The organism is Proteus sp. G2609 (assembly GCF_963896135.1).
Lineage (GTDB): Bacteria > Pseudomonadota > Gammaproteobacteria > Enterobacterales > Enterobacteriaceae > Proteus > Proteus mirabilis.
The window spans coordinates 1-57,671 of record NZ_CAWQNB010000027.1 but is presented as its reverse complement, the minus strand read 5'-3'; the positions used below and the strand labels follow the sequence as shown (position 1 = coordinate 57,671).

52 protein-coding genes, 1 tRNA gene and 2 rRNA genes (1 of these 55 running past the window's edge) are annotated in these 57,671 nt (G+C 37.2%); 8 read left to right on the top strand and 47 right to left on the bottom strand.

Annotated elements, in window-relative coordinates; genetic code table 11:
• Together AACV01_RS08020 and AACV01_RS08015 are read right to left on the bottom strand one after the other, a co-directional pair.
• Positions 1–1,034 carry the 5' portion of an acyl-CoA synthetase FdrA gene (locus tag AACV01_RS08020; RefSeq protein ID WP_161682678.1) on the bottom strand. It extends 634 nt beyond the left edge of the window, so the window shows 1,034 of its 1,668 coding nt (coding positions 1–1,034); it begins with the start codon at positions 1,032–1,034; its stop codon lies beyond the left edge, outside the window.
• A gap of 597 nt (positions 1,035–1,631) precedes the next feature.
• A complete protein-coding gene (locus tag AACV01_RS08015) occupies positions 1,632–2,309 on the bottom strand; it encodes a hydrolase (RefSeq protein WP_004244302.1) in 678 nt (225 codons plus the stop codon).
• Positions 2,310–2,588: 279 nt separating this feature from the next.
• Between AACV01_RS08015 and AACV01_RS08010 the strand changes: the two genes are divergently transcribed.
• Positions 2,589–3,464 carry a pirin family protein gene (locus tag AACV01_RS08010; protein ID WP_046334407.1) on the top strand — a complete coding sequence of 292 codons (876 nt, stop codon included), beginning with the start codon at positions 2,589–2,591 and terminating at the stop codon, positions 3,462–3,464.
• A 73-nt stretch (positions 3,465–3,537) separates the two neighbouring features.
• On the opposite strand, the gene AACV01_RS08005 is transcribed toward AACV01_RS08010, so the two are convergent.
• Positions 3,538–4,443 (bottom strand): LysR substrate-binding domain-containing protein, encoded by a 906-nt coding sequence (locus AACV01_RS08005; protein ID WP_041701242.1) that lies wholly within the window; start codon positions 4,441–4,443, stop codon positions 3,538–3,540.
• 510 nt (positions 4,444–4,953) lie between these two features.
• Between AACV01_RS08005 and AACV01_RS08000 the strand changes: the two genes are divergently transcribed.
• Positions 4,954–6,426, top strand: coding sequence for an anion permease (locus AACV01_RS08000; RefSeq protein ID WP_161682676.1), 1,473 nt, complete (start codon positions 4,954–4,956; stop codon positions 6,424–6,426).
• 53 nt (positions 6,427–6,479) lie between these two features.
• On the opposite strand, the gene AACV01_RS07995 is transcribed toward AACV01_RS08000, so the two are convergent.
• The 8 genes from AACV01_RS07995 to AACV01_RS07960 all read right to left on the bottom strand — a co-directional run bounded on the left by AACV01_RS07995 (position 6,480) and on the right by AACV01_RS07960 (position 12,985).
• On the bottom strand, positions 6,480–6,833 hold the full coding sequence (locus AACV01_RS07995) for a helix-turn-helix domain-containing protein (protein ID WP_004244307.1): 354 nt from the start codon (positions 6,831–6,833) through the stop codon (positions 6,480–6,482).
• Complete coding sequence (locus AACV01_RS07990) at positions 6,826–7,806, bottom strand: fimbrial protein (RefSeq protein WP_046334409.1); 981 nt, start codon at positions 7,804–7,806, stop codon at positions 6,826–6,828. Before AACV01_RS07990 ends, AACV01_RS07995 begins: the two co-directional genes overlap by 8 nt.
• Complete coding sequence (locus AACV01_RS07985) at positions 7,787–8,080, bottom strand: helix-turn-helix domain-containing protein (protein ID WP_004248670.1); 294 nt, start codon at positions 8,078–8,080, stop codon at positions 7,787–7,789. The genes AACV01_RS07990 and AACV01_RS07985 overlap by 20 nt, the downstream gene beginning before the upstream one ends.
• 22 nt (positions 8,081–8,102) lie before the next feature.
• The gene (locus tag AACV01_RS07980) at positions 8,103–8,600 is read right to left on the bottom strand and encodes a fimbrial protein (protein WP_064505980.1); all 498 of its coding nucleotides are present in this window, start codon (positions 8,598–8,600) and stop codon (positions 8,103–8,105) included.
• A gap of 12 nt (positions 8,601–8,612) precedes the next feature.
• Positions 8,613–9,134, bottom strand: a complete 522-nt coding sequence (locus AACV01_RS07975; RefSeq protein ID WP_036895524.1) for a fimbrial protein — start codon at positions 9,132–9,134, stop codon at positions 8,613–8,615.
• Between the two features lie 66 nt (positions 9,135–9,200).
• Positions 9,201–11,708, bottom strand: a complete 2,508-nt coding sequence (locus tag AACV01_RS07970; protein WP_161682674.1) for a fimbria/pilus outer membrane usher protein — start codon at positions 11,706–11,708, stop codon at positions 9,201–9,203.
• Positions 11,709–11,724: 16 nt separating this feature from the next.
• Positions 11,725–12,390 carry a fimbrial biogenesis chaperone gene (locus AACV01_RS07965; protein WP_004244317.1) on the bottom strand — a complete coding sequence of 222 codons (666 nt, stop codon included), beginning with the start codon at positions 12,388–12,390 and terminating at the stop codon, positions 11,725–11,727.
• Positions 12,391–12,460: 70 nt separating this feature from the next.
• Entirely contained in the window at positions 12,461–12,985 is a 525-nt protein-coding gene (locus AACV01_RS07960) for a fimbrial protein (RefSeq protein ID WP_004244318.1), read from the bottom strand.
• Positions 12,986–13,679: 694 nt separating this feature from the next.
• Here AACV01_RS07960 and AACV01_RS07955 point away from each other — a divergent pair.
• Complete coding sequence (locus AACV01_RS07955; RefSeq protein WP_020946142.1) at positions 13,680–14,609, top strand: Dyp-type peroxidase; 930 nt, start codon at positions 13,680–13,682, stop codon at positions 14,607–14,609.
• A gap of 131 nt (positions 14,610–14,740) precedes the next feature.
• Here AACV01_RS07955 and AACV01_RS07950 read toward each other — a convergent pair whose 3' ends face one another.
• The 12 genes from AACV01_RS07950 to licT form a co-directional block, all read right to left on the bottom strand.
• Positions 14,741–15,760: a hypothetical protein gene (locus tag AACV01_RS07950; protein WP_046334412.1), complete on the bottom strand. Its 1,020-nt coding sequence runs from the start codon at positions 15,758–15,760 to the stop codon at positions 14,741–14,743.
• Between the two features lie 71 nt (positions 15,761–15,831).
• Positions 15,832–16,377 (bottom strand): fimbrial protein, encoded by a 546-nt coding sequence (locus AACV01_RS07945; protein WP_004244322.1) that lies wholly within the window; start codon positions 16,375–16,377, stop codon positions 15,832–15,834.
• Positions 16,370–16,936 carry a fimbrial protein gene (locus AACV01_RS07940; protein ID WP_004244323.1) on the bottom strand — a complete coding sequence of 189 codons (567 nt, stop codon included), beginning with the start codon at positions 16,934–16,936 and terminating at the stop codon, positions 16,370–16,372. The genes AACV01_RS07945 and AACV01_RS07940 overlap by 8 nt, the downstream gene beginning before the upstream one ends.
• Positions 16,937–16,951: 15 nt before the next feature.
• Positions 16,952–17,455, bottom strand: coding sequence for a fimbrial protein (locus AACV01_RS07935; protein ID WP_172767791.1), 504 nt, complete (start codon positions 17,453–17,455; stop codon positions 16,952–16,954).
• Between the two features lie 23 nt (positions 17,456–17,478).
• Entirely contained in the window at positions 17,479–18,189 is a 711-nt protein-coding gene (locus AACV01_RS07930) for a fimbrial biogenesis chaperone (RefSeq protein WP_004244325.1), read from the bottom strand.
• Between the two features lie 34 nt (positions 18,190–18,223).
• The gene (locus AACV01_RS07925; RefSeq protein WP_161682672.1) at positions 18,224–20,722 is read right to left on the bottom strand and encodes a fimbria/pilus outer membrane usher protein; all 2,499 of its coding nucleotides are present in this window, start codon (positions 20,720–20,722) and stop codon (positions 18,224–18,226) included.
• Between the two features lie 77 nt (positions 20,723–20,799).
• Positions 20,800–21,366: a fimbrial protein gene (locus AACV01_RS07920; protein ID WP_004248677.1), complete on the bottom strand. Its 567-nt coding sequence runs from the start codon at positions 21,364–21,366 to the stop codon at positions 20,800–20,802.
• A gap of 59 nt (positions 21,367–21,425) precedes the next feature.
• A complete protein-coding gene (locus AACV01_RS07915; protein WP_004244332.1) occupies positions 21,426–21,977 on the bottom strand; it encodes a fimbrial protein in 552 nt (183 codons plus the stop codon).
• A gap of 185 nt (positions 21,978–22,162) precedes the next feature.
• Entirely contained in the window at positions 22,163–22,471 is a 309-nt protein-coding gene (locus tag AACV01_RS07910) for a helix-turn-helix domain-containing protein (RefSeq protein ID WP_004244333.1), read from the bottom strand.
• A 758-nt stretch (positions 22,472–23,229) separates the two neighbouring features.
• Positions 23,230–24,054 carry a PHP domain-containing protein gene (locus AACV01_RS07905; protein ID WP_004244334.1) on the bottom strand — a complete coding sequence of 275 codons (825 nt, stop codon included), beginning with the start codon at positions 24,052–24,054 and terminating at the stop codon, positions 23,230–23,232.
• 83 nt (positions 24,055–24,137) lie between these two features.
• Positions 24,138–26,027, bottom strand: coding sequence for a beta-glucoside-specific PTS transporter subunit IIABC (locus tag AACV01_RS07900; RefSeq protein ID WP_036918933.1), 1,890 nt, complete (start codon positions 26,025–26,027; stop codon positions 24,138–24,140).
• 107 nt (positions 26,028–26,134) lie between these two features.
• Positions 26,135–26,995, bottom strand: coding sequence for a BglG family transcription antiterminator LicT (gene licT / locus AACV01_RS07895; protein WP_004244338.1), 861 nt, complete (start codon positions 26,993–26,995; stop codon positions 26,135–26,137).
• A 417-nt stretch (positions 26,996–27,412) separates the two neighbouring features.
• Between licT and AACV01_RS07890 the strand changes: the two genes are divergently transcribed.
• Positions 27,413–27,862: an acetyltransferase gene (locus AACV01_RS07890; protein ID WP_161682670.1), complete on the top strand. Its 450-nt coding sequence runs from the start codon at positions 27,413–27,415 to the stop codon at positions 27,860–27,862.
• 206 nt (positions 27,863–28,068) lie between these two features.
• Here AACV01_RS07890 and AACV01_RS07885 read toward each other — a convergent pair whose 3' ends face one another.
• Complete coding sequence (locus tag AACV01_RS07885) at positions 28,069–28,233, bottom strand: hypothetical protein (protein ID WP_172767792.1); 165 nt, start codon at positions 28,231–28,233, stop codon at positions 28,069–28,071.
• A 477-nt stretch (positions 28,234–28,710) separates the two neighbouring features.
• Between AACV01_RS07885 and AACV01_RS07880 the strand changes: the two genes are divergently transcribed.
• On the top strand, positions 28,711–29,493 hold the full coding sequence (locus AACV01_RS07880; protein ID WP_017827511.1) for an OB-fold protein: 783 nt from the start codon (positions 28,711–28,713) through the stop codon (positions 29,491–29,493).
• 332 nt (positions 29,494–29,825) lie between these two features.
• On the top strand, positions 29,826–32,390 hold the full coding sequence (gene mutS / locus AACV01_RS07875; protein WP_017627877.1) for a DNA mismatch repair protein MutS: 2,565 nt from the start codon (positions 29,826–29,828) through the stop codon (positions 32,388–32,390).
• A gap of 65 nt (positions 32,391–32,455) precedes the next feature.
• Here mutS and rpoS read toward each other — a convergent pair whose 3' ends face one another.
• From rpoS to cysJ, 15 genes are all read right to left on the bottom strand, one after another.
• On the bottom strand, positions 32,456–33,445 hold the full coding sequence (gene rpoS, locus AACV01_RS07870) for an RNA polymerase sigma factor RpoS (RefSeq protein ID WP_004244343.1): 990 nt from the start codon (positions 33,443–33,445) through the stop codon (positions 32,456–32,458).
• 674 nt (positions 33,446–34,119) lie between these two features.
• The gene (nlpD, locus tag AACV01_RS07865; protein ID WP_004244344.1) at positions 34,120–35,244 is read right to left on the bottom strand and encodes a murein hydrolase activator NlpD; all 1,125 of its coding nucleotides are present in this window, start codon (positions 35,242–35,244) and stop codon (positions 34,120–34,122) included.
• A 153-nt stretch (positions 35,245–35,397) separates the two neighbouring features.
• A complete protein-coding gene (locus AACV01_RS07860; RefSeq protein ID WP_004244345.1) occupies positions 35,398–36,024 on the bottom strand; it encodes a protein-L-isoaspartate(D-aspartate) O-methyltransferase in 627 nt (208 codons plus the stop codon).
• On the bottom strand, positions 36,018–36,782 hold the full coding sequence (gene surE, locus AACV01_RS07855; protein WP_004244347.1) for a 5'/3'-nucleotidase SurE: 765 nt from the start codon (positions 36,780–36,782) through the stop codon (positions 36,018–36,020). The genes AACV01_RS07860 and surE overlap by 7 nt, the downstream gene beginning before the upstream one ends.
• Positions 36,760–37,812 carry a tRNA pseudouridine(13) synthase TruD gene (gene truD / locus AACV01_RS07850; protein ID WP_020946154.1) on the bottom strand — a complete coding sequence of 351 codons (1,053 nt, stop codon included), beginning with the start codon at positions 37,810–37,812 and terminating at the stop codon, positions 36,760–36,762. The genes surE and truD overlap by 23 nt, the downstream gene beginning before the upstream one ends.
• Positions 37,812–38,294, bottom strand: a complete 483-nt coding sequence (ispF, locus tag AACV01_RS07845; protein ID WP_004248690.1) for a 2-C-methyl-D-erythritol 2,4-cyclodiphosphate synthase — start codon at positions 38,292–38,294, stop codon at positions 37,812–37,814. The genes truD and ispF overlap by 1 nt, the downstream gene beginning before the upstream one ends.
• 1 nt (position 38,295) lies before the next feature.
• Positions 38,296–39,042, bottom strand: coding sequence for a 2-C-methyl-D-erythritol 4-phosphate cytidylyltransferase (gene ispD, locus AACV01_RS07840; protein WP_004244352.1), 747 nt, complete (start codon positions 39,040–39,042; stop codon positions 38,296–38,298).
• Between the two features lie 39 nt (positions 39,043–39,081).
• Positions 39,082–39,372: a cell division protein FtsB gene (gene ftsB / locus AACV01_RS07835; RefSeq protein ID WP_026090399.1), complete on the bottom strand. Its 291-nt coding sequence runs from the start codon at positions 39,370–39,372 to the stop codon at positions 39,082–39,084.
• 291 nt (positions 39,373–39,663) lie between these two features.
• Positions 39,664–40,278: an adenylyl-sulfate kinase gene (gene cysC, locus AACV01_RS07830; protein WP_049197163.1), complete on the bottom strand. Its 615-nt coding sequence runs from the start codon at positions 40,276–40,278 to the stop codon at positions 39,664–39,666.
• Positions 40,278–41,735 carry a sulfate adenylyltransferase subunit CysN gene (cysN, locus tag AACV01_RS07825; RefSeq protein ID WP_004244355.1) on the bottom strand — a complete coding sequence of 486 codons (1,458 nt, stop codon included), beginning with the start codon at positions 41,733–41,735 and terminating at the stop codon, positions 40,278–40,280. The genes cysC and cysN overlap by 1 nt, the downstream gene beginning before the upstream one ends.
• An 11-nt stretch (positions 41,736–41,746) precedes the next feature.
• On the bottom strand, positions 41,747–42,655 hold the full coding sequence (gene cysD, locus AACV01_RS07820) for a sulfate adenylyltransferase subunit CysD (RefSeq protein ID WP_004244356.1): 909 nt from the start codon (positions 42,653–42,655) through the stop codon (positions 41,747–41,749).
• A gap of 11 nt (positions 42,656–42,666) precedes the next feature.
• The gene (cysG, locus tag AACV01_RS07815) at positions 42,667–44,088 is read right to left on the bottom strand and encodes a siroheme synthase CysG (RefSeq protein WP_060555681.1); all 1,422 of its coding nucleotides are present in this window, start codon (positions 44,086–44,088) and stop codon (positions 42,667–42,669) included.
• A 220-nt stretch (positions 44,089–44,308) separates the two neighbouring features.
• Positions 44,309–45,040: a phosphoadenylyl-sulfate reductase gene (locus AACV01_RS07810; protein WP_004244358.1), complete on the bottom strand. Its 732-nt coding sequence runs from the start codon at positions 45,038–45,040 to the stop codon at positions 44,309–44,311.
• Positions 45,037–46,767, bottom strand: a complete 1,731-nt coding sequence (gene cysI, locus AACV01_RS07805; RefSeq protein WP_196579769.1) for an assimilatory sulfite reductase (NADPH) hemoprotein subunit — start codon at positions 46,765–46,767, stop codon at positions 45,037–45,039. The genes AACV01_RS07810 and cysI overlap by 4 nt, the downstream gene beginning before the upstream one ends.
• A 1-nt stretch (position 46,768) precedes the next feature.
• Complete coding sequence (gene cysJ / locus AACV01_RS07800) at positions 46,769–48,583, bottom strand: NADPH-dependent assimilatory sulfite reductase flavoprotein subunit (protein WP_126656492.1); 1,815 nt, start codon at positions 48,581–48,583, stop codon at positions 46,769–46,771.
• 294 nt (positions 48,584–48,877) lie between these two features.
• Between cysJ and queD the strand changes: the two genes are divergently transcribed.
• Positions 48,878–49,243 (top strand): 6-carboxytetrahydropterin synthase QueD, encoded by a 366-nt coding sequence (gene queD, locus AACV01_RS07795; RefSeq protein ID WP_168713146.1) that lies wholly within the window; start codon positions 48,878–48,880, stop codon positions 49,241–49,243.
• Positions 49,244–49,303: 60 nt separating this feature from the next.
• Here queD and queE read toward each other — a convergent pair whose 3' ends face one another.
• The gene (gene queE, locus AACV01_RS07790) at positions 49,304–49,975 is read right to left on the bottom strand and encodes a 7-carboxy-7-deazaguanine synthase QueE (protein WP_004248700.1); all 672 of its coding nucleotides are present in this window, start codon (positions 49,973–49,975) and stop codon (positions 49,304–49,306) included.
• A gap of 168 nt (positions 49,976–50,143) precedes the next feature.
• Between queE and AACV01_RS07785 the strand changes: the two genes are divergently transcribed.
• The gene (locus AACV01_RS07785; protein ID WP_004248701.1) at positions 50,144–51,511 is read left to right on the top strand and encodes an amino acid permease; all 1,368 of its coding nucleotides are present in this window, start codon (positions 50,144–50,146) and stop codon (positions 51,509–51,511) included.
• A 77-nt stretch (positions 51,512–51,588) separates the two neighbouring features.
• Here the strand turns inward: AACV01_RS07785 and AACV01_RS07780 are convergent, their stop codons facing one another.
• The 7 genes from AACV01_RS07780 to AACV01_RS07750 all read right to left on the bottom strand — a co-directional run.
• Positions 51,589–52,770 carry a methionine gamma-lyase gene (locus tag AACV01_RS07780; protein WP_020946162.1) on the bottom strand — a complete coding sequence of 394 codons (1,182 nt, stop codon included), beginning with the start codon at positions 52,768–52,770 and terminating at the stop codon, positions 51,589–51,591.
• 19 nt (positions 52,771–52,789) lie between these two features.
• Positions 52,790–53,188, bottom strand: a complete 399-nt coding sequence (locus AACV01_RS07775; protein WP_004248702.1) for a hypothetical protein — start codon at positions 53,186–53,188, stop codon at positions 52,790–52,792.
• Positions 53,189–53,200: 12 nt separating this feature from the next.
• Positions 53,201–54,394 (bottom strand): NAD(P)/FAD-dependent oxidoreductase, encoded by a 1,194-nt coding sequence (locus AACV01_RS07770; RefSeq protein ID WP_004250259.1) that lies wholly within the window; start codon positions 54,392–54,394, stop codon positions 53,201–53,203.
• 185 nt (positions 54,395–54,579) lie between these two features.
• Positions 54,580–55,365: an endonuclease/exonuclease/phosphatase family protein gene (locus tag AACV01_RS07765; protein ID WP_004244368.1), complete on the bottom strand. Its 786-nt coding sequence runs from the start codon at positions 55,363–55,365 to the stop codon at positions 54,580–54,582.
• A gap of 227 nt (positions 55,366–55,592) precedes the next feature.
• A tRNA-Asp gene (locus tag AACV01_RS07760) sits at positions 55,593–55,669 on the bottom strand.
• Between the two features lie 51 nt (positions 55,670–55,720).
• Positions 55,721–55,836, bottom strand: a 5S ribosomal RNA gene (rrf, locus tag AACV01_RS07755).
• A 113-nt stretch (positions 55,837–55,949) separates the two neighbouring features.
• Positions 55,950–57,671: ribosomal RNA gene (locus AACV01_RS07750) — 23S ribosomal RNA — on the bottom strand; the annotation flags it as partial.

Genomic DNA, 57,671 nt, shown 5'->3' with positions numbered 1-57,671 from the left:
TCTGCCGCTAATGTTCCACCAGCATATAATCCAATAATCTTTTTACCTGTCACTTTAGGTAACTGAGCAGCACTATCTTCAACACGTGCTAACGTAGCCGCAATACGCGCCGTTTCGTCTAAGGTGCGAGTAAAATAGATATTATCGTCTTGATATTTCTCTGGTGTTGTTCCTAAGAATTGCGCCACTATCGGTTTATTATGACGCTTCATTTCTGCAATAATTTTTTCACGTACTGCCGGTGCGGGAGGTTTAGAAACAAAAGCAATCACACGGGTTTGAGGATCTGCCGCCAGCATATTAATAGCCGTGATAGCACTAATACCACCAATTTGCTCGCTGAGATCTCGTCCCCCCAGACCTATTGCATGAGAAACCCCTTGGCGTTGTAATACAATTTGTGAGGTGATCTCTTGAATTCCTGTCCCTGATGCACCAATGATACCAATAGAGCCTTTCGGTGCAATGTTAGCAAAGGCTAAAGGTGCGCCAGCAATATTTGCCGTACCACAGTCAGGCCCCATGACTATCAATCCGTTAGCGGCGGCTTTTTCTTTTAATGCTTTTTCATCAGCAATAGAGACGTTATCGGAAAATAGCATCACATTACAGCCATCTTCTAATCCCGTATCAGCTAATTCCGCCGCATACTCACCGGCAATAGAAATAAGCAACATATTAGCGTTAGGACTTTTTTGTTTAGCCGTACGCCAGCTACGTACAGTGGTTAATTTATTACCACTTTTTTGACCGTTAGCAATATCAGCTAAGGCTTCTTCTAACGCACTGGAGATAGTCTCGATAATAGCGGGATCGTCTAATTCAGCTTTAATCGAAACACAGATATCATTAGGTGTCGCTTCGTTAAAAATGTCATGCCAAAAACCGGTGACATCAAGGAGAGATTTATTCGCTGGTGTTCCCATCATGACGGAAATTTCTTCCACCTCAGGGGCTTCACTTAATTTTCGGGAAATTATCATCAGGCTGACGGAATCCTGAAAGCTCCCTTTTTTAATAAAAGCATGGATCATTATAATATCCTTAACGCATTTAATATATGTAACTGCACATATCTAGTTGCATTTCGTTTTTTTGATAATAAGAAGCCTATTTACTTAATAGCTTAAGTAATATAAATAAAATTCGAGATAGACATGTTTGAAACTCTGTATACAAACATACTGAATAAATATCAAAAAGTAGAGTGATTAAAGTCACAGTTATTTATTGTAAAAAATTTTTATTTAATCAGTCGCTATTTATTAAATAAATTATAATGAGTGGAATGAGTAAAAATAAAAAACACCATATTGAGTAAATTAATTTATATAAAATAAATTAATCATATAATTAGCCATACCAAATGGTATGACAAATCAAGGAACTTATAAGAAATTTAACAAACAAGTAACATAACGCAGTTAGCCGATATTATCAACAAATAAAAAGCACTTTATTAATAAATAAAGTGCCTTAAATAATTTTCATATAAATAAACATAAGTCTACATTTTACTTTTACACCCTTGCTAAAAATAATATTATTGAAAAAAGCAAAAATAATGCCTATAAAAATAATATTTATAGGCATTTTTAAATTAATAAGTTTTAAATAAATTCAAGAACAAATTAACGTTGTGAATCTAAAGTTTCATTATTCTTTATAACATCTTGAGCTTTACTATAACTTTCAATTAATAACTGATAAGCAGGGAATATTTGGGTATAAGCTTGAGCCCATTCAGCGGCATCTGCACGGTTCCAAGTTTTTTGCATTTCAGAAGCCACTGCTGCCGTATCCATAGGCACAACACCGGCTTGAACAATACGTGCTAAGGTAATTTCTTCTGCCATTTTGCTATACGTTCCTGATGCATCAATCACAGCAAAAACTTGATAACCTTCAGCAACAGCACTAATTGCTGGGAACGCCATGCAAACACTCGTAATAGTACCAGCAATAATTAATTGCTTTTTACCCGTTGCTTTCACAGCTTCAACAAACTCAGGGTTATCCCATGCGTTAATTTCACCTTTACGGGCAACATATTTAGCATGTGGTGCATTTTGATGAATTTCTGGAATTAATGGGCCATTAGGACCTTGAGGGACAGAAGCCGTTGTAATAACAGGCATCTTCGCTAATGTTGCCATTTTTGCTAATACTGCAGCACGAGCGCGTAATTCCGTCATTGGCATATCACCAACGGTTTGGAATAAACCACTTTGGTGATCGATCAATAACATAACAGCATCATCTGGATTAATAACTGGACGTTGACCATTGAAATTTGCAGGAGTACTCATTTATTTATTCCTTCTAATTAACAAAAACGATTATTAACAATATGAAGAAGATATAAGGAAATAGCGTTAATTATCTCCTCGCTCTCGATATAATTAACAATAGTCAATTAATTAAAAAGTCGGTAGTAGCAATAATGATAAACACTATTCTAAAAATAGAACACTGAAACACTTTTGTCATTGTTCTATTTTTAGAATAATGAAACCTATTTTCCCCTCTACTCAAATCAATATAGCTCATTAGAATACCACCTATAGAAATTTTATAGGAATATCATTATGAAAAAAGTTATTGGTATTTATAAAGCGCCTCGTCAACATTGGGTTGGTGATGGCTTCCATGTACGCTCACTATTTAGTTATGGTGATCATGGTAAATATTTAAATCCATTTTTATTATTAGACAGAGCCGGCCCGACTGATTTCCCTGCCTCTCAAGGCCATAACCGTGGTGTAGGCGAACACCCTCACCGTGGGTTTGAGACAGTGACTATTGTCTATAAAGGGGAAGTGGCACATCACGATTCTACAGGTGAAGGAGGAGTGATTGGCCCTGGAGATGTACAATGGATGACCGCAGCATCAGGTATATTACATCAAGAGTATCACTCTGATGCCTTTAACCAAGCGGGAGGCATACTTGATATGGTGCAGTTATGGGTAAACCTCCCATCTCATGCTAAATCAGCGCCTGCTGGCTATCAGTTACTCAAAGAGAGTGCTATTCCAGTGCTTCCATTAGCGAATGATGCCGGACAACTGCGCGTGATTGCGGGGGAATATCATCAAACTCAAGGGGCGGCAAAAACCTTTTCACCTGTTGACGTTTGGGATATTCAATTGAAAAGTGGTAAATCTACGACCTTACCAAGCAAAAAAGATCGCTATGTGGGATTAGTGATACTCCATGGTAGCGCCTATCTTGATAGCCAAACTCAATTAAATACGGGTGATTTGGTTATTTTAGATAATCAAGGTGGCTCAATTAATCTTGAAGCTATTGAAGATGCTATTGTGTTATATCTTAGCGGAGAGCCAATTAATGAGCCTGTAGTTGGTTATGGTCCATTTGTGATGAACAGTAAAGATGAAATTAGGCAAGCTATTGATGATTTTAACCAAGGTAAATTTGGTCGTATCCCAAACGAAATATGATTAATACTCTCCTTGTTCTATAACTTTTATAACAAACGGCTGCTCACTTAGAGCAGTCGTTTGTATCTATTTTTTACTCTTTATATGGAGCCATATTCTGCGCTAAATAATCTAATAACACTTGAATAGCGGGTAATAAACCTTTTCGTGACGGATACACGGCATGAATAACATCTTTAGGAAAACGCCACTGTGGTAAGACTTCCACCAAAGAGCCATCTGCTAACTCTTTCTCTACGACACTCAATGGTAAACGCGTGATCCCAAGTCCCTTTAATGTTGCTTTATATAAGGTCATCACATCCGTTGTCGCTAATTTAGGTGTAACATGTTGCGTTGAAACAGTACCATCATTATGGGTAAGCGTTAGCGTATACTGCTGCGAATGTTCGCTATTAGCTAAAATAGGATAATCAGCAAGTTGCTCTGGAGAATCAGGCGCACTGTTGGTTGCAAATAATAGCGGATTAGCCACTAAAACACGGCGAGAATAGCCTAATATTTTCATCGTTAAGCCAGAATCATCCAAAGGTAATGCTCTAACTCGTAAAGCTAAGTCAAGACCTTCATTGATCACATCCACAGGGCGGTTAATCGCTAAAATTTGTATATTGATATCAGGATATTTTGCCATAAAATCCACCAAAATATCTTGAATATAAATTTGCAGTAATGCAACTGGGCAAGAGAGTTTGATCGTGCCGTGAGGATGCCCCTGTGCTGAACAAATAACCTCTTGAGCAATCTCCGCTTGTTCAACGACATTTTTACACTGTTGGTAAAAAGTTTGCCCTATCTTAGTGACATGAAATTGACGAGTTGAACGATAGATCAGCGAGACCTTTAGTCTCTCTTCTAAATCAGCAATACGACGACTAAGTTTTGATTTAGGAATACCTAACGTTTCGGCCGCTTGTGAAAAACCGCCAAACTCCACCACTTTAACAAAATAATAGAGGTCATTTAGATCATACTTCATCGCCTATTACCTATTTAATTGTCATTATATAAAAACTGAATTGTTTCAGCTTCGGAAATTATGATACATATATTATGATCTATTTTCACGCTAATAATATATTATAGGCTGATATTTTAGTAAAATAAAAATAACCATTAATTATAGCAATATAATATAAATAAAAATGGAGATTATTTTAATTCTGTGATGCTTATTTTTAATTACATAACACAATAAAGAATAAAAAAACAGGGATAGTTAAAAAGATTATTACTATTTAAATTAATTTAACACAAAACAACTAGCCTGAGTAAACAATAAATCACCTAAACAATAATGACTATAAAACAAATAGTTACTTAAAAACTTAATTACAAACCAAGATGTTAAGATTTAATTTTATTTTTATGATATTAATCAATGTATATTTAAAAATATGTTAATAAGATTATAATTAATAAAAATACTTATTTACATAATCTGTCACTTACAATTATTTCTTACACCTGTTTTTAATGGAATAACCTGATGAATAAATTAACTCCATTACGACCTATACCTACCTTAATTGCTGTTGCTATTATCCTTATCATTTGGTTTGTTATCCCTGTTCCCCAAGGGGTAGATCCCAATGCTTGGCACTTGTTAGCGCTGTTTGTTGGTACTATTGCGGCTATTATCGGCAAAGCCTTACCTATAGGGGCAGTATCTATTATTGCTATTGCGCTTGTTGCCGCAACAGGCGTCACTAACCCAGACTCAACTAAAGGGGCGATTAATGATGCATTAAGTGGCTTTTCCAACAATCTTATCTGGTTAATCGGTATTTCTATTATGGTTTCAATGAGTCTTAATAAAACCGGATTAGGTGCTAGAATTGGCTACTATTTTATTTCGTTATTTGGTAAAAAAACCATTGGTATCGCTTATTCCCTAGCTATTGCAGAAACGATCCTCGCCCCTGTTACGCCAAGTAATACAGCTCGAGGTGGCGGGATTATTCACCCAATAATGCGATCTATTGCCGATAGCTTTAATTCAAAACCCGAAGAGGGTACTAGTGGTAAGATTGGTCGTTATTTATCGCTAGTCAATTATAATATCAACCCTATCACCTCAGCGATGTTTATTACTGCAACCGCGCCTAATCCTCTTATTGTAAGCTTAATTATCGGTGAAACAGGGCCTGAAAATGAGTTAACTTGGTCAATGTGGGCAATAGCGGCTTTTGTTCCCGCCATTGTTTCATTATTTTTAATGCCGATTGTGATCTACTTTTTATATAAACCAGAGATAACCCATACGCCGAATGCTCCCCACTTTGCCAAAGAGCGTTTAGCTCAATTAGGCCCTATTTCATTGCCAGAAAAAATCACTTTGGGAGTATTTGCACTGTTATTAATTATGTGGGCAGGAATACCCGCACTATTATTTGGTGATGCATTTAGTATTAATGCGACTACTGCGGCTTTTATTGGTTTATCAATCTTATTATGTACTGGCGTATTAAATTGGGATGATATTTTAAAAAACAAAGGCGCATGGGATACCGTAGTTTGGTTTTCCGCATTAGTAATGATGGCCTCTTTTTTAGGAAAATTAGGTCTAATTAAATGGCTCTCATTAAGTGTTGGTGCCAGTATTGATAGTATGGGGATAAGCTGGGTAAGTGGTATGATATTACTCGTGCTGATTTATGTCTATTCTCACTATTTCTTTGCTAGCACCACGGCTCATATTACCGCCATGTTTGCTGCATTCTATGCCGCAGGTTTAGCTCTTGGCGCGCCACCAATGTTATTAGGACTTATTTTAGCTTTCTCTTCTTCATTAATGATGTCTTTAACTCATTACGGTACAGGTACTGCACCGATTATTTTCGGCTCAGGCTACGCGACCTTAGGTGAGTGGTGGAAAGCAGGTTTTGTTATGAGCATTGTTAATCTCATTATCTGGGTAACCCTTGGTAGTTTATGGTGGAAGGTGCTGGGGTATTGGTAAAATAATAAAAACAAGAATATGATGCCTAATCAGTCTGTTAGGCATCATATTAACTAGCGCCAAAGTTCACACTTTTCGACAATCGTCTCAGAATGATAATAACTTTCTTTATAGGCTATTCCTTCTTGATCAAAACAGTCATTTATATCCTGAAAAAAATAATTTAATTTAACTTTAAAAATATAAGATAATAAGTAAATTACATCCACATGAATATTGCACTCCCCATTTTCAAAGCGTGATTGATGTTGCTGGCTTACTCCTAATAAAGCACCAAGCTCACTACCCGTCATACCATGTTGTTGTCTTAACATTTTTATTCTTGCGCCAACTATCTTTGATATTTTTTTATTCATAATCGCCTCGAATGACAAAACCATATCGAAAAATATATTATTATCACTCATATAAGATATTTACTGTTGCTGTTGAGTTAGCACTACCAGGCGTTATTTTATTACCTGTTTTTATATATCTTGCTTTCCAACCAAATATATAATCACCGGAGGAGACCCCATTTTGTAGACTATTTTTTGTATTTAGTTTTATCGGGTTATTGTTTTTATCTAATAACTGAATGGCAACACCAGTGGCTCGATTAGTGCCCGATAAGTTTAATTTCCCTGTATTTACATCTATATATCCAGCACTACTTGTCACTGTCGCTTTAATGTTAGTGCCAGCCGCACAGTTTAATGTAATAGGAACATCTACACTTTTACTGACATCACCAATATTTTTAAATTGAGTATCATACCAAGTCCCCATATTAATATTATAATTTGATGATTTTGTAGTACATTTTAATGAATTTATCTTTATTGCATTAAGAGGCAAATAAAGTGAAGTTAAGTTCCAAGTTGTGTTTTTAGGTTGTGTATTATTTTGTACTGCTTGAGCAATCTTGCCCCATTGAAGGCTTCCTGATTGCGTTACTCTGCCTGTTTTTATAATTTGAACCGTCCAAGAAGGATTAATTATCCGATAAGGTGAGTTTGGCGGCTCAACCTTAGACCAAGTTAGGTTAATAAAACCTAAACTATTTAATTTAATTTTCATACCGATACCGGGAATATTGGTTTTTACAACTTTATTATTATCGGGTATCCATCCATTTGTATAATATCCTGAAAGAGAAGCATCCCCACAGTCCCCATTCTTATCCAAATAAGTTTTAATAGGTCCATTGGCATAATTAATCTGAAACTCATCTAATACTCTTGTCCCTATATCATCATATTGAATTGAATAGGTTTTATTGGGGATCCGAGCCTGAATATTTTTTAAATTAGGATTTTGAATACAAGCTGCAAAGGCGTCAGCAGAAAAAAAGAAGATTGTACCTAATAAAAAAAGTCTTTTACCCATCAAATGGTTCATTTTTATTACCCACCATATTTGATATTTTATTTTCTATTTCTACTTTCTCTTCATCATCTAATTGAAAAAGATCACTTAAACTAATACCGAAAAAGCAAGCATATTGATAAAGCCTATCTAGACTCACTCGATTAATTCCCCGTTCATATCTTGATTGCTGCTGTTGACTTATACCTATTTTCTTAGCCAATTCACTTAATGTGAGGCCATTAACCCTACGGTAATAAGCGATTTTTTTTCCTACCATCTTTGATGCTGGATAAGAGCGATTCACTTGAAACCCCTTTATGACACATTTAATTATAAATAAGAGTAAATTCAAGATGGCTCTTAAATGATCCCACCGTTATATTATTTCCATAGCCAACCATTCTTGCCGATAAAGCAAATTCCGCATTATGGTTATATTTATTAACAGCCGTCATTAATTTATCATTATTTTTTACAATACCTTTATTATTTTGCATTGCTAAATTTAGTGCTATATCTTTAGCAGTCCCACTATTAATAAAATATTCCGAATAATTAGGAACACTTTGGCCTCTTAAAATCATAGTGACTTTCTCTGTATTAACTGGGCAGTTTTTTAATTTTATAGAAAAATCTATCCAGTCTGATTCTTGACCATTTTTAATATTTCTAATATTGATTTTTTTTAAATCAATTAAGTGGTTTTTCGTTTCTAACTCACAAGGTGAGGCTACTACTGATCCATATACATTAATATTAACAGTGTTGCTTAATGCGATAGGAGAATATGAAAATAATAAAAATAACGTTAGTGATTTCCACATAACACCCTCTTTTTATTGATAAATGAGCGTTGCTGTTATTTTTGCGGACACCGTCCCCGGTGTTGCATTACCGAATTTACTAAATGCTCGTGTTCTTAGTGGAACAGTAACCGATGGTTTGCCATTAACAGCGATATATAAATTTTTTCCATTACCTAATGGAATTTCGCCATTACTGTTTTTATTTTGTAATTGAACGGCAATATTTTTTGCCGTCCCCCCATTTTTATATAAATTATTCACATCTGCATTATCAGGCGTTCCAGAAAAAGTCAGCTTTACTTGATTTACCCCCGGAGAACAATCTATTAACTTAATATTAAAATCATTCCAAACAGAACTAGAGTTTACTTTATTAAATAAACTTTCTGGCATCTGTTTCAAATCAATATTAATATTTTTACTACCAGAAACATTACAAGTCGCGGCTTTTATATTTCCAGAAAATTGAAGTGTCACAGTACTTCCTGCAGATGAAAAAAAACTTATTCCAATAGTAGTTATAAGAAGGAAGAGCCTCATTACTTTTATCATTTTACTTTCCTACAGGTAGCAAACATCAATAGCTATAAAAATAACTATGTTTGATATTTAAATTAATTAATAACAAGTTACAGTAGTTTTATAGAGCCCTAAATAATCTGGAATATCAGATAGATCATAATTTACCTGACAGCTTTCATTGTTGTATTTAATAGTAAATTTTCCTTTCTGTTTTAACCCTGATAAATAAACTTCTCCATCATTACCTACAATACTATTTAACTGACTATTGTCTTTAAAAATAGCTTGAGCGCCAAATGGTACTGGCTTTTTGTTTTCCAAATTTATCGTCATTAATACACGATAGCCTACATTGGCTGAAAAATTCGCTTTTACTAAAGCCCCTCGACTCGGTAAAACCGTCTGACTGGTAAGTTCCATTTCAGCATTCTCTGGCAATCTTAATGTATCGATCTCGACAGTATTTTTACGATATGGTGTGACATAAGGAACTAATGCATACCCTGAGTTATTAGTCCTAACTCCCGCTTGATTTAATATCGTAATATCACCCGCATTAGGAATATCTACGATTGCCGCGGTTTCTCCCAGTTGCTGTCCAAAAACAACTCCCTGAGAATGAGCAACGACGCTACCGCTCACACCATAGTAAAGATTATGATTATCTTTGCTATAACTGTACCCCCCCGTAATATCACCTAGTTGGCCTTTGTAGGATGCATTGATATTTCCAGAAGATCCTTGATCTTGATTGGTAAATGCTTGTTGCACACTCCAATTTAATCGATTATTTAACTGAGATGCCGATATACCTACACTTCCTGTACTTGAACTATTATTGTTACTATTCGCATTAAAATTATAATAAAAAGTATTATCAAATACGCTAAAGGGCACATTCACCGAAAAAGCCAACAAATGTTCATCATCATTTTGTCTTTTCTGATCAGCAATATAAGAATGATTAACTGTATTTTTATTATAGGTATAATTTATTCCATAGCTGATACCTTGCCAGCTATTATTATAACCAAGTGTTGCTGATTGTTTTTTGCTTTTGCTATTCCAATAATCCTCTTGTATATATCCGATAGCTAAAGAGCCATATTTATCACCTAAATTTTGATTAAGTGTTATCTCCGCACGATGACGGCGTTGCTCAATTTCAGGGCTATAATGAGTACGACGAAAACTATCAAACACTTCAGATAAACTATAAAAGCCACTCGTTGAATAGCGATAACCTGCTAAAGCAATATTGGTTCCTATATTGTTCAAATTCTTATTATATCTAAACCGATAAGACTGACCTTGTTGCTTCCTTCCATCATTAAAAGTTGACTTAGCCTGTGTAACATCAACAGAAACAGCACCAAATGAGCCTAAATTCTTCCCAATACCTAGGGAGTAAGATTGATAATTTTGACTCAACTGACTCCCCCCATAAGCAGTAGTGCCATAAGGTAAACCATAAACTAATGTAAACTGGCCAAACTTCGTTTTATCTACATTATTATCATAAGCACGATATTCACCGCCCGTTACGCTATAAGTGAAATGACCTTCACGCTGTAATACAGGTAAAGAGGCGAAAGGTACGATTTGATGTTGCTCACTACCATTAGCACCCTTAATCGTAACGTATAAATCCCCACTACTACCTGATGGATATAAATCATTAATTTCAAAAGGGCCAGCTGCCACTTCAGTTTGATAAATAGTATATCCATTTTGTTTGATAGTTATTTGCGAGTTACTTTTTGCAATCCCTCTAATGATAGGCGCATAGCCTCTTAAACTTTCTGGATACATCTCATCATCTGTTGATAATTGCATGCCTCGAAACGGAACACTATCAAAAACATCAGATGAAGATATCCCATCCCCTAGTATTAACTGACTTTTTATTTTATTTATATTTCTAGATAAATAGGTATAAAGGGTGTTCCACTTCCCTGACTGATTACTTGTACTCGACCATGTTGTGTAGTTTCTTAAACGCCATGGTCCTAAATTTAAACCTGGTCTTAAATTTATATAATTTGAAGTTGTATTTGAACTGCTATTCTTACGATCATAGTTTTTAGAACCACTATAACTATAGTTTAGTAATAAGGCATTTATGCCATTATCAATATTATCTAACTCTATATATCCTCTTGGGTTTTTAGATAATGCAATTTGCGGAATACTTAAATATAACCTTTGTGAATCAAAATCTAATTCACTTTTAGCTTCTGGTATCGCAGACAAATTGACACAGCTAGTATATTCAGAATAAAGCCCAGGATAATCTGTTGTTTTAACCCCAAAGTCATTTAGATCATTTACTGATAAACAAGGTTTAAGCTGATTATTTTTATCTTTATCAAATCTAATATTTTTAGTTAAAATTAAATTAGTGTTAACATAAATATCAACATAATAGTCACCTGCTAGCTGTTGGTTATTCTCAAAAGAAGATAAATCAATAATATCTTTATTTGGCAGCTCTAAAAAATCTGGATCAAAATAGATATCATCTAAATTATTATTTTCTGCATATAATAAAGCTGCATAGCCTAAGTATAAAATGAGGCTAATACATACCTTACTTATTTTCATATTAGAAACCTAATTATTATATTCTAACTTCGGATAAATCCACATTAGCCCCATAATCATTAATAAGCTCCCAGCTTATAAGACCATGTTCATTATTATCATTTATATCAAATGATTTAGTTGAAAAAGGTTTAGCATAAGAAACATCATCAACCAATTTTCCATTAAATTTGATTGTTTGAAAATTCATAAAATAAGGTGTGGGATTATAAACTATGACTTTCCCTCTTTCCTTTGACCAAGATAATTTCTTTTGTTCTTCTTCAAAATTAACGTCTTTTAGACTTTTAGGTCTATAGATCAATTTCATTTGCGTTTTAAATGCAATTTGTAATGAATTTTCTGTTTTTTCTGTAGCAGGGATCGTTTTTATATTTAACCAAAAAAGAGATTCTTGATCACTTGGTAGCCCTTCTTCTGTTAAAAAGATCCTCAATGTATTCTCTTTATCTGGATTCAATCTAAATAAAGGTGGCGTGATCGTAAATTTTGACTGTTTTTTTTCCTCAAAATCATCTATCCATGACTGGATCAAATAAGGCATTTTGTCTGGGTTTTTCACGTTAATGCTGACATTCTTATTGCCTTCATTATAAATTACCCTTGTGCCACTAATAATAACACCTGCATAAGATGTATTAATAATAAATAAAGAAATAAAAAATAGAATAATAGACTTCATATTATCACCATAAAATGATTGTATAATAAGGTTTAAATCCCTTTAAACCTTATGACTTACCTAGTTATTTTTAATTATAATTAATAGTAAATGTTGCATTCGCATTTGCTAAACCCGCAGTGACAGAATCTGTTTTAGCAATATAACGAGCTCTAAAGTCTAAATTATTTTCAACACCTTCTTTTAATGGATAGGTTTTAGATGCGGTAAATAAAGGGACAACGGTATTTGCATCATCCGTAATTTGAATACCGACACCTGTTGCCACTCCCGACTCTTGTTTTAGCGCAATAACAGTATCGTCTCCAGAATAAGACTCTGCATCAAATTTAACAGATGCAGTACTTACTGTTGCAGGGCAATTAATTAATTTAATCGTAAATTTAGTTGCCGCAGCAGTAACTCCGGCACTAGGTAATGCTGTTTTAGATACCTTACCTAAATTAACTTTTAGAGCATCAGATCCAGCTGCTAATTCACATGCGTTATCGATAATTTCTCCTGTAAAATCGATTGTTCCATCTGCAGCTAATGCATTATTCGCGACAAAAATAGACGTTGTAGCAATCAACATTGCAATAAAGCTTTTTCTCATTTATTTCTCCAAATAATTATTTTAAATACATTGAGATAATAGAAATAAGATTAATTAACTCAATACGCGAGTATTATCTATTTATTATTTGAAATAAACAAGTTTCGGTTATTACAGCATAATATTGATAACATTTTAATATTAAATAGTGTTATTAACTAATAAAACACAGTATAAGTTAAACAATATTTTTTACTTTTAATAAATCTTATTTTTAATAATTTGAAACAAAAATAAAAACAAAAATAAAAATAAAATTTTTCTTTTTTAAATAAAATTTTTTTTTGTTTTCTTTTATAACTCATATAGTGTTAATCGTATATTAATGTTCAATAAAAGTGAGTTTTCTGATTAAAATAAAATAAATTCTAGCTGTATATAAGCTCTAAATGCTTATTTAATCAACACTATGGCTAAAAAACATCAATACTATATTCTAAATACCTGTATAAGTTAGTGATTTACTCTAAAGAAAAGCTAAGAATTTTTTCAAATTTATATAAAAAGCATTATTTATCACAAAAATCACAGTTCGATTGTTTTCCAACCAAAAAAATATTTACTATTCATTTTTAATGATAAAAATCAAAAACCATGCTTTGTAAAAGGAAATACTTTGGTGTAAAACTAAATTTAGTTTTTACTTATATCGCATTAAGCAAAATTTTCCGCCACGTATCGATTAGGAAGCACTATGAAATATCAAGATGTAACAAAAACCCCCTGTGAGAACGCTTATTTTCTAGTCTTTAATCTTATTAACTCATCAGAAACTCGCCCTACTCTTATCGACTTTTGTAATAATCTATCAGGTCTTCTTCGTAGTATGAGAACCCGTTTCCCTGAATTAGACGTAAGTTGTGTGATGGGATTTGGTGCTGATGCATGGTCTAAACTATTCCCTAATCAAGCTAAACCGCGAGAATTAAATACCTTTAAGCAAATCAACGGCGATGTGTATACCGCAGTATCGACACCTGGCGATCTGTTTTTTCACATACGGGCATTAAAGGTATCTGCTTGTTATGAATTAGCCTCAATTATTAGCCAAAAATTAAACTCTATTGCCACCTCAGAAGATGAAGTACATGGTTTCCGCTATTTTGATGGTCGCTCGATTATTGGCTTTGTGGATGGAACAGAAAATCCTGAGTTTGAAGATGAGCGTGTCGCTTATGCGGTTATTGGTGATGAAGATCCACTGTTTACCGGTGGAAGTTATGCATTTGTACAAAAATACATTCATGATATGGCGGCTTGGGAAAACCAATCTCTCATCGAGCAAGAAAAAGTGATCGGTAGGCATAAATTCAATGATGTTGAACTAACTGATGAAGAAAAAGATCCAGGCTCACACAATGTCGTCACCAATATTCAAGATGAAAACGGTGATGATTTAAAAATCGTACGAGCAAATATGCCGTTTTCAAATCCCTCCAAAAATGAATATGGTACCTATTTTATTGGTTATGCTCGCTATTTCTCAACAACAAACCGTATGTTAGAAAATATGTTTGCAGGAACACCTGAAGGACATACCGATAAACTACTGAAATTCAGTACTCCCGTCACGGGCACATTATTCTTTGTCCCATCTCCGGCGTTTTTAGATGATATAGAATAAAAGTTGATTATCAGTACAAACAAAAAGTTAATAGCAATAGCTCATACACTGCTCTATATTTGGTAAGAACAAGAAAGAGCTATTGCTATTCAATATGATGACGGCATTTACTTACAATATTAATCGCCTGATCAGTCAACCAATACCCGCAAAATAGCACTTCCTTGAAAACTACCTTCAACAGGGTTTCTTATATCATTAGGATGAAAGGTTGATGTGATAGAAAATGTTTTTGCAGCACCTGCGTTAAGTTTAAATTTACCTTTATATTCGGTATCGTTATATTTCAACTCACAAGAGCCACCATTACCACATTTTGTATAGTTTTCCGTTTTTCCAGAAACAGGTGCACTTCCTATTAATGAAACGGATACTGATGCATCATAATCACACGTTAGTTGATAGTTATAAGGTGGAGTCACATTGTTAATAGATTCTTCTGGGGTCATATTTCCATGAGATAAGTTAATAACTTGGTTTTTAATATTACATTTACTTGTGATACTCACAGGAATATTAATATAACTATTCATATAAGGCTTCATTGCATTACCAAATTGAAGATAACCCGTACTGTTGCCACCAGACCCTTTATTTTCTTCATAAGCCCATGCAAAAGGAATATTTAAATTATATGATCCTGGGTAAGCCGTCGCTCTGGACACTGCCACAGTTAATGACATAGAACGATCTAACGGCAGCACTGCAGAGCCTAACCCCCAAACGGTTCCAACACTATGACAACCACTCGGTGACTGCTTAGCATAATAATTTGGCCCTACATAAACCTGATTATTGTTATTATTGGTACCTGCTATTGTCCAAGAGAGATTGGACAAATAATAACTCAATCCTGATGAATGTTTTTGCCAAGTATTTGTTTGTGGCAATCTAATCCAATAGCGGTAATTGCCTTCTTCTGCCATTGAGCCTGAACCACTACAGTACGAAGCGATAACCCGCCACGATTTAACTTGAGGTATAGTCACCTTAATCACACCACTGGCGTTAGCATCTGTCACATTAAGCGAAGGGGCTGTTGCTGATGCAGTACTACCATTTGATGGTACATGCAAAAAATTTTGTTGCCAGCCTACCGCATATGGTGTGGCTAAAGAAAATAAAGCTATTCCTATTAATGTCTTATTCATTTAAACCGTCCTACTTTTTAGGATTACATAAACCTCAGTCTCTGATACTCATCATTGACTCTGTTTTAGGTTTAGTTATAAACAATGCTTAATGATGCGGAGGCCGTAAAATTTCCAGGAGATAAATCAGCAGTACCTGTTTTAAAAGGAACAGCAGTAATAGTAAATTGGCTCCTGTCTTGCCCTGTATTAGAAAAACCTTTTGTAATGGCATAACCTCGAGGGGCTGAACCATTCAAACGCAAAGGATTATTCTCATCAACACTCTCTCCTTGATATAAGGCAAGGCCAAATCGATTTGAATTCACGCTATCTGCGGAAACTTTAAGCACATTATCAGGCGCTCCAGCTAACTGAATGCCAGATACTTTGACGTAAGGTGAGCCCTTAAAATAAGTACATGTAATAGGAATATTTTTTGTGATAGCGCTTGTTTGACCATCGACTTTATAAGTCATTATTTGATTAAAAGAAAACTGTATAGGGATATTATTATTAACAACACAAGGTGGAACATAAATAGCGCCTGTAATAGCTATATTTATATCAACTGCCCGTGCAGTTCCTGATAGTAAATATAAAAAAATAGGCAGTATAAAATATTTACTTTTATTCATAAGAAACCTCAAATTCTACCGTGGCATTATAAACTCCAGGTACAACACTTTTTTCCTGTATTGCTTTTGGTGTCGCTTCAACAAATGCATTAAAGGTCAGCAACATCGTGCCATCGTTAAGTTGAGTTCCATTTCCACCGTTATGGTTTTCACCTAAAGTAATACGTTGGTTTCCATCTATATCAATTAATCCAATGGCTAACTTACTTTTATTAACGCCAGAAGAAAGTGTAAGGTACTTTTGTTGTTCAGCCCCCATCTCTGGCTCTGGCTGCCCATTAAATTTAATTTTCACTGATTTCCATAACGATTTTGCATCACATTGGATCAGTTTAATGGTAAATTTTTCTGCAGGTCTAACCGCAGGATATTTCCAATAATCCCTTGGTGTGCTATTTAAAAAAACCACATTTTGATTTAAACTTGGCTGATCAATCCTACATGGCGTATCAATCAAAGTACCATCAAAATTCATTGTTGTAGCCGCATTTGCAACAGGTAAAAAAATAAGCATAAAAAATAATATTTTTACCCATTCTCTATAAAAATAAATAACCATATGATCTACCTTAAATTAATTATACTGCAATTTAAGAGTTAATATATTTAACTTCCGGTCAAGAATATTTCTCTTTATTTCATCTGAAAAGAGGTAATTCAAAATAACATTATCTTTATAATGCTTTAATCTATTCATTCTTATATCAATATTTTCTACGTTATCGTTGATTTTATTTGTGAAACTTAACACACTAGTAAACATAGGTTTACTATTTGAGCTGTTTTTAAAATCACTATAAATATTACAACCACCAATAACGACATCAATATCTTTTATGTATAGCTCTTTTAAACTAATTTCATTCGAAATAAGCTCACAAGGAGCATTTAAAAATGAGCCTTTTATATATATAAAACCATGTTGATTTTTTTCATTTTGATTATAAAAATCAATTTTTGCTCTATTAATATTAAAGAATGATTTATCACGAGCAACAGGTTCTGCAAAGCCAATTTGAGAAATAAAAAGGCCATTAATGTAAAGCATCAACATAAAGATAAATTTTCTATTCTTCACCTTTCTATCTCCAAAATCAGTTTTTATTTTTTCTCTGCTACACAACGATTAGCTTGACATTGAAATTTAATTGTCGGTCTTCCACCATAATCATTTATATAAGATAAGTATGGCGTTGAGTACACTTTACTATTAACCCTTTGTGACGATTTAGGGGCAATCATGACTGCATTAAACTCAGAATCAACCGCTTCTTTCTTTGACCCACCAATACCGAATACAGTGACGTAATAAGGTGTTGGATTCTCTATTTCATAACCGTCAGATAGCTTATTTAAAACTAATTGATCTTGCCAAATAGCATTTGGCTCTCTCAATATTTGTTTAGGTCTATAAAACAATTTTATTTTTGTATGCAAGGCAATTTGTAATACATTATTGTCTTCAGCTTTAGGTGGAACTTCTCTAACATTAAAATAAAATAATGTTTCTCTATCGTTAGGTAACTTTTCAATATCTGGTGTCGCAGATACTTTAATTAACGCTTTATCACCAGGCTCTAATCGCTGAACTAATGGTGTGGCAATTAATGGCCCTAGCTCAATTTTTTCATTCTTATCATTTTCAATCCATGTTTGGGCTAAATAAGGTAATTGTTTATTATCATTAGTAATATTAATAACTAATGCATTTGACCCACCTTCGTATATAGCTCTTGTTCTATCTAAAGAAATTGCTGCATAGGAGTTTGATGTAACCATTAATCCTAATAATAAAAATGATATTTTTTTCATTTCAAGACCTTTGTCGTTTATTAATTACCGATATTTATTTTTCACACAATAATAATATCTTATTACTCGGTTCTATTTTATTTGGAAGTTTAGCGACACATTGTTGTTCAGCTCCCCAAGATACTCTAATTTCTTCATTTGGGTTAATACCTGTTAGCCAAGCAAAACCATCATCACTAATTATTCCTAGCTCTCGTCCTTTAGCATTACTAATTATTGAACCAAATGGTGGATAAGAGTTATCAGCTAACCTAATTATTGCAAAGGCCTTCTCACCTTTTAACACTTCAAATTTTCTATACCCAATGGCACCTTCAGTTAATGAAGATTCTACAATCGCCTGTGTCGCTTCTATATTATTAGGTAATTTAGTTAAATCGATCGTTGTTTCATTGCGATAATAACTATTAATATCGGTAACAACACCATAACCCCAATTATTGGTTGTTACACGGCCACCATCAACTGGTACTCCTGCAACACCTTCAGTATCAACTAATAAGCGAGTACCACCATTAAATCCATCTGGGTGAAGTGCAGCTCCTTTAGCGGTAATCGTTAAGCCCCCATTAGCAGAAAAACCAAATGATGAGGTATTTTTATTTGAGATAGTGGCATTCGCATTAATATTAGCGATTGAAGTATAGCGTCCATAATAGCCAGAGAAGCTTGAACTACTATCCATATCATCGCCATATGTCGTTGAAACATTTAAATTATAATTAGCTAAGTTATCTTCAGTGGTATTAAAGTACCCTATATTATGCGTATAGTTCCCCGAATTTCTTGAGCCATCATAATTTATAAATCCTCTATTATTCTCTAATGGAATACTGACTCTTGCAAAGAAGACATCATTATCTTTGCCATAGTATTTAGATCTCGATGCAGATAAATTTAATGAAATATTTTTAACTGCAAAAACATCCATATATTTATTTAAGTTAATAGAATAATAATCGGAATTACTTTGATCCCAATATGTCTGATGATTATATTGCACCCCAATTGATGTGTTATATTCAGAAAGACCTTTATTAAAGGTTACTGTATAGAGTTCTTTCTCTTTTCCAGTAAAATCATCACGATAACGTGCATCTAAATAATTTTGCATCGTCATATAATTACGTTCATTAAATCGGTATCCAGCGAAGGTTACATCCGCATCCAAATTATCAAAACGTTTAGAGTAACTGACTCGCCATGACTTACCTTGCATAGTGCCACGATCAGGTAATCGTGCATAAGATTGTGTAATATCGGCAGATACCGCACCGAAAGCGAACATATCACGCCCAACCCCAAGTGCTACACTATTATAATCACCGGCGAAAATGGTACCACCATACATAGTCCAAGCATTACTTAAACCAAAAGCAGCTTCAGTCGTACCAAATATAGGTCCTTCTGTATTATGTAATTTATCTCTAGAGCGTCCTGCAACAACCTTATAACGAACTTGTCCCGGTCTTGTTAAATAAGGAACATAGGCTGTATCAATTTGAAATTTATTCGTCTTTCCATTTTGCTCAATAATCTCAACATCCAATTTACCACGCACCGAACTGTCTAAATCTTGAATGGCAAATGGACCTGCGGGTACTGTTGAATCGTAAAGAATACGTCCTTGATGCTTAACCACTACCCTTGCGTTAGTTTCAGCGATCCCTGTAACTTGTGGTGCATATCCCCTTAGTTGAGGAGAGAGCATCCGATCATCACTTTCTAAACTAATCCCCGTATAACGCCAGGAATTAAATATATTGGAGTTTATAAAGTTTTCACCGATGGTTAGGTTAGACTTTAAACTGCGGATCGCGCGATATCCATAAACTCGAGTAAAATTTAATAAATCTTTATTGTTTTCCGCATCACCAGAGGTTCGATTATAATTCCCTTGATAATCAGAACGAATACGCCAGCTACCGAAGTTATAACCAACAGTACCATTGTAATAAATACTTTGCGTATTGCTTCCTTCATGAGGGATATTAACATTGGTGTTAATATTATAATCAAGGATCAAACCTGAGATCCCATCATCCCAGCGAGATGGTGGTAACCAAGTAGCACTTGTATACTCAAGCCATATTTGAGGTATTTTAATTGATAATATACCTTCATTTAATTTTGTTGTAACTTCAACACCATCTAGGCTTAATAAGTCAATACATTTTCCATCATTCCATGTTGGTAGATTATTTTCTATTTTTTCCTTTAATCCTAAAGATGAAATAATATCACCTGTTAAACAGGCTTGAGATAACAGTTTTTTATTTTCATCTTGAGATTTGTTTTCTCTTTCTAATACGTTAACAGCATATGTTGATGAACCGATCCCTTGTCCATTAAGTACTAAGTTAAGCTGATATTTACCCGGTAAAATATAACCGGCTTCACTAAACCTAGCAAAGTTAATATTATCTTTAGATTTAGAGTCAACAACATCTAAGTTAAACTCTACAGAATATACATTTTGAGAATAAATTATAAATAATATAGTTGCCAAAATGCTTGTAGATCTTCCACTCATATTCTCTCTGTTCATATTGGCTAATAACCTTAATTATTTAAGTCTTAAAGTTTTAATGAGAAGTTGAAAGCAGCTAATCATTCATAATTTATTTTGAATAAAACGCTTGCATAATAATCACCAGGAGTAATTACATCCAACTTTTTTACAACGTCTATTTTGTAATATAGATATGTATTATCCCCATCAACATATATTAATGGTAATGACTCTCCAGAATTAGCGCTATATCCATATTCATCTATTATTTTAAAATAGACTTCATCACTGTTATTAAATGAAAATAAATCAGCTTTAGATCCACTAACATCTGAATAAAATGTTAAAGTAACGCCTTTCACTTTATCGATATTTTTAGTCTTATTAATAAATTGGCAATCAGATAATTTTATTTTTATTTTTTTACTCGCTAACAAATCATCATTATTGTTCATTTTATTAACAGGTATAGTACCTAGATCAACCAATTGGTATTTACTATCCATATCTAATGTGCAAGCAGGCGAAATTACTTTTCCTAAAAACTTTGCTGTTCCTTGCCACCAAACTTTATCTGATGGGATATATTTATCCAATACAGCTCCGCTTGCATATGTTGAAAAGATTTTAGTGAAAAATAATAATATTATGATTTTTTTAAACATAGATTTTGGCCTTAAATAATCGAGAGCAGATTAACTGCCCTCGTTAAATTTAATATGTTTTATTCATAGGCTAATGTGAAGTTTGTTGTAGCGTTAAACTCACCTTCAGCAATTGTTCCGTTTGTTGCTTTCTTAGCCCAAGCTGTATACATCAGCGTATTATCATTATTACCCAGTGCTTGTAATTCACCTGCTTCATTGAATTTAACCATTGAACCAGTTGTCGTTCCTGAAATAACAATAGCAGTCCCTGTATTACCAGTTGTTGCTAATTCTTCTGTTGCACCAGTAATAGTATTTCCATTAAAGGTTACTTTTACGCCTTTATAAGAACCAGCAGCACCAGTATCAGAACCGGCTTTAGTTAAATCACAATTAACTAATTTAATTGGGATTTGTTTAACTTGAGAAATACCATCTTTCTCTAATAGGCTTTTGCTGATTTGACCAAAATCGATAGCTTGGTTAGCACTTTCGGTAGCAATACCACAAGGTGCATCAATAACTTTACCAGTGAAAGTAATAGTACCATCACCTGAAGCTGCTTGAGCAACAGTCGCAGAAAAAGCCATTGATGCAATAGCGAACATCGCTAATTTATTCAATTTCATATTTTTACCTTTATATTTAACGTAGGAATTAAAGCGTTAAAAAATTAACTATGATATATAGTTACACACATTATCCTCATCCCATCCAGAGATGATATTGTTACTTCCATTACTTTTAAAAACTTATGACTATTTAAATTTTTATATAAAATTTAAACTGTATTTGTACAGATGATATAAATCATCTAAACACGCAAATAGAATGGAAACGAATCACTATTTTTTAATTTATGTTTTATAATATCTACGACAAGAACTTTTCGATAAAACTCAGACCAGTCAGCATCCAATAATTTTAATATCATATCTAATGTTTCAATATTGATACTTGTTATTCCATTTTCATATCTTGATATTTGTTGCTGACTCACATCAAGTAATTCGCCTAATTGGGCTCCTGTTAGAGATTTACGTATACGAGATTCTCTAATAAAATTTCCAATATTCTTCCTTAATAATAAAGAATCAGATCCTCTATTCTTATCGATATTCATGAAAAGCCACCTTCGTATATGTAAATTACCACTTACTTTATTCTCATTAATAAATTTAAATAGAAAAATTTAAAATACGATTTACATCTGATTTGCAGAGACAATAGTTTGCTTATCAATTTATGTAAACATGTTTAAAACGATAGATAATCAAAATACGATAGTTTACAACTATTGTTTGTTAAATATTTATCTATTTTTTGTTTCATGTATGTAGAAAAAAATGAATAAATTCAATAGTAAAATTACTTAGTCTAAATTCGTTAATAAATGCAATTTTACACGCAACACGTGTTAATTATTTTCACTTAAGTTAAATTAATTTAGTTTGCTTTAATTTTTGCGATATATTTACAATCAAAAAAAGAGCATCTCAATAAGATAAAATTAAGTAATTGATGTTTTTTTAATAATTACAACGTTCATTTTGCTTAAAATAACACGGCTATATTGATTAGATATCCCCATCAAAGTGGGTAAAAATTATGATGAGAAAAATCGGTTTTGCTCAAATTCGCAAATCAATTTTTTTAAAATCATACTAATTCAGATATAAAAATAGCTGGTGTCTATCTCAAAAATAAGATTAGTAACAGGGTTTACTGACAATGTCGATTAAAAATCAGACGACCAAGCAGAAAAAGAAGATGTAAAATGGGTTGGATAATGTGAAAAAAGACAATGTGGGGGCTTAAAGATAACGCCCAATAAACCATCTGGGCGTTTAATCGTTTCATTATATCAAGTCAGATCATTACTTATTTATTTGCGTCCTTTTTTAAGGTCTCAAATTGTGTTTGATTTAGGCCAAAATCGCCAAATTTAAGTAACGCAGGATCATGGAAGTCACTACCGCCACTTTTTAGCAAACCAAATTTATTAGCATAGTTTTGGGTCAGTTCATAGTCGATAGGTTTCATTCTAGAATGACTTATTTCTAATCCTTTCAATCCAAACTGGACATATTTTTCTATTTCATCATAGTTGTCATAGACACATGGGTGAGCAAGTATAGGAATACCACCGTCTTGTAAGATAGCAGCAATTCCTTCATCAACAGGGATATACCCCATTTTTAAGTCTGTTTCTATTTTTGTTTTAGAGCCAAAAAGTTGTTTATAACGCTCTTTGGTCATTTCCTCTGGATATTTTTCTCTCAATGCTTGGAATATATTCATTTTAAAAACGATATTATATTTTGAGAACTTTTTCGCATCTTCATAACAAATATCGTAGCCTTGTTGATTGAGAGATAATATTAATTCTCGGTGAAACTGATCACGACAGTTGAGAGTGTTATCACACAGCTTGTCAACGTTGGGCGTTTTTTCGTTAAGCCAAAGTCCCACTACATGGACTTTTTTATAAACGTCAAAGTCATAACAACTCATTTCAACACCTTTGACGATATTTAATCCAAGACGCTCCCCTTCTCGGTAAATTTCGTCATAATGATTGGTAGTATCGTGATCGGTGATCGCAATAGTCTTAATGCCGTTTCTAAATGCATTTTCAAGGACATCTTTTATTTCACAAACACCATCACTATGGTTTGTGTGAACATGTAAATCAGCATAGATCATGAAGAAGTACCTCTGTTAATTCTTCCATTAAAAATAGTCGCGCAATAATCGTTAGTTACCATAAGCTTGTTATTCATATTGTTTTAACCCACGGTTAGTAAAACTGTATTTTGGTCGACATGTTTTTTATCGGTCTGAACAACGTCTAGCTTATGATCATCATTAGTAATGATGATCATCGTTGTTGGATCATAGCCTGCGGCTATTATCGCATCTAAATCAAATTCAATTAGCGTATCACCTTTTGTCACCTTCTGACCTTTAACGACACAGCATGTGAAGTGCTGTCCCGCTAAGTTAACGGTATCAATCCCCACATGGATCAGCATTTCAATATTGTTAACCAGTGTTAAGCCAATCGCATGACCAGAAGAAAAGGTAATATCAACAACGCCATCTGCAGGTGCAATCACTTTTCCTGTTGTGGGGATAATTGCCATGCCAGGTCCCATAATGCCAGAGGCAAATGTTTCATCATTAACCTCTGAAAGTGCAACCGTTTTACCTTGCAGAGGTGAAATTAACCCAACAGGTAATTTACTATTCGCTATTTGTGGTTTTTTGTTGGTTGATGCAGCTTGTTTATTATTTTCTTCTTCGTCACGGATTGGGTCGTCAGTAGGATCATCAAAACCAATAATAAGCGTTGCAATAAAAGTGGCTACACTGGCAATCAATAAGGTGATTATTGCATTTACCACTTGGTTATCTGTATCAGATATCCACATTGGTAAACTTAATAAGCCCGGAGTGACATAGACAAACGCTTTTAACTTAACAATACCAGCAAATAATCCTGCAATAGCACCACCAATCATACAAGCGTACATTGGTTTTTTCAGTTTGAGGTTCACCCCATACATAGCGGGTTCAGTTATACCACCAAAAAAGGCGGTAATACTGGCAGAAAAAGCTAATTGTTTTAAGGTTTTGTTTTTAGTACGCACAGAAACAGCTAAAGAAGCAGCAGCCTGAGACATGTTGGAGCATAGCGCCATAACACGAATAATCGGGTCAAAACCTTTTTGCTCCACTAACATAATACTGACAGGACTAAGTGCTTTATGCATACCAATAGATACTAACCATGGATAAATAGCCACTAATAATGGAATAGCAATAAAACCGGTGTGCTCTTGGATTAAAATCACCCCATCAGCAATTAATTGAGCGAACCATGAAGTGACAGGACCGACCGCAATCAACGCAATAGGTGTCGAAACTAAAATCACCAATAAAGGCACCATAAATACTTTAACCATTTCTGGCACAATACGAACAATAAAGCGTTCTATATAAGACATCATCCAAACAGTAATTAAAGCAGGGATCAGTTGAGATGAATATTTAACCAAAGCGACAGGAATATGCATAAATTCGACAGGCTCACCGGCTTTAACTAAGCTTGTCCATTCAGGGCTAACCATCGCTAAACAGACCATAGCAGCTAAATATTGGTTACAATTAAATATTTTCGCCGCCGAGAAACCAATAAATACCGGCATAAAATAGAAGGCCGTATTAAAGATAAAGTTAAGGATATAATAGGTTTGGTCACTTTTATCCAACCAACCAAGCATCGTTAATACAATAAGTAACACTTTCCCCATACCGGCACCCGCTAACAGAGGGATAACCGGAGCGATAGAGCCAGTAATTGCTGATAATATTTTATTTACGATAGACTGTTTCTTCTGGTCTTTATTATTATCATGAGGAGTATTATTTGTTTTTATCATTTTTGTTAGTTCATTAAATACTTTATCAACATCATTACCGATAACCAGTTGATATTGTCCTCCCTTCATCACATCAGATAATATTTTACTATTTGCTTTGGCTTTTGAAGGATCAATTTTATCTTCATTATGTAATGTAAAACGTAATCGAGTGGAGCAGTGTACTAATGACTTTATATTATCCTCGCCACCAACAATAGCGAGAATTTGTTTTGCAAATTCTTTATAATTCATAGCATTGCCTTTTATTTATTCTGTAAAAATAAATTAAAGATATATGGATAGAGTTGGTTATCGCCTAACCAACTAAATTTAAATGATTTATTATTACGGCATATTTTTTATTTATTCATCTTTTTATTATCCTCTGCAATTTTTGCAATATGGATTATTAGATATAAAATTTCATTGTCATCTAAGGTACAATTATATTTATCTTTAATAAATTTACTTATTTTCAAACAGCACATATAGGGTTGATGGTACTTGTCTTTTATTATATCGAGTAACTCATTTTCTAAAGGTTCGTGATCATTTTCAGGTTGTGAAAATAATCGGATGGAGAAATAGCGAAGGTGTGTCACAAAACGACGATAATTTAACGATCCTATATCGTACTCTATATTTAAATAATATTTGACTATATTAGTAATGCTTTGGATAAAGTGGGTCACTTTGTAGGTTTGCTGAATATTATCATTTGTTCTAATACTGGCGATATGTAATGCAATAAATCCTGCTTCATCTTCTGGCATTGAAATGTTAAATCTATCATTAATTAATTTTAAGCCATAAAGACCAATATCAAACTCTTCACTATAAAAATTTTTTATCTCCCACAATATTTTATTTCTTATAAAAGTTCCTTCTTTATACCGTTCAATGCTGGCTTGAATATGGTCAATCAATGCAATATAGATACTATCTTGTGTATCTAAGGTCATTTTTTCTTTTGCATACTGAATAATATTGTCCGCAATTTCTACGTAATCTAACGTAATATTCGATAAAAGATCGAGCACTCTCTGCGGACAATTTTTAGGACTTAAGATAAATTTTTTGGTTATTTGTTCAGATGTTATCTCATCACCTACTTTTTTGGCGTAGGCAATCCCTTTTCCCATGACGATAATTTCTTTTTCTGCTTCATCCAGAGAGATCACAACACTGTTATTTAATATTTTTTTAATTTTCATGTTCATCTGGCATGCTCAAAAATTTTCTTTTATTAAGGCTTAAAAACGCAAAAACCCATTTGTAGACAAAAAATACTTTTCATCTACAAATGGGTTTTGTGTAGTAAGCCAGGTACTATTACAATCCCTACGTTTACTAGGACGTTAACATGGGATATTTATATCGTCAAACTTAGCACAGTAAAGTTAGTAATAGATCACATATTTATCCGACTTATTAAAAAAGGGATTGTTTAAGGTAAGAACGATACCGGCTGATGGCTTTATATTTTAATTTATAACCATATGATAATATTTTATAAAAAATAAATATCCTCTAGGTTAGTTCGAACACTTAAAAATAACTTTTTTATCAGAAAAAATGACATTAATATCATTAGTATAAGTTTATTTTAATATAATAGGTCTATCTAAAGGTAAAAAATGTTAAAAATCAGAATATCACGCCCCTCAGAAGCACCTGAAATCATACAAATCTGGAAAAATTCAGTCGATGCTACACATAACTTTCTGACAGCTGACGATCGCCAAGAGATTGAAAAAGAAGTTATCGGTTTTTTTTCCGAAACACCGGTATGGGTTGCTACTAATCAAGAAGATCGCCCACTCGGCTTTATGTTTTTACATGACGGTCATCTAGAGGCGCTTTTTATCGATGCATCAGCACGCGGGTTAGGGATAGGAAAACAGTTAATATCACACGCATTAACTCTTCATCCTAATTTAAGCGTTGATGTCAATGAACAAAATCAGCAAGCCGTCGGTTTTTATCAGCATATGGGCTTTCAAATATCTGGACGTTCGGAGTTGGATAATCAAGGAAGAGCGTACCCATTATTGCATCTAAGTAGAGCTAAGACGATCACCCTTTAGTTTTACAAGCTTGTACGTATATAGATTGCTATAACTCTAGAATAGAGAAATACCTTTATGCTTATTACTTACGCACGATGAATATTAGTAAAAGTGGCTTTATGTTTTCCTCTGCAGGGGAATAGCGAAGTAACTTGCTCAATACTCAATAAAAGAAAGCGTATCTAGCGAAATAGATATCCTGCACAAATATGAGCCTAAGATAACTAAGTAGCAAGTTTCAAATGCCCAAACTTCTCACGCTTTGCTTTCATTTCTTCTTCAAGGCGACGGAACTCCTGCCCTGTTTCAATCGCCGTAGAGGTTGCTACCGAACGAATAAGTTGAGTACGAGTTGGTCTTGTTGCTTGAATTAATTCGTTCTTTTTCATGGTAGTCTCACTTCAAACGGGCGATAGTGCATTTTATTATCGTTGTTTTATATGCAATATAGATTATTTTTCTAGTTAAAAATTAGCCAGTTGTTTTTCTAAATTAGGACAACAGGATAACTGCAAATCTGAAAAGTCGCTTAACTTAGTGTGTCAATCAGAACCTTGGCTAATGTTTAATCTTAAAGATCAAGCTTATTCTTTTAAAACTTCATACGGTGTTTTACCAGCATGAGCTGAATGGAATCGATGACAATTAAATATCACCGTAAAATAAGACATAACAACAAACACTCCTATGAAGCCAGTTAATCTACCTATCAGTGGAACTGACATGACTATAAAACGAGCATATATGAATAACCGGCGTGCTATAAATCCCAATTAAACTAATATTTTGTGTTTTTTCTTGCGATCCCCTTTTATGATGGTTAAATAGAATTGTAAAGTTTTGTTTAACCATCAAAGGGTATTGAAATGAAGAAAGTTTTAAAATGGGTGTTGATTATTCTTGTTGTGCTAATCATTATTGGCATATTTGCCGGCAAGGATAAAGATGGTTCTGATAAAAAACCAGAAGCAGTAAAATCTTCTGAACAAAAAATAGCAATGACAGACAAAGAATACAAGATGGCTGAGTTAATCATTAACAATGATGTGATGAATTCACTGAATGGTAATGATTCACAAATAACTACAGATTATATTCGTGTTACAGCTAGAGAGATGCAACAGACTTATGCTAGCAATGAGGCAAGAGGAGATAAAACCTATAAAGGTAAGAACATTATTATTACAGGCATTATTAAATCCATAGACTCAAGTATTGGCGATATACCTGTTGTTAGCTTAAACACAGGAGAAATGTTCTCTACTGTAAGACTTCATCTAGCAAAACCATACAGAGATATGGCTGCTGATTTAGATAAGAATCAAAAAATAACACTTGCCTGTGTTGGTGACAGCGTAATTATAGGCTCTCCAGGGCTAAAAGATTGCAAACCGGTACCTGCTGTCGCATCAAAAATAACAAACGAGCAAATGAAGTTTGTTAATAAATTTATTAAGGGAAACAATGAAGTACCTAATGAAATAAAGCAAATAGTATTACTTGCTAAAGTATTAGGTAAAGAAACAGGTGATTTCTCTCAATGCCAAGATATTAACTCTCAATGCATGAATGACTCAGTAAAAGTATTAAAGAGTATTAGCAAAGAAAAACTACAAGAAGAAGCTAAGTTACTTGGCGTTGAAATGTAGCTTTTAAGTACAACTATCCTGATTAAATTTTAAAACAAGGGCATCCGTGCCCTTTATTGTTTTCTGGAAGCACCAATCCAAACTCATCCCGAATATAGCCGAATGGTGGATTTGTGTAGTCTAAATACACATAACGCTACACTTTCACAGAACATCATAAAAATAAGCCATCACTCATACTTTTATTGGCAAAGATATTTAGATGATTAAAGCAACACACTGAAACCTTATGGTATGATGCCGTATTATGTTTGTGAAATAAAACCAGATAGAGTTTAACAACCAACACTCACAAACGAGATAAACTTCAATACGTTAAGAAAGACGACACCATGACTGACAGCCAAAATTTCGAATCCCACACCCCCATGATGCAGCAGTATCTTAAGCTTAAGGCAGAGCACCCAGAAATCTTACTGTTTTATCGTATGGGTGACTTTTATGAACTGTTTTTTGATGATGCTAAAAAAGCCTCACGCTTATTAGATATTTCATTAACAAAACGAGGTCAGTCGGCAGGTCAACCTATTCCTATGGCTGGCGTTCCTCATCATGCGGTTGAAAATTATCTGGCTAAATTAGTGCAATTGGGGGAATCCGTTGCCATCTGTGAACAAATTGGTGATCCGGCCACCAGCAAAGGCCCTGTTGAGCGTAAAGTGATCCGTATTGTCACACCGGGCACCGTTACGGACGAAGCGCTACTTGAAGAGCGCCAAGACAATCTATTAGCCGCTATCTGGCAAGATAAAAATGGCGCTTTTGGTTATGCCACTTTAGATATCACCTCTGGACGTTTTCGGGTCACTGAAATGCCGGATAGCGAAAGTATGGCTGCCGAGCTGCAACGCACTCACCCAGCAGAACTACTCTATCCAGAAACCTTTGAGTCAATGGCATTAATTGAGCGTCAGCAAGGTTTACGCCGACGTCCAATTTGGGAGTTTGAGTGTGAAACCGCCAAACAACAACTTAATTTACAGTTTGGAACCCGTGATTTAACTGGATTTGGTGTTGAAAATGCCCGACTTGCACTTTGTGCTGCAGGTTGCTTATTACAATATGTTAAAGATACGCAACGCACTGCGTTGCCTCATATTCGTAGCATTACCATGGAGCGTCCGCAAGATACCATTATCTTAGATGCAGCCACTCGCCGTAATTTAGAATTAACCCAAAATCTTGCTGGCGGTTGTGATAACACATTGGCATCTGTACTTGATCTGTGCGTGACCCCAATGGGAAGCCGTATGCTCAAACGTTGGATACACACCCCTTTACGCCAGCGTGAACAATTAATTAAACGCCAAGATGCGATTAGCGCCTTACAACCCCTCTATTTTGAGTTACAGCCTTTTTTACGTCAGGTGGGGGATTTAGAGCGGGTACTTGCTCGTTTAGCATTGCGATCCGCTCGTCCTCGTGACTTATCACGTATGCGCCATGCCTTTCAACAATATCAAGATATCCACCAAGTGCTTGATCAGGCGGATATGCCCTATATTAAAGAATTACAGCAGCGTATCAGCCAGTTTGATGAGTTGCGTGAATTACTGGAAAATGCCATTGTTGAAACACCACCCGTATTAGTACGCGATGGGGGGGTGATAGCCCCTGGTTATAATGCAGAATTAGATGAATGGCGAGCACTGGCTGACGGTGCGAGTGACTATCTTGAAAAGCTTGAAGTTCGTGAACGTGAAAAATGGGGTATTGATACCTTAAAGGTTGGCTTTAATGGGGTTCATGGTTACTACATACAAGTCAGTCGTGGCCAAAGCAATTTAGTTCCAATGCACTATGTGCGTCGTCAAACACTGAAAAATGCTGAACGCTATATTATTCCTGAACTAAAAGAGTATGAAGACAAGGTATTAACCTCTAAAGGTAAAGCATTAGCGATTGAAAAAATGCTCTATGAAGAGCTTTTCGAAAAACTATTACCTCATCTAACCGCCTTACAAACCAGTGCCGAAGCGTTAGCTGAAACCGATGTTCTGGCTAATCTCGCTGAGCGTGCAGAATCACTCAATTATACACGCCCTGAATTAACAGAAAAAACAGGTATTCAAATCACTGGTGGACGTCACCCTGTTGTAGAACAAGTACTGAGTGAGCCATTTATCTCAAATCCTCTACAACTCGCGCCTCAACGTCGTCTACTCATTATTACCGGCCCTAATATGGGCGGTAAAAGTACCTATATGCGTCAAGCGGCATTAATTACGCTACTGGCTTATATTGGTAGTTTTGTGCCCGCAGAAAAAGCGGTAATAGGCCCAATTGATCGTATTTTTACCCGCGTGGGTGCCTCTGACGATCTGGCTTCGGGTCGTTCAACATTTATGGTGGAAATGACAGAAACCGCAAATATCCTTCATAATGCCACTGAAAACAGTTTAGTGTTAATGGATGAAATTGGCCGAGGCACTTCTACTTATGATGGGCTTTCTCTCGCTTGGGCTTGTGCCGAAAATTTAGCGAATCGCATTAAAGCGATGACACTCTTTGCCACACACTATTTTGAATTAACGACGCTGCCAGAAAAACTAGAAGGCACTGCCAATATTCACTTAGATGCGGTAGAGCATGGTGAGACTATTGCCTTTATGCACAGTGTTCAAGAAGGTGCTGCCAGTAAAAGTTATGGTTTAGCGGTTGCGGCATTAGCCGGTGTGCCTAAAGAGGTGATCCGCCGTGCAAAGCAGAAATTAAAAGAGCTGGAAACCCTATCTGGTCATTCAGGGGCAAGCCATGTAGAAACGTCACAACTGATGCTATTAGCAGATATTGAGCCTTCTGAAGTTGAATTAGCATTAAATAAAATTGATCCGGATTCATTAACACCAAAACAAGCGTTGGAATTGCTCTATCACTTAAAAGAGCTAAACAAATAACAAAAGAAAAGCCGATTAGTTAATTTAACTAATCGGCTTGATAACGCATTGAGCATCTAAAGCAACTAGTTCATCTTAAAAAGTGCCTCTATGCATAATCCTTGCCCTTGCAGAATATCTTTTAAACGACGTAATCCCTCAACTTGGATCTGACGAACCCGCTCTCTTGTCAAACCAATTTCTCGACCAACATCTTCTAATGTTTCAGCCTCGTACCCCAGCAATCCAAAGCGACGCGCTAATACTTCGCGCTGTTTTGGATTTAATTCAAATAACCATTTTACGATATTTTCCTTGAGGTTATTATTTTGAATGGTTGCTTCTGGCCCTTCTTCATTTTCGTCTGAAATAATATCTAGTAAGGCTTTATCTGAATCCCCACCAATCGGTGTATCAACAGAAGAAATACGTTCATTTAAACGTAGCATTTTGCTGACATCATCGACGGGTTTATCCAGCGTTTGCGCAATTTCTTCAACACTGGGCTCATGATCGAGCTTATGTGCTAATTCTCTTGCGGTTCTTAAATAGACATTGAGTTCTTTAACGATATGAATGGGGAGGCGAATAGTGCGGGTTTGGTTCATAATGGCACGTTCAATAGTTTGACGTATCCACCATGTGGCATAGGTTGAAAAACGAAACCCTTTTTCAGGATCAAACTTTTCAACAGCACGAATAAGGCCTAAATTACCTTCTTCAATTAAGTCAAGAAGAGCTAACCCTCGGTTCGTATAACGGCGAGATATTTTAACAACTAAACGTAGATTACTCTCTATCATCCGTTGTCTTGACGGGATATCACCTCGTAACGCTCTACGAGCAAAGAATACTTCTTCTTCAGCACTCAACAATGGAGAATAGCCAATTTCTCCTAAATAGAGCTGAGTTGCATCTAACGCACGCTGATTGACTCCTTCAATGAGTTCAATTTCATCTTGAGCGTCAGATTCATTTTCAGCCTCTTTTGTTGCGGCTGCTTCATCGAACTCTTCCATGTTCTCATCAATATCATCAGTATATAACTCGTCTACTCTTAGCGTACTTTGGCTCATCAGCTGCTCCTACCCTTGATAATTTAGGTAAACGACGCTCTTAATGAGATCGATTTACCAGTTTATCGCTGTGTCACGACACAACGGGTTTACTGATTTTCCCTTGTAACGAATTACAAAATAAAAAAATAACATAATCTGTTTTACTGTTAATTTACTTTATAGTTTATTCAATATATTTATTAACTATAAGTATTAGTTATTAACAGCAATTATTATTATTTTACGTATATTTATCTATACGTATATTCACTGTTTAACAAGCAATATGTGACAATGTACATCAAAAAAAAGATAAACAAAAATCCGCAATAATAAAATAATATTCAATAATATATATTATTCTAAAGATAAGACAAAAAACAAACCTATAATAAAAACAATAAGTTAATTCAATATACTATCTTTGAATACATTAGATTTTTATTCATACTTTTAACTAACGTTTTTTAGCATACTCATTCATTGTTCGATAATCAACAGTCTAATTTAATCTTATCTATAATTTGACAGAAATATCTCATTTTGCTTACGTTACAACTAAGCAATCTTACTTAGTGAAAGAAATTTATTTTCAAGGTTTTAATTAATTTAATAACTAAAAAAGCCCTTTTGTTAATATTAACAAAAGGGCTTAATTTTCAGATTATTCACTAACAACGTTAAGCGTTTATTTATCTTTTAGGTAAATAGCTCATTGGGTTAAGTGATTTTTCTTTATAACGGATCTCAAAGTGTAATCGAACAGAACTAGTACCAGTACTTCCCATGGTCGCAATTTGCTGTCCTGCATTTACATTTTGCTGTTCACGTACCAAGATTGTATCGTTATGAGCATAAGCACTGAGATATTCATCATTATGTTTAATGATAACTAAATTACCATAACCTCGTAATGCGCTCCCTGCATAAACCACTTTACCTGCGGCTGTTGCCACAATTGGTGAACCTCGTGTACCACTAATATCAATACCTTTATTACCACCAGGTGCATTTGAGTAGCTCTCAATAATTTTACCTTGTGCTGGCCATACCCATTTACCTGTTGCGGCTGCAGGTTTAGAGGTTGCCGTTGTGTTATTACTGGTTGTTGCCGAAGTTGTTGGTGTCGAAGTCGTTGTCTTTGGCGGTGTCGTTGTTGTTGGTTTCGTGATCAACGGTCCCATTGAGCTATTATTATTTGACGGCTTAGTTTGTGCTGTCTGAACACCTTCACTACTTGGTTTATTAATTACCGAAGTATTTACATTGGTATTGGTACCGGTATTAACTTGACGATTACCAATCTTAAGTACTTGTCCAACGTTTAAGCTATATGGCTCTGGAATATTGTTCATCGAGGCCAAATCTTTTACATCACTATCCGTGATCCACGCAATATAAAACATTGTATCGCCACGTTTAACCGTATAAGTGTTACCGCTGTAATTCCCTTTAGGGATATTGTCATAATTGCGGTTATACACAATGCGTCCGCTACCATCCGTATTAACATTTTGGGGGGTAACATTTTGCGTACGAGGCTGGCTTTGAGGCTGCGCGGTTGTGTTATTCACTCTAATAGAAGGAGGAGGCGTTGTTTGTAACGGAGTTGAACCTCTTTCAATAGGTGTTGCCACTCCTGCATTACTGTTAGTTGTAACAGGTGATGTAGAAACGGTACGATTTGACGAACTATCATTGACAGAGGTTATCGGTGCAGGACGATAAGGCGTGTCGGCACAGCCTGTTAATGCAAATCCGATTACCGAACACATGATTGCCCAGCGGACATGCTTAATTGGGCTTTCTGAATTCATACTTCCTTCTCCCTTTTAAAAGGCATTAGCGTCTAGCAATTTGTTGAGTAACACAAAGAGACTGCAATTTTTTGAAAATATTTCATTTATTAGTGCAGATTACGACAAGCTACAAAAAAGCAGTAATAAAAAATGGTCAGATTTATCTGGAAGTTATGCTAACTCACCCGCAATTAGGGGGACAAAGCGTACAGCCTCGATAGATTGATAGTGAAAATCATTACCTAAACGACGAATAAACTTAAGCATCTGCTGCTGTTCACCGACAGGAATGATCATCCTGCCACCATCAGCTAATTGCATCAAGAGTCGTTGCGGTACTTCTGTTGCACAGGCAGTAACAATAATAGCATTAAAGGGGCCTTTTGATACCCAACCTTCCCAACCATCGCCATGACGAGTCGATATATTATGTAAATCAAGGTGTTTAAAGCGTCGTTTTGCCTGCCACTGCAATATTTTTATCCGTTCAACTGAACTGACATGATGCACTAAGTTTGCTAATACTGCAGTTTGATAACCAGAGCCTGTGCCAATCTCTAACACAGAATCTGTTGCTTGTAATTCAAGCAGTGATGTCATTTTAGCAACAATATAAGGCTGTGAAATAGTTTGACCATTACCAATAGGTAAAGCCGTATTTTCATAAGCCTTATGGGAGAGCGCTTCATCAATAAATAGCTCTCGGGGTACTTTGCTCATAGCTTCCAACAGACGCTCATCATTGATGCCGTGTTGTTTTAACATTGTCAGTAAGTCTTTCATTGACCGACTTAACATGTTTTTTCGACCTCTGCTTTATTTAACCAATCTTTTAATAACTCAAGCGCTTTATACGCTGTTGAATCAACATGTAATGGTGTGATGGAAACATAACCTGCATCAACCGCTGCAAAATCTGTATCCGGCCCCACATCATTTTTTTCGCCAGGAGGCCCGATCCAATAAAGGGTATTTCCTTTCGGATCGGTTTGTGTATAAACATGTTGTGAAGCATGACGACTTCCACAACGTGTTATACGAAAACCTTTGATCTCCGCTAACGGAATATCAGGCACATTAATATTTAAAATATTCCCAGCTCTTAAAGGCACTCGTTGTAGCATAGCTAAAACATCACAAGTCACTTGGGCTGCGGTGTCAAAATGCGTTTCGCCATCAAGTGATACCGCAATCGCAGGTAAACCTAAGAACCGGCCCTCTGTAGCGGCAGCAACAGTACCTGAGTAAAGCACATCATCCCCTAAATTAGGGCCATGATTAATGCCAGACACCACAATATCTGGACGCGGTCTGACGAGATGATTAACACCGAGATAGACACAATCCGTGGGTGTACCTTCAACTATCGCAATATCACCATTTTCATGTCGCTGTTTACGTAACGGTCTATCAATAGTTAATGAATTGGATGCTGCACTACGATTGCGATCCGGTGCGACAATTTGTACATCATAACGCTGGCGTAAGGCTTTTGCGAGTGTCTGTATCCCTTTTGCCATAACACCATCGTCATTACTCACTAATATTTTCAGCATCAATATTCCCTAATAATATCAATTCACGGACAACGCTAGTGGCAAAACTTCCTGCTGGCAAAAAGAACGATAAAGAAACCGTAGTATCATCTAGCCAATGCCATGACATATTTTCTGGTAGCAAATTAATCGCACGGCGAGTGGTATCAACTCGCTCTTGTTGCGCTAATGACCATAATGCTTCGTAGCCAGCTAAGTTGTCGGTTTCAAATATCAGTGCTTGAGCTTGTGTACCTAAGTCACCTTTACCCGGCAATGGAGCGGTAATATGTATATCATGCTCTTCATAGCGTGTTTGTGTTTGGGCAAGTTCCGCTTCTTCTGCCACAAACCAACTTCTTTTACCGTGCAATTGCATCGCATCACCACAAAGCACTTGAGTATAAATATGACGCTCAAGTCGTTGGCTCACCAGATGATTAAACATCGCACTACGTGCTGCTGAGAGATAAAAGCTACGTTTGCTACGCTCTTTTACCCGAATTTCATTGGTTGCCCAACGCCATGCTTGGCGTAAATTGTCGCCATTACGACCAAAGCGTTGCACACCAAAATAGTTAGGAACCCCTTGTTTTTGTATCTCTACTAGACGAGTTTCCACCGATGTCACATCGGAGATATCACGTAATACTAAGGTGAAATGGTTCCCTTTTAATGTACCAATACGTAGCTTACGTTGCTGGCGGGTGGTTGTTAATATTTCGCAACCTTCTAACGTAAATTGACTAAAGTCGGGCATCTCTTTACCCGGCATACGCAAACAAAACCATTGTTCCGTAACCGCATTTCTGTCTTTAAGCCCAGCATAACTAGCATCTCGAGGATGAATACCGGCAAATTTAGCTAACTTTTCAGCCACAAAAGCCGTATTACAACCTGTTTTTCTGACTCTAACCATCACGTGTTCGCCTTCACCATCTAAGGTAAAGCCGAGATCTTCGCTGACCTTAAAATCTTCTGGTGTCGATTTTAATCGCCCTGTCGCTGTTGGTTTGCCATGTAGCCAATGAAGTTCTGGTAAATCACTCATTAAGATAAAGACTCTTTGATTAATAGCACCACCGCTTCACAAGCGATACCTTCTTTGCGTCCTACAAAACCTAATTTCTCAGTAGTGGTCGCTTTAACATTGATATCATCGACATGACAATGGAGATCTTCAGCAATATTGACACGCATTTGTGGAGTATGAGGTAGCATTTTAGGTGCCTGAGCAATAATAGTGACATCAAGATTGCCAATACGGTAACCTTTAGCCATCACTCTTGAAAAGGCTTCGCGCAATAATACTCGGCTATCCGCACCTTTATAAGCCGGATCTGTATCAGGAAATAATGTACCAATATCGCCCATCGCAACAGCACCTAAAATGGCATCTGTCACCGCATGTAGTACAACATCGCCATCTGAATGGGCTAGTAGACCTTGTTCATAAGGAATTCTCACACCACCAATAATAATTGGGCCTTCTCCGCCAAATTTATGTACATCATAACCGTGTCCAATTCTCATATTATGTGTTCCTTATGCTGGTAATTTGTCGAGAGAGGAAAAATTCTGCAAGAGCCAAGTCTTCTGGTTGTGTGACTTTTATATTATCCGCACGGCCTTTAACTAATAAGGGTTCATATCCACCAAATTCCATCGCAGATGCTTCATCAGTAATGGGTACGTTTTGTGCCAATGCGTTTTCAAGATTTTGTTTTAACAAGGCCGCTGGGAAAAATTGTGGCGTTAAAGCATGCCATAGCGTGTCTCTTGCCACTGTTTTTTCAATATGGTTATCTTGTTGATGACTACGTTTCATCGTATCACGCACAGGAGAGGCTAAGATCCCGCCACAAAATTGAGGATCAAGATGGTTATCATCAATGAGTTGAATAAGATTATCCAAATCACTAAAGGACAGGCAGGGTCTTGCTGCATCATGAACTAGCGCCCATGTATTTTGCGCAAGATGTTCTGTAATATAGCGAAGCCCTGATAATACCGAATCAGCACGTTGTCCCCCTCCTTTAACGACAATAATTCGTTTATCTTTAGCAAGAGCTAGGTGATAAAAATAGTCATCTTCTGGGTTAATTGCGACAATAATTTGCGAAATGCGTGGATGTTTTAATAGCGCATTAATAGTATGTTCAAGGATAGTCAATCTGCCAATTTTAAGGTATTGCTTCGGGCAGGTTGCTTGCATTCGACTACCTATGCCGGCAGCGGGAATAACCGCCACAATAGGAAAAGTAGAGTTTGGTATATTCATTATAGTATTTATATCAAGGCACACTATTAATTCAACAAATTAACGACGTGGTTGGGATTTATCATTAACAATACGATAAAAGCTTTCATTAGGCTTTATCATGCCAAGTTCACTACGAGCACGCTCATCTAATGCTTCTTGCCCGCCATTGAGGTCATCAATCTCCGCAAATAAGCGATCATTACGCGACTTTAATTGTGCGTTTTGCGCTAATGCAGATTCAACTTCTTGACTTACTTTGTTGTAATCATGAATACCATTTTTACCTAACCACAATGAATATTGTAGAAAACCAAGTAAGATCAGAAGTAAGACTGTTAATTTCCCCATTACCACCCCCAAAATGAATGGGCTAATCATCCCACAACTCTCCCATCTGCGCCACAAAAGCGCGCAGATATATTACATGAATATTCGTATTCCCCCCACCCTTAACATAAACAATCACGCTATTTTTCAGATAAAGTATAAGTTATATGCTTAAAAGCGCGTTTTTATCTACTGGAGTGGTAAGTAAAGAAGTGGTATTTACACTGTATTTGCCGCCAAATCAGTTTATTAAAAACCCCCTTCTATCCCTACATATTTTCCCAGATAAGAGAAAATGATGTAGAGATATGATTAGCGGTAAATTTGTTGTTGCTGTAAATAAGCGAGGATTTGTTGTGTAAGCTCATTAATCGCCAGTGAGCCGTCTAAATGAATTTCTGGCGCAATGGGTCGTTCATAAGGTGAATCAATGCCGGAAAACTGTTTGATCTCGCCTCGTCGTGCTTTTTGATAGAGGCCTTTAGGATCACGTGCTTCACAAAGGGCTAAAGGTGTATCAACAAAGATCTCAATAAATCGCCCTTGAGCAAACCTTTCTCTTACTTGTTGTCTATCTTGCTGATAAGGAGAAATAAATGCTGTTAAGACAATTAATCCGGCATCAACCATTAGTTTAGCCACTTCCCCTACACGGCGAATATTTTCATGCCTATCTTGTTCACTAAACCCAAGATCATGGCATAAACCATGGCGTAGATTATCACCATCTAATAAATAGGTGCGGATAGGCGCATGGAGTGTCGAGTACTGATATAAGGTTTGCTCTAGCGCATCAGCCAGTGTTGATTTACCTGAGCCAGATAACCCAGTAAACCAAAGTACACATCCTTTGTGTACCTGTTGTGCTTCACGCTCTTTTAACCCTATTTGATGAGGATGCCAGACAATATTTTGATGTATCGTCACTATTTTCCTCCCAGTAAGTCTCTTGCGCCCCAATGCGGAAAATGGCGGCGGATCAACTGATTGAGTTCAATTTCAAATGCATCGTATTGGGAAGTTGTGGGTTGCACGTTGTCGCGAATTTCTCGAATAAGACCAGCACCCACCGTGACATTGCTTAATCTATCAATAAAAATAAGCCCCCCTGTTTGTGCATTAAGTTGATAGTTATCCAGCACCAATGGCTCTTCAAATAATACTTCAACATGCCCAATGGCATTTAGCGCTAAACTTTCGGTCACTTGTTGAGTGAGCTTATCCACATCAACTTGATAGTGAATATTCTCTATTTTGGCACGACTTTTTTTTCCCGCTACTTTGATATCAAGGGTTTGCCCCTGTACTAACGGTTGTTCTGACATCCATACGATATCCACCAACGCATGATTGCTAACATTAGCAGTAGTATCGTTAGCATCAACAATAATGTCGCCACGACTAATATCGATTTCATCCGCTAACAGCAGTGTAATCGCTTGACCCACTTGCGCCTGAGTCAGATCGCCATCAAAAGTCACAATACGTTTAATGGTTGAACGCTGTCCTGAGGGTAATACTTTGATCTGTTGTCCTTGATAAAGAGAGCCTGATGAAACAGTGCCACTGTAGCCTCTAAAATCTAAATCAGGACGATTCACATACTGTACAGGAAAACGCAATCTTTGAGATTTAGCCCCTAATTTAAATTTAACCGGCGCATCTTCAAGTAATGCCAGCAGTGTTTTTCCTGTATACCAAGGCATATTTAATGAAGGAGATACTACATTATCCCCCTCCAGTGCAGAGATAGGCACAAATTCGATAGTGAGATCGCGCGGTAATTGTTGTGCAAAGTGCAGGTAATCTTGTTGGATCGACTCAAAGATCTCTTGTTGATAATCAAGTAGATCCATTTTATTAATCGCGACCACTAAGTGACGGATCCCAAGGAGTGTGCTAATAAAACTATGGCGGCGAGTTTGCTCTTGTACCCCTTTTCGAGCATCGATCAGCAGAATAGAAAGCGTACTCGTTGATGCTCCTGTCGCCATATTGCGGGTATATTGTGCATGTCCCGGCGTATCGGCAATAATAAATTTTCGTTTGGCTGTTGAAAAATAGCGATAAGCTACATCAATAGTGATCCCTTGCTCTCGTTCAGCCGCTAAACCGTCCACCAGCAAAGCGAGATCTAATTTTTCACCTTGAGTACCAATCTTTTTACTCTCGTTTTGTAAGGTGGAGAGCTGATCTTCGTAGATCTGCCGCGTATCATGAAGTAAGCGACCAATTAAGGTGCTTTTTCCGTCATCAACATTGCCACAGGTTAAAAAACGTAATAACCCTTTGTTCTGTTGTGTTTTTAAATAATTTTCTACACCACCTGATTGTGCTATTTCACCGGCGATCAGTTGGTTGGTTTTGATGGCTGCAAGTCCCATAGTGACTCCTATTAAAAATAACCCTGACGTTTTTTAAGTTCCATTGAAGCAGACTGATCACTGTCAATTAAACGCCCTTGTCGCTCGCTACTGGTGGAAATTAACATCTCTTCAATAATGGCGGGTAATGTGTCTGCTTGTGAAGGAATAGCACCCGTTAATGGCCAGCAACCTAATGTTCTAAAGCGTACTTTTTGTTGTGTGATCACCTCTCCAGCTTTTAGGTCTATTCGATCATCGTCAACCATAATCAAGGTACCATCCCGCTCAATAACTGGACGGTGTTTAGCGAAATAGAGCGGCACAATATCGATGTTTTCTAAATAGATATATTGCCAAATATCTAGCTCCGTCCAATTTGATAATGGAAAAACGCGAATACTTTCCCCTTTATTAATTTGGCCGTTGTAGTTTTGCCATAATTCTGGACGTTGATTTTTCGGATCCCAACGATGAGATCTATCTCTAAATGAGTAAATACGCTCTTTAGCACGCGATTTTTCTTCATCACGACGCGCCCCACCAAATGCGGCATCAAAACCATATTTATCCAGAGCTTGCTTAAGACCTTCTGTTTTCATGATATCTGTATGCTTGGCGCTACCATGAATAAAGGGATTGATCCCCAATTGTGCCCCTTGGGGATTACGATAAACTTTGAGATCAAAACCATACTCTTTGGCCGTTTTATCACGAAACTCATACATCTCACGAAATTTCCAACCCGTATCAACATGTAAAAGAGGAAAAGGTAATTTCGCCGGATAAAAAGCCTTACGTGCTAGATGCAACATCACCGAAGAATCTTTGCCTATTGAGTAAAGCATGACGGGATTTTCAAATTCAGCGACAACTTCACGCAGTATATAAATGCTTTCTGCTTCTAATTGCTGAAGATGGGTTAATTGTGTTTCATTCATAACAACCTCGTTTAGGCAAAATGAACCAAAGATGAGTGGATGGCAGAGGTATGTTGAGTTTGTCTATCACCAAACCACGCAAGTTGGTGATGTAATGCAGCAACTTCTCCAACGATTAATAATGCCGGGGTGGGAGCTTGCTTAGCTAATTGCGCTAATTGTGTTAAATTTCCCGTTAAGATCTGTTGATCATGGCGTGTACCGCAACTAATGACGGCAATAGGGGTGAGTGGTGAACGACCTTGCTCTATTAAACGCTGGCTAATAAGTTCTGCTTTCGTCGTTCCCATATAAATTGCTAACGTATGATTAGCTTGCGCTAAAGCTTGCCAATCTGGCTCTATCCCCCCTGATTGGCAATGCCCAGTCATAAAAGTGACACTTTGCGCATAGTTACGATGAGTTAATGGAATACCCGCATAAGCACTGGCCCCACTAGCTGCGGTAACACCGGGAACAACTTGAAAAGGAATGCCATGTTGTACCGCAATTTCAAGCTCTTCTCCTCCGCGTCCAAAAATAAAAGGATCGCCCCCTTTTAGTCTGACAACTCGTTTACCAAGCTGAGTATATTTCACGATCAATTGATTGATTTCTTCTTGCAACGTACTGTGTTGCCCCGCTCTTTTACCCACACAAATTCTATCAGCATCACGGCGCACCAGTTCTAAGATGTCTGCACTGACTAAACTGTCATAAAGTACCACCTCGGCCTGCTGGATAACTTGCAAACCTCGTAAGGTTAATAACCCGGCATCACCCGGCCCAGCTCCCACTAAAGCAAGCTCACCTTGTGGGCTATCTGGATGAGACAGTTGTTGTTCGAGCTGTGCTTGCGCTTGTATTAATTGACCACTTGCCACTAATGAGGCAAATTTGCCGCTAAACGCTTGCTCCCAAAAGCGGCAACGTGCTTGAAAACCAGTCAGTTTTTGTTTCACTTTATTGCGCCATTTCCCCGCAATAGTCGCCATAGTCCCTAATGAGGTAGGCAATAATGCCTCTAGCTTTTCCCGTATCATACGAACTAAAACAGGGGCTTTGCCCGCTGATGAAATGGCAATTAATATCGGATTTCTATCGATAATGGCAGGAAAGATAAAAGAGCATTGGGGTTGAGAGTCGACGACATTGACAAAAATGTGGCGTGCTTGCGCATCTAGATACACTTGTTGATTTAATACCTTATCGTCTGTTGCCACGATCACCAACATCATGCCAAGTAAATACTCTGACTGATATTGCCCTGCAATCCACTCAATTTGATTTTGCTGATAAGCAAGATGCAATTCATCACATAACTGTGGCGCGATAACACGTAACCGAGCGCCCGCTTTTAATAACAGTACGGCTTTACGCGCAGCGACATGCCCACCGCCAACCAGTAATACTGGGCGCTGTTTTAATTCCACAAATAAGGGTAGGTAATCCATACGCGTATCTCACATTTTTATTGTTTACTTATATGAATAACGACTATAAAAGGTGCATTCGGGGTTATGAAATGACAAAAAGCTATGTGATGGAACAGAAAGGAATAAGCAAAAATATAATAATTTCAAATGGTTATTATTTTACTCACGACAAAGAGGGCAACAGATGACTCTATTGCCCACTCAAAATAAATAGCGATATTAAGAATGAATAATAATATTATTCGTGTAATCCACACTCACGTTTTAAGCCAAAGAATCGCGTCTCTTCTTCACTCATTCCCTCTTGCCATTTGCGTGTCGTATGCGTATCACCCACAGACAGATAACCTTGTTCCCATAATGGATGATAAGGTAAATTATGCTGTTTAAGATATTGATAAATTTGTTTATTATCCCAATCGACTATCGGTAGTAACTTAAAAATACCTTTCGCTATGGATAAAACAGGTAAATGCTCTCGACTTTTGGATTGCTGGCGTCGTAGCCCTGCAAACCATGTCTTCGCCTGTAACTCCTTTAATGCCCTTTCCATTGGCGCAACTTTATTTATTTGGTTATAACGTTCGATACCTTCAATCCCTTGCAACCAAAGCTTGCCATAGCGTGCTTCTTGCCAAGATGAAGATATTTCAGCGCGATATACTTTTAAATTAAGTTGTAGTGAAGAAGTTAATTCATCAATAAATTGATATGTTTCGGGAAAGAGATAACCTGTGTCTGTCAAAATTACAGGTATATCGGGATATTGTCTGGTAAGCAAATGCAAACAAACTGCCGCTTGAATACCAAAGCTTGAGCTTAAAACAAACTGGTTAGGAAGATGTTCTAAAGCCCAAATCACCCGCTCTATCGCCGTTTTTTGCTCTAATTGTTGGTTGATTTCATCAAGCGCCAGTCGCTGCTCTTCAATCGATAGTAACACCAATTGAGAAAGTGATAATCGACTCATATCACCTCCTGCACTTCATAAAAATCAATGGCTGAATTAACAACGGGTTTGATAACATCAGTGCGAATAAGAAAATCACCAAAACCTTCATTTAGTTCACGTGAAATAGCCCACTGACCAATTAAAGTATCAAGAATTTCAATGATTTCTTGTGATGAAATATTTTCACGATACATTCTAGGAATGCGAGTCCCCATGCGGTTTCCTCCTAGATGTAAGTTATAGCGATCGGGGGCTTTACCCACCAGTCCGACTTCCGCCAACATCGCACGACCACAACCGTTAGGACACCCTGTTACACGTACAACAATATGCTCATCACTGACTCCGTATTTAGCCATGATATTATCAAGGGTATCGGTAAATGCGGGAAGGAAACGCTCCGCTTCTGCCATGGCTAATGGGCAGGTTGGAAATGAAACACACGCCATGGCATGTTTACGCAGCGGTGTAACCTCATCATTAATTAAACCATATTGACGCGCTATCGCCTCAATCTGCTCTTTCTGTGCCTCTGGTACACCAGCAACAATCAAATTTTGATTAGCTGTTAAACGAAAATCACCAAGATGCACTTTGGCAATTTCAGCAACCCCCGTTTTTAACGGCGCATCAGGTTTATCGATTAATCGACCACTTTCAATAAATAAGGTTAGATACCATTTGTTATCAACCCCTTTTAACCAACCAATTTGATCACCACGGTGAGTAAATTGATACGGTCGGATCATATCAAACATAACGCCTGAGCGGCGTTCAACTTCCTGTTTAAATGTTTCAATGCCAACGCGCTCTAAGGTGTATTTGGTTTTAGCATTTTTACGTTCAGTACGATTGCCCCAATCTCGTTGCGTCGTCACAATCGCTTCAGCGACTGCTAATGTTTTATCAATAGGAATATAACCAAATTCACTAGCTAAACGCGGAAAGGTTTTTTTATCACCATGGGTCATCGCAAGGCCGCCACCGACTAGCACATTAAAACCAACCAAATGCCCATTTTCTGCGATGGCAATAAAATTCATGTCATTAGCATGCAAGTCAACATCGTTATAAGGGGGGATCACCACCGATGTTTTAAATTTCCGAGGTAAATAGGTTTCACCTAAAATAGGCTCCTCATCCGTTGTCGCCACTTTCTCTTTATCTAACCAAATTTCTGCATAGGCATGGGTGCGTGGCAATAAATGCTCGGATAGTTTTTTGGCCCATTCATAAGCTTCTTGATGCAATGAAGATTGTTCAGGGTTTGAGGTACATAGCACATTTCGATTAACATCATTGGCGGTTGCAAGAGCATCAAGGCCTGTTGACGCTAGCATTTGGTGAGCCGGTTTAACATGACCTTTTAAAATGCCATGAAATTGAAAAGTTTGACGATTAGTAATACGAATACTGTCATAGAGCGTATTTTCACTAGCAAACTTATCGATACTTAGCCACTGCTTTGGTGTGATGACACCGCCCGGTAAACGACAACGTAACATCATGGCATGACGAGGCTCTAGTAGCTGTTGGGCACGCTCGGCACGAATATCTCTATCATCTTGTTGGTACATACCGTGAAAACGAATTAATAAAAAATTATCGCCCTCAAAACCACCGGTTAGACCATTTTGTAGATCATCACTAATAGTGCCTCGTAAGAAATTACTCTCTTTTTTCATACGTTCACTATCAGATAGTTTTCCTTCAACCACTAAGGGCGCTTGAGTTTGTGATTTCATTTTAATAAACATCCCTCTGATAACGACGTGCTAAACGTAGCTCACTTAAATAATCATCTGCTTGTTCAATATTTTTATTGCCATGGGTCATTACTATTTCTAACAATGTTTGTTCAACATCTTTAGCCATTCTTGATGCATCACCACAAACGTAGAGATAAGCACCTTGCTGTAACCATTGCCAAATTTCCTGACCTTGTTCCCGTAATTTATCTTGCACATAAATTTTATCGGCTTGATCACGCGACCATGCTAAATCAATACGTGTTAACAACCCGCTTTTGACATAACGTTGCCATTCCACTTGATAAAGGAAATCTTCTACAAAATGAGGATTGCCAAAAAAGAGCCAGTTTTTCCCCGTCGCACCTTCACTTTCACGTTGTTGCATAAACCCTCTAAAAGGCGCAATCCCCGTCCCCGGGCCAATCATAATCACAGGGACTTGATTATCTTCAGGTAAACGAAAATGATCATTACGTTCAATAAAAACGTTTACTGTATCGCCTTCTTGAAGTTGATCAGCTAAGAACCCTGAGGCACCTCCTGTATAAGCACGCTGATCGACGTTATAACGAACAACACCTAAGGTAAGATGAACTTCATCATCAACTTCTTGTTGTGATGAAGCGATGGAGTAAAGACGTGGAGTTAATGGGCGCAATATATCAATAAACTCTTGAGCATTAGGTTGCGCACTATATTGACGTACCATTTCATTAATTGGGTAGGTTTGCGCATATTGCTGAAGTTTGCTTTTATCAGCCACCAGCGATAATAACTCTTCGTGGCGGGATAATTGGGCATATGCTTTAATAATTGGTGCACTATTTTGAGTTAATTCAACATGATGCAATAATGCTTCTTTTAACGTTAATGTTTGTGATTTAACATTTACCTGCTCATCCCCCGTTAACCATAATAGGGTAATAAGCTCATCCACTTTTTCTTCCGAATTCTTAAACCATACTCCTAGTGCATCTCCGGGAAGATATTGCAATTCAGAGCCTGCTAGACTGATTTCAATATGACGAATATCTTTATCTGAATGTCGACCGGTGATCTTCTGATTAGTTAATAAAGTGGCACTAAAAGGTGCATCACGATGGTAGCGTGCGGTATCGACACTGTCGGTTGTTCCTGATTGTGTTTGTTGCAATACTTGAGTATTTTGCTCAGGTATACGTGTTTTTAAAATATCAGTCAGCTGAGTTATCCATTTATCAGCGTCAGCTTGATAATCAACATCTGCATCTAATCTTTCTAATAGACTGGTCGCGCCAAGTTGCGCCAATTGATGATCAAAATCTTTACCTGCTTGGCAAAAATGTTCATAGCTACTATCGCCGAGACTCAGTACAGCATAAGCCGTTTGCTTCATTGGTGCGGCTTTTTTAGAGTGCAAATATTTATAAAATGCGATGGCTTCTTCAGGAGGTTCACCTTCCCCCTGTGTTGAGGTAATAATAATTAAGGTTGTCGTTTTGTGGATCTGCTTAAATTTATATTCACTCGCACTATAGAGCTCAACATTAAGTTGATTATCAACCAATTTATCGCGTAATTGTTCAGCTAAACGACGTGCATTGCCAGTTTGTGATGCTGATATCACGGTGATTGTTTCTTGTTGGGGAACCTGACTTTGTACACTTACCAGCTCATCTTTAGTGGATGAATGCTGATTTAATTGCCCCCAAAAATAGCCAGAAAGCCAAGCAAATTGGGCTGGAGTTAAGTCTTTCGTCACATCCTGTAATTTATTCAATTGCTCCTGTGTTAATGGAAGCATTGATAATAATGGGGGTTGATTGCTCATCGATCCTGCCTTAAAAAAACATTGCACTGCATCGGTGCTGTTATTGTGGTTGGACTTTTTTAATGTATATGAGGGTATCGCACGATCAGAGCACGACTTAAAGACTGGTTTGCTCTATCTAATAACCTTAAAGACTAAATTTATTTACCGATTTCCTTTATCGATATAATGAATAAACGAAAAAGAATATAATAAGTCGCTAAGGTTAAGCGATTAGGCGTAACACACTAAATCAGATACACTAAATAGACACCGTTTTATCTGTATTTTTTTACTATTTAAGTCAAGAGAGTTTTGATGATAACCACCATCTTTAAAGATTTTCAGTTTGAAGCTGCGCACCACTTACCCCATGTTCCCAAAGGCCATAAATGTGGACGTTTACATGGGCATTCATTTTTAGTGAGATTAGAAATCACTGGTGAAGTAGATGCGCAGTCAGGTTGGCTAATTGATTTTGCTGATGTGAAAGCCGCATTTAAACCGACTCTTGATAGGCTCGACCACTATTATCTTAATGACATTGAAGGTTTAGAAAATCCAACCAGCGAAGTACTGGCAAAATGGATTTGGCAACAAGTTAAACCATCACTCCCCTTGTTATCTGCCGTGATGGTTAAAGAGACATGTACCGCAGGATGTATTTATCGTGGTGAGTAATTTTCACCTAAAAAAAATCAGCCACTCATAGGCTGATTTTTTTTAACGATAAATGACACACTAGGCGATATTTAAATATTTATGTGTTTGCATTGAAAAACGCCAATTACGCTCAATACAGGTTTTAATACATAACGCTGTTGCACTCTCTTTACAACTGATTGGTTGTAAGGCAACGATCGCCATAGGTTGTTGAGTTCTTAATCGCAGTAAATCATCCAGTGCTTCGATATCTTTTTCACGAGCAACAGGGTGTTTAATTTCATTGGCACGATTAATCGCACTAGATAAAACACTCAATCCACCTCGCATACCGACTTTCGGCGAAAGTGTTACCCATGTTGCTTCACTACAGAGGATGTCATGCGTGCCACTGGTTTCTATTTGGCAATCAAAACCTGCTTTTTCTAAGCCTTCCGTCAAAGGCCGTAAGTCATAAAGGCAGGGTTCCCCTCCCGTTATCACCACATGCTTTGCGCTATAACGTTGTTGCCGGAAAAGTGATAAAATATCTTCGACAGTGGCTATACCCCAAGTATCACTTTCTTGTGTTTTAATGGGAATATCTCCAAGAGGGACTTTCTTGCTCTCTTCTTTTTCCCAAGTATGTTTGGTATCACACCAACTACATCCTACAGGGCATCCCTGTAATCGAACAAAAAGCGCAGGAACGCCAGTAAAAACACCTTCACCTTGCAAGGTTTGAAACACTTCATTAATGGGGTATTGCATAAGAAACTCTGATATCCAATGAATGCTGATGATTATTACAGATAACTGTCTCACCGTAAGAGGCTTTATGATAAGGTACATGCTTTGTTTTGGATAGCTAACGTGCGAAAAGACACTGAAAAAAAGAGAGCCGATTTTTCGGTTGGACAGAGATGGGAAACACTTTAGATGCAAAAAGAGAATAAACTTTCACGAGGACTATCAGGGCGGCATATTCGTTTCATGGCGCTAGGCTCTGCTATTGGGACAGGGCTTTTTTATGGTTCAGCCGCGGCGATTGAAAAAGCAGGCCCCGCTGTACTTCTTGCTTATCTTATTGGTGGTGCCGCAGTATTTATGGTTATGCGCGCATTAGGGGAAATGGCAGTCCATCATCCAGTGGCGGGTTCTTTTTCACAATATGCTAGCCATTATATGGGACCATTAGCCGGATTTTTAACTGGCTGGAACTACGTTTTTGAAATGCTTATCGTTTGTCTTGCAGACGTAACCGCATTTGGTTTTTATATGAAACTTTGGTTTCCCGATGTCGACCAATGGATATGGGTATTAGGCATAGTCTGCTTTATTGGTGCCTTAAATTTATGTCATGTGAAGATATTTGGTGAAATGGAATTTTGGCTCTCTATCGTTAAAGTGACTGCGATTATTGCCATGATTATCGGTGGTGTTGCCATAATGATCTACGGCTTTGGCCAGCAAACAGAACATCCAATTGGTATTTCTAACCTATGGGAGTTTGGTGGCTTTATGCCAAATGGTATAGAAGGCATTATTGCCTCACTCGCCATTGTGATGTTTGCCTTTGGTGGTATTGAGGTTATTGGTATTACCGCCAGTGAAGCTAAAGATCCAGAAAAAACGATCCCTAAAGCTATCAATGCGGTGCCATTTCGTATCTTACTATTCTATGTACTGACCATTTTTATTTTAATGTGCATCTTCCCATGGCAACAAATTGGCCATAACGGTAGTCCATTTGTACAAATTTTTTCCAATCTGGGTATCAATTCAGCCGCTAACATTCTTAATCTTGTGGTGATCACCGCCGCTATCTCTGCCATAAACAGTGATATCTTCGGTGCTGGTCGCATGATGTACGGCATGGCACAAGAAGGGCAGGCACCTAAATCCTTTATGAAACTGACGCGTAACGGTGTACCTTGGATGACCGTATTAGTGATGTCAGTGGTGCTATTATTAGGGGTTGTGCTTAACTATCTTATCCCAGAAAAAATCTTCGTACTTATTGCCTCTATCGCGACATTTGCCACTGTATGGGTCTGGTTGATGATCTTACTTTCTCAAGTGGCTATGCGTCGTCAAATGAGTGCTGAAGAGGCGAAAAAACTAAAATTCCCTGTACCATTTTGGCCAATAGCACCCGCCATTACCATTATTTTTATGGCATTTGTGATAGCAATTTTAGGCTACTTTGAATCAACCCGAATGGCATTAATCGTTGGGTTAGTATGGGTGGCTATTTTAACTGTTGGTTACTATATTGGTATCAAACCAAGAATAACGCAGAAATAATCTACTGTTATCAAGAAAAATAAAGGCTGTGAGTTATTCACAGCCTTTTCTTTATCCATTATCTGCGCTCAATACAATTAAGCGAGCGCTTGGGTTAAATCAGCAATTAAATCATCAACGTCTTCAAGACCGATTGATAAACGAATTAATCCATCACTAATACCATGGCGTTGACGCTCTTGTGCACTGTATGTCGCATGAGTCATAGTCGCAGGATGCTGAGCTAATGATTCACAATCACCTAAACTCACCGCTCGAGTAAAAAGCATTAAGCGATTAAGAAATTCTCTGCCAGCTTTTATTCCACCATTCAACTCCATACTTATCATGCCACCAGGTAACGCCATCTGCTTTTTGGCAAGTTCATATTGAGGAAAAGAATTTAATCCGGGATATGAAATCGTTGCCACCTTAGGATGATTTTCAAGAAATTGCGCAATAAGCTGCGCATTCTGGCAAATTTTTTCCATTCTAATGCTAAGCGTTTTTATCCCTCTTAAAACGAGTGCTGCATCATGAGGTGATAAACAAGCCCCCGTCATATCTTTTAAGCCCTCAACGCGAATTTTATCTGCTAATTGATAATTAGTGATAATTGCCCCCGCCATCACATCACCATGACCTGATAAATATTTAGTCATAGAATGTACGACAATATCCGCGCCTAAGGTTAGTGGCTTTTGTAAATAAGGTGAGCAGTAAGTACTATCAACCATGACTAAAACATCATGTTGATGCGCAATATTAGCGATCTTTTCAATATCACTAACCCGCATATTAGGATTAGCCGGTGTTTCAAAGAAAATAAGCTTTGTTCTATCTGTAATTGCTTCTGCTAATTTTTCAGGATCGGTTAAATCAACATGTTTGATAGTGATACCAAATTTAGCCAGCCCATGATTAAAGAAAGTAAAAGTACAACCATAAACGGTCATATCAGCAATGAGTTCATCTCCTGGTTGCAATAATGACCAACATGTTGAAGTGATAGCCCCCATACCGGAAGAAAAAACAATAGAAGCGTCTCCTTGCTCTAACTGAGCTAATCGTTTTTCTAATAAATCCAATGTAGGGTTAGATATACGAGTATAAAAATGCCCTTTTTCTTTCCCAGCAAAACAATCAGCACCATATTGAGCCGTGGGAAATGCAAAAGTGGACGTTTGAAAAACAGGAGGCACCAATGCCCCCTGATAATCTAACGGAGAGTAGCCATAATGTATTGCTTGAGTATTAAAACACTTATTACTTTGCGTCATTATATCTCCTTGATATTAATTAAACTTCTATTTTCTGATTATTTTCCCCAATAATTTGTAATGTCCTTAATACAATAGTTAATCCTTTTAAGGTGTCAGGATTTTTTAATAATGAAAAAGTCGCACCTAAGGTATATTTTTTATCCTGATAAAGAGATTCTTTTTTAGCCATATTAAAGGCCGTAGTTAATTCCCAAACCGGAATTAATGTTTCTTCAAAAGCAACCGCCAATTTTTCTACCGTTGCGTTATCCATAATATCGACGGTATCTGAGGCTAAAGATAATAAATCAACAATATTATCTAGGCGCTTTAATGCTAATAAAGGCCTTATTTTTTCTAGTAAATGTTCTAAATGAATTTTATCTTCATTAGATAACAACGGTTTTTCATTTGGGCTTAAATTATTTTCACTCATTATTTTATTCCCCTACAATAATCCTCTGACCGTTGCCCAATATAAGCCCCGGTTATAACCGTTACGTAACATGCCACCGAGTTTTGTTGGAGGTGTTGGAATAACATCATGTTTATAGTCATACTGTAATGGCATACCCGCTGATAATCCCATTTGGGCAACAGCTTGTACTCGACCATCATAAATTGCAGCCGGATAACCATAACGCAGTTCACCACAAATATTATTAGCTATAACACCCGCTTGGTTATGACAGCTACCACCGGCCTTACTAATAGGCAAATCAACCGTATCACCTAACACATAAACTTGATTTAACCCATATACCTGTAATGTTTCAGGATCGGTCGGTAGCCAGCCTTCACCATTGTTATATTCACTTAATCCTGTATTACGAATGGCTTCTACCGCTGTTATAGGAGGCGTGCTCATTAAGATATCAAAAGGCTCTGCTTCTCCTTCTTTCGAATAGGCAATTTTCTTATCAGGATCAACATGACTTAATGTAAAACCACGTTTTGCTTTGATATCTCGTTCAGAAAAGACCGCAGGAAGTACTTCACAAACTTCTTGCTGCATAAAAAGACAATTTCTTAATAGTTGAGCTACGGTAGGATAGGTATAAACAATTTCTATATTACTTCTTACCCGTCGCTGACGTAAAAATTCATCCAGCATCAAGGTTGTTTCCATTGGCGCAATGCCACATTGGTGAGGTACATTTGGCGTTTCAGGGAAAGTTACCGTGATAAATACACGCCCTTTTTCAATGGTAGCAATTTTATCTGCTAATTTTCGTGCAGCTTCATATTGATAAAAATGATTTCCAGCTTCGGCTAAACCTTCAATTCTATCAAGACGAGGAACACATCCTGTGGCTAATACGAGAAAATCATAGTGATATTTTTTCTTAGAACAACAATAAACTGTTTTATTATTAAAATCGAAACTTTCAGCTTTATCTATAACAAATTCAATTTCTGGTCTTAATAAACTTCTTTGTGATCGCATTAACTCTTCTTTTAAGAAAAGGTTAAATGCAATATACATAAATGCAGGTTTGTAATAATGGTATGGATTATCTGAAATAAGCGTAATCTTTATTTTTTTTGAAAATATTTCATCATTTAATTTTTTAGCTAAGATATTAGCGAGAATAGTACCCCCCGTACCACCGCCAATAATAACTATATTTTTTGTTGCCATATTATTTCCTATATTTGTAGGGAATTAGATAGACAAAAAAAGTATAGTAAAGCGCGTTAATATAACAAATAGATTAAATAGATAGATAAATTAAATATAAAGTAATAATACTAATCAATAATAAATACAATCATATTATATTAAAATATTTATGTTTTAATATTAACGAATGTAATCATCACGAGTTAAGAAAATGTCGCCACCAAAGGATTATGATCAGATGCATCTGTAATTAAGATTTCCGCTTTATTTAGTGATAATCCACGATAAAATATATAATCAAGCGGCTTACCAAAAGCGCGAGTGCGTAAATCCTTTTCAAAGATCACTTCTTTAAGTTTTAATCTTCTAGCAAAACGCTTTAACACATTAACTCTTGGACGACTCCAGGCGTTAAAATCCCCCGCCAAAATAACAGGCCCTTTATGATCGATGATATGAGTCGATAAGCTGTTTAATTGTCTTTGATAAACATCAACACCGAAACTAAAATTGATCGCGTGTACATTTATCACCATTAAATGCTCACCAGTAATAAGTGGATAAACCGTAATTAATGCAGATTTAGCAAGCCTTAAAAAAGGCTCTTTTTCTCTTAATGGGCAACAATAGATAGGATGAGAACTTGATAAGGTCATAACACCCGCAGGGTGCTGTTGAAAGGCTAAAGCAGGAACTTGATCAGCAATTAAATGGTTTTTACCCGCAAAACGAACTAATTCAGGTGTTGTTTGCGCTTCTTGTAAAAGTAATAGTTGAGTATCGGTGGCAAGCGTTTCCAGCATACTACGCCAATTGACCCGTTGCTGTTTGTAAATATTCCAAACAGCAATTTTTAAAGTGCCTTCTGTATATAGTGGCATCCCAATCGGTAGCATCTCTTCTATTTGGCCTAAAGGTAGACTAGGTTCAATCCTTTCTACAGGTTGACCTGCTACAAAACGTACTGAATAAGTCGGTTTTTTCGCCATTAAGCAACCTCAGATAACCAATAGGATCTCTTGCTACCTATCTAGTATACCAAAGCTGGGATCTCCCCTCACCTTTTTAAAGAATATAATGATAAATAAGTGTAACTATTTTTGTAAAAAATAGCTTTAATGGCGAATTATTATGAAATAAGCACTGGTAATGTGAGCAACTTTGAATTTTAAACAAAAAAAAACCTAAGTCATTAGACTTAGGTTTTCTTATGTGTTGGCGGAACGGACGGGACTCGAACCCGCGACCCCCTGCGTGACAGGCAGGTATTCTAACCAACTGAACTACCGCTCCGCTTATTCTTTACGCACTTAATGTCTTTTTACATTAAGGCTTTAATTTAATGCTTGGCAGTTCCCTACTCTCACATGGGGAGACCCCACACTACCATCGGCGCTACGGCGTTTCACTTCTGAGTTCGGCATGGGATCAGGTGGGACCACCGCGCTATGGCCGCCAAGCAAATTCTGTTTTAATCACTCGCTTCCTTCCTTTCGGTAAGTCGCCAGTAATTTAATCTTGAACAAGCTGACTTTATTGTTTCGTCTCTCTGACAAAACACTTTCGGTGTTGTCAGGTTAAGCCTCACGGTTCATTAGTACTGGTTAGCTCAACGTATCGCTACGCTTACACACCCAGCCTATCAACGTCTTAGTCTTAAACGTTCCTTTAGGTCGCTTAAAGCGACAGGGAAGACTCATCTCGAGGCAAGTTTCCCGCTTAGATGCTTTCAGCGGTTATCTCTTCCGCACTTAGCTACCGGGCAATGCCATTGGCATGACAACCCGAACACCAGTGGTGCGTTCACTCCGGTCCTCTCGTACTAGGAGCAACCCCTCTCAATCTTCCAACGCCCACGGCAGATAGGGACCGAACTGTCTCACGACGTTCTAAACCCAGCTCGCGTACCACTTTAAATGGCGAACAGCCATACCCTTGGGACCTACTTCAGCCCCAGGATGTGATGAGCCGACATCGAGGTGCCAAACACCGCCGTCGATATGAACTCTTGGGCGGTATCAGCCTGTTATCCCCGGAGTACCTTTTATCCGTTGAGCGATGGCCCTTCCATTCAGAACCACCGGATCACTAAGACCTACTTTCGTACCTGCTCGAGCCGTCACTCTCGCAGTCAAGCTGGCTTATGCCTTTGCACTAACCGCATGATGTCCGACCATGCTTAGCCAACCTTCGTGCTCCTCCGTTACTCTTTAGGAGGAGACCGCCCCAGTCAAACTACCCACCAGACACGGTCCCCGACCCAGTTTATGGGCCTAGGTTAGAACATCAAACGTTAAAGGGTGGTATTTCAAGGTTGGCTCCATGCAGACTGGCGTCCACACTTCAAAGCCTCCCACCTATCCTACACATCAAGGCTCAATGTTCAGTGTCAAGCTATAGTAAAGGTTCACGGGGTCTTTCCGTCTTGCCGCGGGTACACTGCATCTTCACAGCGAGTTCAATTTCACTGAGTCTCGGGTGGAGACAGCCTGGCCATCATTACGCCATTCGTGCAGGTCGGAACTTACCCGACAAGGAATTTCGCTACCTTAGGACCGTTATAGTTACGGCCGCCGTTTACTGGGGCTTCGATCAGGAGCTTCGCTTGCGCTAACCCCATCAATTAACCTTCCAGCACCGGGCAGGCGTCACACCGTATACGTCCACTTTCGTGTTTGCACAGTGCTGTGTTTTTAATAAACAGTTGCAGCCAGCTGGTATCTTCGACTGGCTTCAGCGCCGTCCGCGAGGGACTTTACCTACCGCCAGCGTGCCTTCTCCCGAAGTTACGGCACCATTTTGCCTAGTTCCTTCACCCGAGTTCTCTCAAGCGCCTGAGTATTCTCTACCTGACCACCTGTGTCGGTTTGGGGTACGATTGTTGGTAACCTGAAGCTTAGAGGCTTTTCCTGGAAGCGGGGCATCAATTGCTTCACCACCTTGGTGGTTCGTCATCACATCTCAGCATTAAGTGACCGGATTTGCCTAATCACTCTGCCTACCTGCTTGAACCGGGACGACCGTCGCCCGGACAACCTAGCCTTCTCCGTTCCCCCATCGCAGTTACCACCAGTACGGGAATATTAACCCGTTTCCCATCGACTACGCTTTTCAGCCTCGCCTTAGGGGTCGACTCACCCTGCCCCGATTAACGTTGGACAGGAACCCTTGGTCTTCCGGCGTGCGGGTTTTTCACCCGCATTATCGTTACTTATGTCAGCATTCGCACTTCTGATACCTCCAGCATACCTCACAGTACACCTTCGCAGGCTTACAGAACGCTCCCCTACCCAAC

What these genes read in the sequence shown, in the direction of transcription:
- ispF (WP_004248690.1), bottom strand. Translation starts at nt 38,294, where the DNA reads ATGAGAATTGGACACGGTTATGATGTACATAAATTTGGCGGAGAAGGC.
- AACV01_RS07995 (WP_004244307.1), bottom strand. Translation starts at nt 6,833, where the DNA reads ATGAGTGATAATAATATATTTTTCGATATGGTTTTGTCATTCGAGGCG.
- AACV01_RS07965 (WP_004244317.1), bottom strand. Translation starts at nt 12,390, where the DNA reads ATGAAGTCTATTATTCTATTTTTTATTTCTTTATTTATTATTAATACA.
- nlpD (WP_004244344.1), bottom strand. Translation starts at nt 35,244, where the DNA reads ATGAATTCAGAAAGCCCAATTAAGCATGTCCGCTGGGCAATCATGTGT.
- AACV01_RS07950 (WP_046334412.1), bottom strand. Translation starts at nt 15,760, where the DNA reads ATGAATAAGACATTAATAGGAATAGCTTTATTTTCTTTAGCCACACCA.
- AACV01_RS07930 (WP_004244325.1), bottom strand. Translation starts at nt 18,189, where the DNA reads ATGAAAAAAATATCATTTTTATTATTAGGATTAATGGTTACATCAAAC.
- cysN (WP_004244355.1), bottom strand. Translation starts at nt 41,735, where the DNA reads ATGGGACTTGCAGCCATCAAAACCAACCAACTGATCGCCGGTGAAATA.
- AACV01_RS07915 (WP_004244332.1), bottom strand. Translation starts at nt 21,977, where the DNA reads ATGAAATTGAATAAATTAGCGATGTTCGCTATTGCATCAATGGCTTTT.
- AACV01_RS07770 (WP_004250259.1), bottom strand. Translation starts at nt 54,394, where the DNA reads ATGGCAACAAAAAATATAGTTATTATTGGCGGTGGTACGGGGGGTACT.
- AACV01_RS07785 (WP_004248701.1), top strand. Translation starts at nt 50,144, where the DNA reads ATGCAAAAAGAGAATAAACTTTCACGAGGACTATCAGGGCGGCATATT.
- AACV01_RS07970 (WP_161682674.1), bottom strand. Translation starts at nt 11,708, where the DNA reads ATGAAAATAAGTAAGGTATGTATTAGCCTCATTTTATACTTAGGCTAT.
- AACV01_RS07975 (WP_036895524.1), bottom strand. Translation starts at nt 9,134, where the DNA reads ATGATAAAAGTAATGAGGCTCTTCCTTCTTATAACTACTATTGGAATA.
- AACV01_RS08010 (WP_046334407.1), top strand. Translation starts at nt 2,589, where the DNA reads ATGAAAAAAGTTATTGGTATTTATAAAGCGCCTCGTCAACATTGGGTT.
- licT (WP_004244338.1), bottom strand. Translation starts at nt 26,995, where the DNA reads ATGAACATGAAAATTAAAAAAATATTAAATAACAGTGTTGTGATCTCT.
- AACV01_RS07945 (WP_004244322.1), bottom strand. Translation starts at nt 16,377, where the DNA reads ATGAATAAAAGTAAATATTTTATACTGCCTATTTTTTTATATTTACTA.
- AACV01_RS07885 (WP_172767792.1), bottom strand. Translation starts at nt 28,233, where the DNA reads ATGAAAAAGAACGAATTAATTCAAGCAACAAGACCAACTCGTACTCAA.
- rpoS (WP_004244343.1), bottom strand. Translation starts at nt 33,445, where the DNA reads ATGAGCCAAAGTACGCTAAGAGTAGACGAGTTATATACTGATGATATT.
- AACV01_RS07980 (WP_064505980.1), bottom strand. Translation starts at nt 8,600, where the DNA reads ATGTGGAAATCACTAACGTTATTTTTATTATTTTCATATTCTCCTATC.
- AACV01_RS07880 (WP_017827511.1), top strand. Translation starts at nt 28,711, where the DNA reads ATGAAGAAAGTTTTAAAATGGGTGTTGATTATTCTTGTTGTGCTAATC.
- AACV01_RS07905 (WP_004244334.1), bottom strand. Translation starts at nt 24,054, where the DNA reads ATGATCTATGCTGATTTACATGTTCACACAAACCATAGTGATGGTGTT.
- cysG (WP_060555681.1), bottom strand. Translation starts at nt 44,088, where the DNA reads ATGGATTACCTACCCTTATTTGTGGAATTAAAACAGCGCCCAGTATTA.
- truD (WP_020946154.1), bottom strand. Translation starts at nt 37,812, where the DNA reads ATGAGTGATTTACCAGAACTTCATTGGCTACATGGCAAACCAACAGCG.
- AACV01_RS07780 (WP_020946162.1), bottom strand. Translation starts at nt 52,770, where the DNA reads ATGACGCAAAGTAATAAGTGTTTTAATACTCAAGCAATACATTATGGC.
- AACV01_RS07990 (WP_046334409.1), bottom strand. Translation starts at nt 7,806, where the DNA reads ATGAACCATTTGATGGGTAAAAGACTTTTTTTATTAGGTACAATCTTC.
- AACV01_RS08015 (WP_004244302.1), bottom strand. Translation starts at nt 2,309, where the DNA reads ATGAGTACTCCTGCAAATTTCAATGGTCAACGTCCAGTTATTAATCCA.
- queE (WP_004248700.1), bottom strand. Translation starts at nt 49,975, where the DNA reads ATGCAATACCCCATTAATGAAGTGTTTCAAACCTTGCAAGGTGAAGGT.
- AACV01_RS08000 (WP_161682676.1), top strand. Translation starts at nt 4,954, where the DNA reads ATGAATAAATTAACTCCATTACGACCTATACCTACCTTAATTGCTGTT.
- cysJ (WP_126656492.1), bottom strand. Translation starts at nt 48,583, where the DNA reads ATGAGCAATCAACCCCCATTATTATCAATGCTTCCATTAACACAGGAG.
- mutS (WP_017627877.1), top strand. Translation starts at nt 29,826, where the DNA reads ATGACTGACAGCCAAAATTTCGAATCCCACACCCCCATGATGCAGCAG.
- surE (WP_004244347.1), bottom strand. Translation starts at nt 36,782, where the DNA reads ATGCTGAAAATATTAGTGAGTAATGACGATGGTGTTATGGCAAAAGGG.
- ftsB (WP_026090399.1), bottom strand. Translation starts at nt 39,372, where the DNA reads ATGGGGAAATTAACAGTCTTACTTCTGATCTTACTTGGTTTTCTACAA.
- cysD (WP_004244356.1), bottom strand. Translation starts at nt 42,655, where the DNA reads ATGAATGAAACACAATTAACCCATCTTCAGCAATTAGAAGCAGAAAGC.
- AACV01_RS07925 (WP_161682672.1), bottom strand. Translation starts at nt 20,722, where the DNA reads ATGAGTGGAAGATCTACAAGCATTTTGGCAACTATATTATTTATAATT.
- AACV01_RS07940 (WP_004244323.1), bottom strand. Translation starts at nt 16,936, where the DNA reads ATGGTTATTTATTTTTATAGAGAATGGGTAAAAATATTATTTTTTATG.
- AACV01_RS07810 (WP_004244358.1), bottom strand. Translation starts at nt 45,040, where the DNA reads ATGAGTCGATTATCACTTTCTCAATTGGTGTTACTATCGATTGAAGAG.
- AACV01_RS07910 (WP_004244333.1), bottom strand. Translation starts at nt 22,471, where the DNA reads ATGAATATCGATAAGAATAGAGGATCTGATTCTTTATTATTAAGGAAG.
- AACV01_RS07955 (WP_020946142.1), top strand. Translation starts at nt 13,680, where the DNA reads ATGAAATATCAAGATGTAACAAAAACCCCCTGTGAGAACGCTTATTTT.
- AACV01_RS07920 (WP_004248677.1), bottom strand. Translation starts at nt 21,366, where the DNA reads ATGTTTAAAAAAATCATAATATTATTATTTTTCACTAAAATCTTTTCA.
- AACV01_RS07765 (WP_004244368.1), bottom strand. Translation starts at nt 55,365, where the DNA reads ATGGCGAAAAAACCGACTTATTCAGTACGTTTTGTAGCAGGTCAACCT.
- AACV01_RS07860 (WP_004244345.1), bottom strand. Translation starts at nt 36,024, where the DNA reads ATGTTAAGTCGGTCAATGAAAGACTTACTGACAATGTTAAAACAACAC.
- ispD (WP_004244352.1), bottom strand. Translation starts at nt 39,042, where the DNA reads ATGAATATACCAAACTCTACTTTTCCTATTGTGGCGGTTATTCCCGCT.
- AACV01_RS07900 (WP_036918933.1), bottom strand. Translation starts at nt 26,027, where the DNA reads ATGAATTATAAAGAATTTGCAAAACAAATTCTCGCTATTGTTGGTGGC.
- AACV01_RS07960 (WP_004244318.1), bottom strand. Translation starts at nt 12,985, where the DNA reads ATGAGAAAAAGCTTTATTGCAATGTTGATTGCTACAACGTCTATTTTT.
- AACV01_RS07775 (WP_004248702.1), bottom strand. Translation starts at nt 53,188, where the DNA reads ATGAGTGAAAATAATTTAAGCCCAAATGAAAAACCGTTGTTATCTAAT.
- AACV01_RS08005 (WP_041701242.1), bottom strand. Translation starts at nt 4,443, where the DNA reads ATGAAGTATGATCTAAATGACCTCTATTATTTTGTTAAAGTGGTGGAG.
- cysI (WP_196579769.1), bottom strand. Translation starts at nt 46,767, where the DNA reads ATGAAATCACAAACTCAAGCGCCCTTAGTGGTTGAAGGAAAACTATCT.
- AACV01_RS07890 (WP_161682670.1), top strand. Translation starts at nt 27,413, where the DNA reads ATGTTAAAAATCAGAATATCACGCCCCTCAGAAGCACCTGAAATCATA.